The 56857-nt window shown below is 64.5% G+C and carries 55 protein-coding genes and 2 pseudogenes (2 of these 57 running past the window's edge); 34 read left to right on the top strand and 23 right to left on the bottom strand.

What is annotated here, in order from left to right; translation table 11 throughout:
* The 12 genes from B133_RS0119410 to egtE form a co-directional block, all read left to right on the top strand.
* A protein-coding gene (locus B133_RS0119410) for an aspartate kinase (protein WP_018603414.1) crosses the window boundary here: on the top strand, positions 1–917 show its 3' portion. The gene continues 349 nt to the left of window position 1, outside the view; the window shows 917 of its 1266 coding nt (coding positions 350–1266); its start codon lies beyond the left edge, outside the window; its stop codon occupies positions 915–917.
* Between the two features lies 1 nt (position 918).
* Positions 919–1965, top strand: a complete 1047-nt coding sequence (locus B133_RS0119415) for an aspartate-semialdehyde dehydrogenase (RefSeq protein WP_018603415.1) — start codon at positions 919–921, stop codon at positions 1963–1965.
* A 41-nt stretch (positions 1966–2006) separates the two neighbouring features.
* On the top strand, positions 2007–3107 hold the full coding sequence (locus B133_RS0119420; RefSeq protein ID WP_232423378.1) for a DUF4185 domain-containing protein: 1101 nt from the start codon (positions 2007–2009) through the stop codon (positions 3105–3107).
* Positions 3108–3173: 66 nt separating this feature from the next.
* Positions 3174–3587 carry a hypothetical protein gene (locus B133_RS0119425; RefSeq protein WP_018603417.1) on the top strand — a complete coding sequence of 138 codons (414 nt, stop codon included), beginning with the start codon at positions 3174–3176 and terminating at the stop codon, positions 3585–3587.
* A 46-nt stretch (positions 3588–3633) separates the two neighbouring features.
* Positions 3634–4074, top strand: coding sequence for a Fur family transcriptional regulator (locus B133_RS0119430; protein WP_018603418.1), 441 nt, complete (start codon positions 3634–3636; stop codon positions 4072–4074).
* 99 nt (positions 4075–4173) lie between these two features.
* Positions 4174–4689 (top strand): hypothetical protein, encoded by a 516-nt coding sequence (locus B133_RS0119435; protein WP_018603419.1) that lies wholly within the window; start codon positions 4174–4176, stop codon positions 4687–4689.
* A gap of 17 nt (positions 4690–4706) precedes the next feature.
* Positions 4707–5348: a sensor domain-containing protein gene (locus tag B133_RS0119440; protein WP_018603420.1), complete on the top strand. Its 642-nt coding sequence runs from the start codon at positions 4707–4709 to the stop codon at positions 5346–5348.
* 130 nt (positions 5349–5478) lie between these two features.
* Positions 5479–6759: an ergothioneine biosynthesis glutamate--cysteine ligase EgtA gene (egtA, locus tag B133_RS0119445; protein WP_018603421.1), complete on the top strand. Its 1281-nt coding sequence runs from the start codon at positions 5479–5481 to the stop codon at positions 6757–6759.
* Positions 6756–8033 (top strand): ergothioneine biosynthesis protein EgtB, encoded by a 1278-nt coding sequence (egtB, locus tag B133_RS0119450; protein WP_018603422.1) that lies wholly within the window; start codon positions 6756–6758, stop codon positions 8031–8033. Before egtA ends, egtB begins: the two co-directional genes overlap by 4 nt.
* Positions 8033–8737 (top strand): ergothioneine biosynthesis protein EgtC, encoded by a 705-nt coding sequence (gene egtC, locus B133_RS0119455; RefSeq protein WP_018603424.1) that lies wholly within the window; start codon positions 8033–8035, stop codon positions 8735–8737. Before egtB ends, egtC begins: the two co-directional genes overlap by 1 nt.
* Positions 8734–9699, top strand: coding sequence for an L-histidine N(alpha)-methyltransferase (gene egtD / locus B133_RS0119460; protein ID WP_018603426.1), 966 nt, complete (start codon positions 8734–8736; stop codon positions 9697–9699). Before egtC ends, egtD begins: the two co-directional genes overlap by 4 nt.
* Positions 9696–10811, top strand: coding sequence for an ergothioneine biosynthesis PLP-dependent enzyme EgtE (gene egtE / locus B133_RS0119465; RefSeq protein ID WP_018603428.1), 1116 nt, complete (start codon positions 9696–9698; stop codon positions 10809–10811). The genes egtD and egtE overlap by 4 nt, the downstream gene beginning before the upstream one ends.
* 10 nt (positions 10812–10821) lie before the next feature.
* Here egtE and B133_RS0119470 read toward each other — a convergent pair whose 3' ends face one another.
* The 4 genes and pseudogenes from B133_RS0119470 to B133_RS0119485 form a co-directional block, all read right to left on the bottom strand.
* Positions 10822–12438, bottom strand: coding sequence for a GMC oxidoreductase (locus B133_RS0119470; RefSeq protein WP_018603430.1), 1617 nt, complete (start codon positions 12436–12438; stop codon positions 10822–10824).
* Positions 12435–13629: pseudogene (locus tag B133_RS23045) on the bottom strand (alkane 1-monooxygenase). The gene B133_RS0119470 and the pseudogene B133_RS23045 overlap by 4 nt, the downstream one beginning before the upstream one ends.
* A gap of 421 nt (positions 13630–14050) precedes the next feature.
* Positions 14051–14728: a class I SAM-dependent methyltransferase gene (locus B133_RS0119480; protein ID WP_018603432.1), complete on the bottom strand. Its 678-nt coding sequence runs from the start codon at positions 14726–14728 to the stop codon at positions 14051–14053.
* Between the two features lie 19 nt (positions 14729–14747).
* Positions 14748–16217, bottom strand: a complete 1470-nt coding sequence (locus B133_RS0119485; RefSeq protein WP_018603434.1) for a hypothetical protein — start codon at positions 16215–16217, stop codon at positions 14748–14750.
* A 61-nt stretch (positions 16218–16278) separates the two neighbouring features.
* Between B133_RS0119485 and B133_RS0119490 the strand changes: the two genes are divergently transcribed.
* The gene (locus B133_RS0119490; protein ID WP_018603436.1) at positions 16279–17418 is read left to right on the top strand and encodes an acyltransferase; all 1140 of its coding nucleotides are present in this window, start codon (positions 16279–16281) and stop codon (positions 17416–17418) included.
* Here B133_RS0119490 and B133_RS0119495 read toward each other — a convergent pair.
* Complete coding sequence (locus B133_RS0119495; RefSeq protein ID WP_018603438.1) at positions 17415–18149, bottom strand: class I SAM-dependent methyltransferase; 735 nt, start codon at positions 18147–18149, stop codon at positions 17415–17417. The genes B133_RS0119490 and B133_RS0119495 overlap by 4 nt on opposite strands.
* Before the next feature lie 81 nt (positions 18150–18230).
* Here B133_RS0119495 and glpK point away from each other — a divergent pair, with 81 nt between their 5' ends.
* Positions 18231–19751: a glycerol kinase GlpK gene (gene glpK / locus B133_RS0119500; RefSeq protein WP_018603440.1), complete on the top strand. Its 1521-nt coding sequence runs from the start codon at positions 18231–18233 to the stop codon at positions 19749–19751.
* Position 19752: 1 nt separating this feature from the next.
* Here glpK and B133_RS0119505 read toward each other — a convergent pair whose 3' ends face one another.
* The 4 genes from B133_RS0119505 to B133_RS0119520 all read right to left on the bottom strand — a co-directional run bounded on the left by B133_RS0119505 (position 19753) and on the right by B133_RS0119520 (position 22682).
* Positions 19753–20433, bottom strand: coding sequence for a hypothetical protein (locus B133_RS0119505; RefSeq protein WP_018603442.1), 681 nt, complete (start codon positions 20431–20433; stop codon positions 19753–19755).
* Positions 20430–21308, bottom strand: a complete 879-nt coding sequence (locus B133_RS0119510) for an oxidoreductase (RefSeq protein WP_018603444.1) — start codon at positions 21306–21308, stop codon at positions 20430–20432. Before B133_RS0119510 ends, B133_RS0119505 begins: the two co-directional genes overlap by 4 nt.
* Before the next feature lie 32 nt (positions 21309–21340).
* Positions 21341–22069, bottom strand: a complete 729-nt coding sequence (locus B133_RS0119515; RefSeq protein ID WP_018603446.1) for a PadR family transcriptional regulator — start codon at positions 22067–22069, stop codon at positions 21341–21343.
* A 91-nt stretch (positions 22070–22160) separates the two neighbouring features.
* On the bottom strand, positions 22161–22682 hold the full coding sequence (locus B133_RS0119520; RefSeq protein WP_018603448.1) for a PadR family transcriptional regulator: 522 nt from the start codon (positions 22680–22682) through the stop codon (positions 22161–22163).
* A gap of 58 nt (positions 22683–22740) precedes the next feature.
* On the opposite strand from B133_RS0119520, the gene B133_RS0119525 reads away from it, so the two are divergent.
* Genes B133_RS0119525 through B133_RS0119535 form a run of 3 tightly spaced genes read left to right on the top strand, consistent with a single transcriptional unit; the run spans position 22741 to position 25617 of the window.
* Positions 22741–24051: a carotenoid oxygenase family protein gene (locus B133_RS0119525; RefSeq protein WP_018603449.1), complete on the top strand. Its 1311-nt coding sequence runs from the start codon at positions 22741–22743 to the stop codon at positions 24049–24051.
* Between the two features lie 15 nt (positions 24052–24066).
* On the top strand, positions 24067–24444 hold the full coding sequence (locus B133_RS0119530; RefSeq protein WP_018603451.1) for a hypothetical protein: 378 nt from the start codon (positions 24067–24069) through the stop codon (positions 24442–24444).
* Between the two features lie 9 nt (positions 24445–24453).
* Positions 24454–25617, top strand: a complete 1164-nt coding sequence (locus tag B133_RS0119535) for a cation:proton antiporter (RefSeq protein WP_018603454.1) — start codon at positions 24454–24456, stop codon at positions 25615–25617.
* Positions 25618–25619: 2 nt separating this feature from the next.
* Here the strand turns inward: B133_RS0119535 and modA are convergent, their stop codons facing one another.
* Positions 25620–26396 carry a molybdate ABC transporter substrate-binding protein gene (modA, locus tag B133_RS0119540; RefSeq protein ID WP_018603456.1) on the bottom strand — a complete coding sequence of 259 codons (777 nt, stop codon included), beginning with the start codon at positions 26394–26396 and terminating at the stop codon, positions 25620–25622.
* Between the two features lie 475 nt (positions 26397–26871).
* On the opposite strand from modA, the gene glnT reads away from it, so the two are divergent.
* The 7 genes from glnT (at position 26872) to B133_RS24520 (ending at position 35240) form a co-directional block, all read left to right on the top strand.
* Entirely contained in the window at positions 26872–28188 is a 1317-nt protein-coding gene (gene glnT / locus B133_RS0119550; protein ID WP_018603461.1) for a type III glutamate--ammonia ligase, read from the top strand.
* 23 nt (positions 28189–28211) lie between these two features.
* A complete protein-coding gene (locus B133_RS0119555) occupies positions 28212–29108 on the top strand; it encodes a glutamine amidotransferase (RefSeq protein WP_018603463.1) in 897 nt (298 codons plus the stop codon).
* Positions 29096–29779: a protein glxC gene (locus tag B133_RS0119560; RefSeq protein ID WP_018603465.1), complete on the top strand. Its 684-nt coding sequence runs from the start codon at positions 29096–29098 to the stop codon at positions 29777–29779. The genes B133_RS0119555 and B133_RS0119560 overlap by 13 nt, the downstream gene beginning before the upstream one ends.
* Positions 29779–31113 (top strand): FMN-binding glutamate synthase family protein, encoded by a 1335-nt coding sequence (locus B133_RS0119565; RefSeq protein ID WP_018603467.1) that lies wholly within the window; start codon positions 29779–29781, stop codon positions 31111–31113. Before B133_RS0119560 ends, B133_RS0119565 begins: the two co-directional genes overlap by 1 nt.
* A gap of 909 nt (positions 31114–32022) precedes the next feature.
* Positions 32023–32670: an XRE family transcriptional regulator gene (locus tag B133_RS0119570; RefSeq protein WP_018603469.1), complete on the top strand. Its 648-nt coding sequence runs from the start codon at positions 32023–32025 to the stop codon at positions 32668–32670.
* A 930-nt stretch (positions 32671–33600) separates the two neighbouring features.
* A complete protein-coding gene (locus tag B133_RS0119580; protein ID WP_018603470.1) occupies positions 33601–34800 on the top strand; it encodes an FAD-binding oxidoreductase in 1200 nt (399 codons plus the stop codon).
* Positions 34801–34877: 77 nt separating this feature from the next.
* The gene (locus tag B133_RS24520) at positions 34878–35240 is read left to right on the top strand and encodes a hypothetical protein (protein ID WP_026256650.1); all 363 of its coding nucleotides are present in this window, start codon (positions 34878–34880) and stop codon (positions 35238–35240) included.
* Between the two features lie 143 nt (positions 35241–35383).
* Here the strand turns inward: B133_RS24520 and B133_RS25400 are convergent, their stop codons facing one another.
* A complete protein-coding gene (locus tag B133_RS25400; protein WP_369751468.1) occupies positions 35384–35872 on the bottom strand; it encodes an SDR family oxidoreductase in 489 nt (162 codons plus the stop codon).
* Between B133_RS25400 and B133_RS24730 the strand changes: the two genes are divergently transcribed.
* A complete protein-coding gene (locus B133_RS24730; RefSeq protein ID WP_198291016.1) occupies positions 35807–36109 on the top strand; it encodes a hypothetical protein in 303 nt (100 codons plus the stop codon). The genes B133_RS25400 and B133_RS24730 overlap by 66 nt on opposite strands.
* Before the next feature lie 293 nt (positions 36110–36402).
* On the opposite strand, the gene B133_RS0119600 is transcribed toward B133_RS24730, so the two are convergent.
* From B133_RS0119600 to B133_RS0119620, 5 genes are all read right to left on the bottom strand, one after another.
* Complete coding sequence (locus tag B133_RS0119600) at positions 36403–37392, bottom strand: HAD-IIA family hydrolase (protein ID WP_026256652.1); 990 nt, start codon at positions 37390–37392, stop codon at positions 36403–36405.
* A gap of 391 nt (positions 37393–37783) precedes the next feature.
* On the bottom strand, positions 37784–38791 hold the full coding sequence (locus B133_RS0119605) for a DUF3445 domain-containing protein (protein WP_018603481.1): 1008 nt from the start codon (positions 38789–38791) through the stop codon (positions 37784–37786).
* Entirely contained in the window at positions 38788–39783 is a 996-nt protein-coding gene (locus B133_RS0119610) for a PDR/VanB family oxidoreductase (RefSeq protein WP_232423326.1), read from the bottom strand. Before B133_RS0119610 ends, B133_RS0119605 begins: the two co-directional genes overlap by 4 nt.
* Entirely contained in the window at positions 39780–40244 is a 465-nt protein-coding gene (locus B133_RS0119615) for a dimethylamine monooxygenase subunit DmmA family protein (RefSeq protein ID WP_018603485.1), read from the bottom strand. Before B133_RS0119615 ends, B133_RS0119610 begins: the two co-directional genes overlap by 4 nt.
* Before the next feature lie 14 nt (positions 40245–40258).
* On the bottom strand, positions 40259–40642 hold the full coding sequence (locus B133_RS0119620) for a cupin domain-containing protein (protein ID WP_018600443.1): 384 nt from the start codon (positions 40640–40642) through the stop codon (positions 40259–40261).
* 978 nt (positions 40643–41620) lie between these two features.
* Here B133_RS0119620 and B133_RS0119625 point away from each other — a divergent pair.
* The 7 genes from B133_RS0119625 (at position 41621) to B133_RS0119655 (ending at position 47092) form a co-directional block, all read left to right on the top strand.
* On the top strand, positions 41621–43063 hold the full coding sequence (locus tag B133_RS0119625; protein WP_018603487.1) for an APC family permease: 1443 nt from the start codon (positions 41621–41623) through the stop codon (positions 43061–43063).
* 767 nt (positions 43064–43830) lie between these two features.
* Entirely contained in the window at positions 43831–44118 is a 288-nt protein-coding gene (locus B133_RS0119630; protein WP_157625921.1) for a hypothetical protein, read from the top strand.
* Complete coding sequence (locus tag B133_RS0119635; protein WP_018603490.1) at positions 44115–44531, top strand: hypothetical protein; 417 nt, start codon at positions 44115–44117, stop codon at positions 44529–44531. The genes B133_RS0119630 and B133_RS0119635 overlap by 4 nt, the downstream gene beginning before the upstream one ends.
* Positions 44528–44716, top strand: a complete 189-nt coding sequence (locus B133_RS23060; RefSeq protein ID WP_018603492.1) for a hypothetical protein — start codon at positions 44528–44530, stop codon at positions 44714–44716. Before B133_RS0119635 ends, B133_RS23060 begins: the two co-directional genes overlap by 4 nt.
* Positions 44713–46134: an APC family permease gene (locus tag B133_RS0119645; RefSeq protein WP_018603493.1), complete on the top strand. Its 1422-nt coding sequence runs from the start codon at positions 44713–44715 to the stop codon at positions 46132–46134. The genes B133_RS23060 and B133_RS0119645 overlap by 4 nt, the downstream gene beginning before the upstream one ends.
* The gene (locus B133_RS0119650; protein WP_018603494.1) at positions 46134–46832 is read left to right on the top strand and encodes a hypothetical protein; all 699 of its coding nucleotides are present in this window, start codon (positions 46134–46136) and stop codon (positions 46830–46832) included. The genes B133_RS0119645 and B133_RS0119650 overlap by 1 nt, the downstream gene beginning before the upstream one ends.
* A complete protein-coding gene (locus B133_RS0119655) occupies positions 46829–47092 on the top strand; it encodes a hypothetical protein (RefSeq protein WP_018603495.1) in 264 nt (87 codons plus the stop codon). The genes B133_RS0119650 and B133_RS0119655 overlap by 4 nt, the downstream gene beginning before the upstream one ends.
* Positions 47093–47169: 77 nt before the next feature.
* On the opposite strand, the pseudogene fbaA reads toward B133_RS0119655, so the two are convergent.
* The 5 genes and pseudogenes from fbaA to tkt all read right to left on the bottom strand — a co-directional run.
* Positions 47170–48192, bottom strand: a pseudogene (gene fbaA, locus B133_RS0119660) (class II fructose-bisphosphate aldolase); the annotation flags it as partial.
* A gap of 161 nt (positions 48193–48353) precedes the next feature.
* On the bottom strand, positions 48354–48827 hold the full coding sequence (locus B133_RS0119665) for a ribose-5-phosphate isomerase (RefSeq protein ID WP_018603497.1): 474 nt from the start codon (positions 48825–48827) through the stop codon (positions 48354–48356).
* Between the two features lie 35 nt (positions 48828–48862).
* On the bottom strand, positions 48863–49543 hold the full coding sequence (rpe, locus tag B133_RS0119670; RefSeq protein ID WP_018603499.1) for a ribulose-phosphate 3-epimerase: 681 nt from the start codon (positions 49541–49543) through the stop codon (positions 48863–48865).
* Positions 49544–49679: 136 nt separating this feature from the next.
* Positions 49680–50801, bottom strand: coding sequence for a transaldolase (gene tal / locus B133_RS0119675; protein WP_018603501.1), 1122 nt, complete (start codon positions 50799–50801; stop codon positions 49680–49682).
* A gap of 97 nt (positions 50802–50898) precedes the next feature.
* Positions 50899–53037, bottom strand: coding sequence for a transketolase (gene tkt / locus B133_RS0119680; RefSeq protein WP_018603502.1), 2139 nt, complete (start codon positions 53035–53037; stop codon positions 50899–50901).
* A gap of 182 nt (positions 53038–53219) precedes the next feature.
* Between tkt and B133_RS0119685 the strand changes: the two genes are divergently transcribed.
* The gene (locus tag B133_RS0119685; protein ID WP_018603503.1) at positions 53220–54530 is read left to right on the top strand and encodes a response regulator transcription factor family protein; all 1311 of its coding nucleotides are present in this window, start codon (positions 53220–53222) and stop codon (positions 54528–54530) included.
* A gap of 76 nt (positions 54531–54606) precedes the next feature.
* Here B133_RS0119685 and hxlA read toward each other — a convergent pair whose 3' ends face one another.
* Positions 54607–55230, bottom strand: coding sequence for a 3-hexulose-6-phosphate synthase (gene hxlA / locus B133_RS0119690; RefSeq protein WP_018603504.1), 624 nt, complete (start codon positions 55228–55230; stop codon positions 54607–54609).
* A 72-nt stretch (positions 55231–55302) separates the two neighbouring features.
* Positions 55303–55914, bottom strand: coding sequence for a 6-phospho-3-hexuloisomerase (gene hxlB / locus B133_RS0119695; protein ID WP_018603505.1), 612 nt, complete (start codon positions 55912–55914; stop codon positions 55303–55305).
* Between the two features lie 338 nt (positions 55915–56252).
* Between hxlB and B133_RS0119700 the strand changes: the two genes are divergently transcribed.
* Positions 56253–56857, top strand: partial view of a FadR/GntR family transcriptional regulator gene (locus B133_RS0119700; RefSeq protein WP_036419449.1) — the 5' portion only. 238 nt of this gene lie beyond the right edge of the window; the window shows 605 of its 843 coding nt (coding positions 1–605); it begins with the start codon at positions 56253–56255; its stop codon lies beyond the right edge, outside the window.

Consider the following 56857-nt stretch of genomic DNA (forward strand, 5'->3'; position numbering starts at 1 on the left):
CACCCGGCCGGCTGCGCGACGCGCTGGACGAGGGGCAGATCGTGCTGGTCGCCGGTTTCCAGGGGGTCAGCCAGGACAGCAAGGACGTCACCACTCTGGGTCGTGGCGGCTCCGACACCACCGCCGTCGCGCTGGCCGCCGCGCTGCACGCCGACGTGTGTGAGATCTACACCGACGTCGACGGCATCTTCACCGCGGATCCGCGCATCGTGCCCAACGCCCGGCACCTCGACGCCGTCGCCTTCGAGGAGATGCTCGAGATGGCGGCCTGCGGTGCAAAGGTGCTCATGCTGCGTTGTGTCGAATACGCGCGTCGCTACAACGTGCCCATCCATGTCCGCTCGTCGTACTCCGACAAACCGGGCACCATCGTCAAAGGATCGATCGAGGACATCCCCATGGAAGACGCCATCCTGACCGGAGTAGCCCACGACCGCAGCGAGGCCAAGGTCACGGTGGTCGGGTTGCCCGACGTGCCGGGCTATGCCGCCAAGGTGTTCCGCGCGGTCGCCGAGGCCGACGTAAACATCGACATGGTGCTGCAGAACATCTCCAAGATCGAGGACGGCAAGACCGACATCACCTTCACGTGCGCCCGGGACAACGGCCCCGGTGCGGTGGAGAAGCTCACCGCACTCAAGGACGAGATCGGGTTCAGCCAGGTCCTCTACGACGATCACATCGGCAAGGTGTCGCTGATCGGTGCGGGCATGCGCAGCCATCCCGGCGTGACCGCCACGTTCTGCGAGGCGCTGGCCGAGGTCGGCGTCAACATCGACCTGATCTCCACCTCCGAGATCCGGATCTCGGTGCTGGTCAAGGACACCGAGCTGGACAAGGCCGTCGCGGCCCTGCATGAGGCATTCGACCTCGGCAGCGACGACGAAGCCGTGGTCTACGGCGGAACGGGACGCTGAGATGGTTTCGATCGGTGTAGTCGGCGCGACCGGCCAGGTCGGGCAGGTCATGCGCACCCTGCTCGAGGAGCGGAACTTTCCCGCCACCTCTGTGCGGTTCTTCGCTTCTGCGCGATCGGAGGGCAAGAAGCTGACCTTCCGCGGCCAGGAGATCGAGGTCGAGAACAGCGAGACCGCCGACCCGTCCGGGCTGGACATCGCGCTGTTCTCCGCGGGCGCGACGATGTCGCGCGTGCAGGCGCCGCGGTTCGCCGCGGCCGGTGCCGTTGTCGTCGACAATTCGTCGGCCTGGCGCAAGGATCCCGAGGTGCCCTTGGTGGTGTCCGAGGTCAACTTTGAAAGGGATGTCGCCACCCGTGCCCGGTCTCTCTCAAAAGGCATCATCGCCAACCCCAACTGCACCACCATGGCCGCGATGCCGGTGCTCAAGGTCCTGCACGAAGAGGCGGGCCTGACGCGGCTGATCGTCTCCAGCTACCAGGCCGTGTCGGGCAGTGGCCTGGCCGGTGTCCAGGAACTCGCCACGCAGACCCGCGCTGTGGTCGACGGCGCCGAGGCTCTGGTGCACGCCGGCTCGGCTGTGGCGTTCCCAGAGCCTGTGAAATACGTTGCGCCGATTGCATTCAACGTGATTCCGTTGGCCGGCTCTCTGGTCGATGACGGCTCGGGGGAAACCGACGAGGACCAGAAGCTGCGCAACGAGAGCCGCAAGATCCTGGGTATCCCCGACCTGCTGGTATCGGGTACGTGCGTGCGGGTGCCGGTTTTCACCGGGCACTCGCTGTCGATCAATGCCGAGTTCGCCCGACCGCTTTCGGTCGAACGCGCCCGGCAACTCTTGGCCGCTGCCCCCGGTGTCAAGCTGGTCGACGTACCGACGCCACTGGCTGCCGCCGGTATCGATGAATCACTCGTCGGTCGGATCCGCCAAGATCCGGGTGTACCCGACGGGCGTGGTCTCGCACTCTTCGTCTCGGGCGACAATCTTCGAAAAGGTGCGGCGCTCAACACTATTCAGATCGCCGAGCTGCTGGCTGCCGAGCTCTGACCAGCGGGGTGTCCACAGCGCTCCGGTTCGCCGCGGCGGCGGTGATCGCCGCTGCGGTGTGGCAGGCGCCCTCGGCCCATGCCGATCCGCCCTCGCCCTCCTCTGATCCGGTGCTGCCGCCACTGGCTCCCGGTCAGGTGCAGCGGATCGGTCCCGCAGCCGGAACAGGAACGCCCACGGGGGATTACGGCATCGGGGCGACCGATCTGTGTGAGTTCATGGAATTCCCCAGCCGCGTGCTGCAGGTGTGCGGTGACAGCTTCGCCGGCCAGGCCGTGGGTTTCGGTGGTTGGTACTCACCCGTCGCGTTGCATGTGGACCCGGATTCGGTCGACGACCCCACGGGGGTCCGCTACGACGGCGTCACCGGCGGCGGCGTCGGCAAGCCGCTGCTCGCCGACAAGACGCCGCCGGGCAGTTCTCAGTTGCCGGCCGGTGTGGTCTCGATCAACCGGGACAACTACCTGATGGTGAGCACCACGCACAACCTCGTGCCGCAGAACTCCAGACTGGTGAAAGCCGATGCCTCACAGGGGAATTGGCCTACCGTACCCGGTTCAGTGCGGCCCGCGAGCTATCAGGGCGGCGGGCAGTCGCAGATCAGCGGCTACTACGACCCCGTCCCGACACCCGAGTCGCAGACCGGCTGGGTGTACATCGTGGCCAACAACTTCGACCGCAGCGGACCGGTGTTCCTGTACCGGTCCACACCGCAGACGTTCACCGACCGGGCCGGCTGGCAGGGCTGGTCGCCCAAAGGCGGCTGGGGCAAGCCGCCGACCGCGCTGTGGCCCGACCGGATCGGCGAGATGAGCATCAGGCAGATCGACGGCAAGCCCGTGCTGTCGTACTTCAACGCCAGCACCGGCAACATGGAGGTGCGGGTCGCCTACGACCCGACCGGCCTCGGTACGGCACCTGTGACCACGGTGGTGTTCGGAGGCGGTGACTGGCCGGACCCCGCAGACGCGTTACCGCCGCCGGAGGACAACCGGCTGGCCCAGCCGTATGGGGGCTACATTTCGCCGGGATCGACGCTCGACGAGGTGCGGGTGTTCATCAGCCAGTGGAACACCACCCCAGGCGGCGGCGCGCCGTACCGCGTCATCCAGTACGCCGTGAACCCGATAAAGCCCTGGTGAGCATTCACAGCCAATTCATAGCCGATTCATGATCGGCGCTTCGATGACACTCGCAATCTGGGTTGCATGACTGATACATCTTCCGAACCCACTGGCCCTGTCGTCACCTCCGAGCCGCCCGCCGCGCCCGCACCGGCAGCCGCCTACGGGGAGCCCCGCAAGCAGAGCCGTCTCACCCAGGCGGTGGCCTGGGTCGGCATCGTCGCGGGCACAGTTTTCATCGTTGCTGTCGTGTTCGGCACCGGATTCTTGCTCGGTGTCCACTCGGGCGGCGGTCATCATCGCTACGGCGGCGGTGGCTGGGAGCGTCCCGGAATGATGTTCCACCACCGCGGTGGTCCGCCGATGGCCCCGTGGGGCCAGGGCGGTCCCGGTTGGCAGGGTGGTCCGAACGGTCCCGGTTTCGGTCCGGGCGGTCCGGGTTTCGGCCCGGGTGGCCCGGGTGGGCAGGGCGGTGCTCCGACAACAGCTCCCCGCTGAGCACCGGTAGTCTTGACCGATTCCAGGAAAGACGCATACTGGGGCGGTGACTCCGGTTCGTGACGACGACCCCAGGGCCCGCTTGCGGGCCGTGGGGCTTCGGGTCACCGCACCGAGGGTCGCGGTGTTGGAGGCACTCGCTGCCGAGCCGCACGCCACCGCAGACGATGTTGCCGTCCGGGTTCGGAAAACCCTGGGATCGGTCTCCACCCAGGCCGTCTACGACGTGCTCCGGGCCTGTGTCAGCGCCGGTCTGATCCGCAAGATAGAGCCGGCCGGCTCGTCCGCCCGCTACGAGACCAGGGCCGGCGACAACCATCACCACCTGGTATGCCGAGTCTGTGGCTTGGTGGTCGACGTCGAATGTGTCATCGGGCCCGCACCCTGTCTCGAGCTCTCGGACGTCGGCGGCTTCGTCGTCGATGAAGCCGAGGTGGTGTTCTGGGGTGTCTGCCCCGATTGCCAGACGCACCGCAATACCACGTAGACCGCATCTGCAGCCCCGACGTCCCGGCTACCACATCAGGTGGCCGGGACGTCTGATTTTCTGGGTGTGTCGGCACGAAACGTGAGATTGTGCCTAACCATGACGCGCAATCCGGTCTTGGTTGCCGTGCTGATCGCCGTCCTGGCATTTGCGGTCGGCTGTGGCACTGCGCAACCGGAACGCAACGCGGCCATGATCTTCGCCGTCGGCGACTGCGTCAGCTTCCCGGCCGACACCCCGTCGGCACCAGAGGTCGCGCGCGCCACCAAGGTGGCCTGTAGCGCTGACCCGAGCTACACCGTCGGGGCTGTCGCCGACGCCGCGGGCAGCTGCCCGAGCGACGAGTACCAGCATCTACCCGCCAAACTGGCCGATCCGTCGACGGCCCGGCTGTGCTTGGTGCCCAATCTCGTGACCTATCACTGCTACGAACTCGGCATGCCCGCCGGCGTGATGGGACTGGCCGACTGCACCTCACGCGGCAACGGCGTGCTGGTGCAGGTGACACAGCGGCTCGACGTCCGTGATGGCTCGACCTGCCCGAAAGCCAGCGGCGAGTACGCCTGGCGGTATCCGTCTCCGGCTCGGACCTACTGCACCCGCACGCTGTACTGACTGGCATGATCGAGTGAATGCGCGCTCTGACTGTGGGGCTCGGGGTGGCCGGTCTGGCGTTGGTCCTGTCGGCACCGGCCGGTGCACGTCCGTCGGACCCGGGTGTGGTGTCCTATGCGGTTCTGCCGAAGGGTTCGGTCGGTAACGTCGTCGGCGCCCCGATGACCTGGGCTTCCGACTCCACGGTTCCGATCCAGTCGTTCTGGGTCGACGACCCGGTGTGCAACAACTGGGCTGACATCGGACTGCCCGAGGTCTACAACGACCCCGATCTGGCGTCGTTCAACAGTGCCACGACCCAGACTTCGGCCAACGACGACAGCCACTACGTCAAACAGGCTGTCGGGGTGTTCGCCACCACCGACGCCGCGGACCGGGCGTTCCACCGGGTGGTCGACCGCACCCAGGGTTGTTCGGGGCTGACCAGCGCGATGCACCTGGACAACTTCGTCACCCAGGTGTGGACTTTTACCGGCGGCCCAGCCGGTCCGACGGACGCGGACTGGGTGAAACAGGAGGCCGATACCGATCGGCGATGTTTCACCACCACACGTAAACGGGAAAACGTGCTCTTACAAGCCAAAGTGTGTCAGTCCGGCAATGGTGGCCCGGCCGTCAACGTACTAGCCGGCGCCATGCAGAACTCGCTCGGGCAATAACTGCGGCACAGAGTTCGGTTACCGGGCACGAACGCGTAATCCGTCCAGAGGGCGATTTGTCGGTCCCATCTGGAAGATGGAAACAACCAGACGGTCCGACACCGGTAAGGACCGGGAGGGGTTTGTTGCCATGGCAGTACCCATCAGGGCTGATCCCGGCCCCCGAACACCCATCGAATTCAGCAGTTCCGATCAGGCCGCTGCCTATATCGGTGCGCATTGCCTGCACGACGGTGCAGTCGGCCGGGTCGGGTTGGAGATCGAGGCCCACTGTTATGACCTGACCGACCCGATGCGCCGTCCCGGCTGGGACGAGCTGACCGCGGCCATCGCGACCGTGCCCCGACTGCCGGGCCGCAGCCGGATCACCGTCGAACCCGGGGGTGCGGTCGAGCTGTCCGGCCCACCGGTGGACGGGCCGCTCGCCGCAATCACCGGGTTGCTGGCCGATCGGGCGACGTTGCGCGCGGCCTTCGCCCGCCGCGGTCTCGGTCTGGTACTGCTGGGCACCGATCCGGTGCGGCCGACGCAGCGGGTGAATCCCGGTGCGCGGTACCGGGCCATGGAACAGTTCTTCGCCGCGAGCGGCACCGGCGCCGCAGGCGCGGCGATGATGACATCGACCGCCTCGGTACAGGTCAATCTGGATGCCGGCCCCCGGGCCGGCTGGGCAGACCGGGTGCGGCTGGCCCATGCGCTTGGCCCGACGATGATCGCCATCACGGCCAATTCACCGCTGCTCGGCGGCGAATTCACCGGCTGGGTCTCGACCCGGCAGCGGGTGTGGGGTGAGCTCGACTCGGCGCGCTGCGGGCCTGTTCTCGGTGCCGATGGGACCGATCCGACCAGCGATTGGGCGCACTACGCGCTACGGGCTCCGGTGATGTTGGTCAACACCGCCGACGACGTGGGCGCGGTGCCCGTCGTCAACTGGGTGCCATTCGCAGACTGGGCCGACGGCCTGGCCGTGCTGGGCGGCAGACGTCCCACCTCGGCCGACCTGGATTACCACCTGACGACACTGTTTCCGCCGGTGCGGCCGCGCCGGTGGCTGGAGATCAGATATCTCGACAGTCTGCCCGATGGGTTGTGGCCGGCCGCAGTGTTCACGCTCACCACGCTGCTCGATGATCCGGATGCCGCCGCGATCGCTGCGGAGGCGACCGCACCGGTGGCGACAGCGTGGGATCGAGCGGCCCGGGTGGGCCTGGCCGATCGGCGGCTTCACGCGGCCGCGGTCAGCTGTGTCCGGGCCGCGGCAGAGCGTGCTCCCGCGGAACTCGCGGAATCGATGCGGCGTTTGGTGCGTTCGGTCGAACAGGGCCGCTCGCCGTCCGACGACTTCGCCGACCGGGCGGTGCGATTCGGGATCGCCTCGGCGGTGAGCCAACTGGCGAAAGGTGAGTCTTGACCACACGCGAGACGCTGGCGCAGGAGCTGACGCAGGCCCGAGAACGCACGCTGCGGTTGGTCGATTTCGACGATGCCGAGCTGCACCGCCAGTACGACCCCCTGATGAGCCCGCTGGTGTGGGATCTTGCGCACATCGGGCAGCAGGAAGAACTGTGGTTGCTGCGCGGTGGCGACCCGGCCCGGCCCGGCATGTTGGCCCCTGCGGTGGAACGGCTTTATGACGCGTTCGAGCATTCCCGTGCCAGCCGCGCCCAGCTGCCGCTGCTGCCGCCCACCGAGGCCCGGGCCTACTGCGCGACGGTGCGTGCCAAGGCGCTCGACGCGCTCGACGCGCTGCCTGAGGACGCGTCGGAGTTCAACTTCGGTCTGGTGATCAGCCACGAAAACCAGCACGACGAAACCATGCTGCAGGCGCTGGGTCTGCGGGTGGGAGTGCCACTGTTGGATACCGACGGCCCATTGCCACCCGGGCGCACCGGCGTGGCCGGCACCTCGGTGCTGATTCCCGGTGGCCCGTTCACGCTCGGCGTCGACGAGCTCACCGAACCGCACTCGCTGGACAACGAGCGTCCCGCGCACGTGGTGGACATACCGTCGTTCCGCATCGGGCGAGTTCCGGTCACCAATGCCGAATGGCGCGGGTTCATCGACGACGGTGGCTATCAACAGCCACGCTGGTGGTCCGAGCGTGGCTGGACCCACCGGCAAGACGCGGGTCTTGTGGCGCCGCAGTTCTGGAATGCCGACGGCACCCGCACCCGGTTCGGACACGTCGAGGCGATCCCGGGCGACGAGCCCGTCCAGCACGTCACGTACTTCGAGGCCGAGGCCTACGCGGCCTGGGCCGGTGCCCGGTTGCCGACCGAGATCGAGTGGGAGAAGGCCTGTGGGTGGGATCCCGCGACCGGGTCCCGGCGCCGATTCCCCTGGGGCGCTTCAGAACCCACCGCTGTACTGGCCAACCTCGGCGGTGACGCGTTGCGCCCGGCACCTGTCGGGGCCTATCCCGCAGGTGCATCGGCCTACGGCGTGGAGCAGCTGCTCGGCGACGTCTGGGAGTGGACCAGCTCCCCGCTGAACCCGTGGCCCGGCTTCACTCCGATGATCTACGAGCGCTACACGCAGCCGTTCTTCGGCGGTGACTACCGGGTGCTGCGTGGCGGATCGTGGGCCGTGGCCGCGGGTATCCTGCGGCCGAGCTTCCGCAACTGGGACCATCCGTTCCGCCGGCAGATCTTCTCCGGTGTCCGGCTCGCCTGGGACGCCGGCTGATGTGCCGGCATCTGGGCTGGCTCGGCGCGCCCCGGTCGGTGGCCTCGCTCGTGCTCGACCCGCCGCAGGGGCTGCTGGTGCAGTCCTACGCGCCGCGACGGCAGAAGCATGGCTTGATGAATGCCGACGGTTGGGGCGCAGGCTTTTTCTCGCCCGATCTCCCCGAAGGCGGGCCCGCCCGCTGGCGCAGTGACAAACCACTGTGGGGTGACGCGTCGTTCGCGTCGGTGGCACCCGCGCTGCGCAGCGGCTGCGTCGTCGCAGCGGTCCGCTCGGCGACCGTCGGCATGCCGATCGAACCGTCGGCATGTGCGCCCTTCACCGACGGACAGTGGCTGCTGTCGCACAACGGCGTGGTGGATCGCGCGGTGCTGTCGGTGACCGCGCACGCCGAATCCACGGTCGACAGTGCGGTGCTCGCGGCGCTGATTTTCTCCCGCGGTCTGGAGACGCTGGGCGACACGGTTGTCGAGGTCGGCGCGGCCGATCCCAACGCCCGGCTGAACATCCTCGCGGCCAACGGTTCTCGCATGCTCGCCACCACCTGGGGTGACACCCTGTCGGTGCTGCGGCAGCCTGACGGCGTGGTGCTGGCCAGTGAACCGTACGACGACGCTCCCGGATGGCGCGACATCCCCGACCGGCACCTGGTGTACGTACACGACTCACACGTCGAGCTGATACCCCTGAAAGGACCGGCATGACGCTGACACTGTCCAACTACCTGGCCGCCGACTCCGCCGCGCAAGCCCTGCGCCGCGACGTCCGTCAAGGCCTCACCCAAACACCGAAAAGCCTGCCACCCAAGTGGTTCTACGATGCGGTGGGCAGCGACCTGTTCGACCAGATCACCAGGCTGCCCGAGTACTACCCGACCCGCACCGAGGCGCGGATCCTGCGCGCACACTCCGCCGAGATCACCGCGGCCGCCGGTGCCGACACCCTGGTGGAGCTGGGCAGTGGCACTTCGGAAAAGACCCGGATGCTGCTCGACGCGATGCGTGACGGTGGACTGCTGCGCCGGTTCATCCCGTTCGACGTCGACGCCGGCGTCTTGCGAGCCGCGGGTAAGGCCATCGGCCGCGAATATCCCGAGGTCGAAATCCATGGGGTGTGTGGCGATTTCGAGGAGCACCTCGGCAAGATCCCGCAGGTAGGACGGCGGTTGGTGATCTTCCTGGGGTCCACGATCGGCAACCTGACACCCGGTCCGCGGGCCGAGTTCCTGGACACCCTGGCCGACACTCTGCAACCGGGCGACAGTCTGCTGTTGGGCACCGACCTGGTGAAGGACACGGCGCGGCTGGTCCGCGCCTATGACGACAGTGCCGGGGTGACAGCCGAATTCAACCGCAACGTGCTGGCCGTGGTGAACCGCGAGTTGGGTGCTGACTTCGACCCGGCGGCCTTCGAGCATGTCGCCCGGTGGAACGGCGACGAGGAGCGCATCGAGATGTGGCTGCGGAGCCGCGATGCGCAGCGGGTCCGGGTGTCGGCACTCGGCCTCGATGTGACGTTCGCCGCGGGCGAGGAGATGCTGACCGAGGTGTCGTACAAGTTCCGACCCGACGGTGTGACGGCAGAGCTGACGAAAGCCGGCCTGCGACAAACTCATTGGTGGACCGACGGGGCGGGCGACTTCGGCCTGTCGCTGGCCGTCAAATGAGCCTCGCGCAGCAGTGGCGCGCCGCCCGCCCGCAGGTCGCCGGGCTGCACCTGGACAGCGGTGCATGCTCCCGGCAGAGTTTCGCGGCGATCGACGCGGCAGCCGCCCACGCCCGCCACGAGGCCGAGGTCGGTGGTTACGTCGCGCTCGACGCCGCGGCCCCTGTGCTCGATGCGGGCCGGGCCGCGGTCGCGGCACTGACCGGGCTGCCCGCCGCCAACGTGGTCTACACCTTCGGCTCTGGCAACGGCCTGGATCTGCTGCTGAGCAGCTGGCCGGGGGAGCGGACCGCCGCGTGCCTAGTGGGTGAGTACGGGCCCAACCTTGCGGTGATGGCGGCCAACGGTTTTGCGGTCCGGGCCTTACCCGTCGACGCGGCCGGCCGGTTGGACGTCGACGCGGCGGCCGGCCAACTCGCAGCTGACCCGCCCGCGCTCGCGCACCTGACGGCACTGGCCAGTCATCGCGGTGTGGCCCAGCCGCTGGCGGAGTTCGCCGCGGTATGCCGGGCTGCCGGCATACCTCTCGTGGTGGATGCCGCCCAGGCCCTCGGCCATCTCGACTGCAATGTCGGCGCCGCCGCGCTGTACTCGTCGGCGCGCAAATGGCTGGCCGGCCCGCGCGGCGTGGGAGTACTCGCACTCGGCGAGGAGCTGGCCCAGCGGCTGCAGCCTCGGGTGCCGCCACCTTCCTGGGGCATACCGGCGCGGGCGGTGCGGACGCTGGACGGGGTCGAATCGAATGCCGCTGCCCGCATCGGGTTTTCGGTTGCGATCGGCGAGTACCTCGCGGCCGGTCCCGACCGGGTGCGTGCCCGGCTGGCCGAGGTGGGCCGGCTGTCTCGGCAGGTGCTCGCCGATGCGCCCGGTTGGCGCGTGGTGGAATCGGCTGACGAGCCCACGGCCATCACCACGCTGGAGCCGACCGACGGGGCCGACCCAACGGCGGTGCGGGCCCGGCTCATCGCCGAGCACGGCATCGTCACCACGGCATGTGAACTCCTGCGGGCGCCTTTCGAGATGACCAAACCGGTGCTGCGGATCTCCCCGCACGTCGATGCAGGTGTCGAAGACCTTGGACAGTTTGCGCGGGCGTTGCGGGAAGTCGTGTAGCGAACGGTGTCTAGTGGCGGCCCTGCAGCACTGCTTCGATGTTGCGTTCCGCTAATGCCGTGATCGACATGAACGGGTTGCACCCGAGATAGCCCGGCATCAGCGATGCGTCGTTGACATAGAGGTTGTCGTAACCTTTGACGCGTCCGAACGCATCGGTGACGGCACCGCGGACACAACCGCCCAACGGATGAACTGTGTTAGGGGCGAAGATCTCCCCGGAATAGATGTCATCGCGGTAATCAACCCCGTTGACTTGCGTCAGCTTGTCGAAGACCTTTCGAGTCCGCTCGGTCAGGTGGTCGGTGTAGGCGGCAGGCCAGTCGATGGTGATCGAATCCGATGTTCGGTCATAGGTGATGTCGGCGCGATCACCGGTCTTGACCATGACGTAGTAGCCGAGCATGAAGGTCTCGACCGGCAGCGGAAGGGAAAACATGGTGGCGTAGACCGGGTTCTCGGTGTCGGCCCGACCGTCGAGGTTGATCAGCCCGAGTAGTGACTGCTGGGTTCCGGCGGGGTCGCTTTTCTTGAGCCAGTGCGACACCATCATGTCACCGTTGTTGCCGTATCCGGATCCCAGAGCGTCATTCAGGTCTGGTAGCGCCCCGGTCTCCCGGGCACGCAACAGAATCTGATTGGTACCCAATACACCGGCGGTCAAAAACAGTTGATCGCAACCGATTTCGTCGCGGCCGGTTTCCTTGCCCCAGCGGTCGATCGATCTGGTGGACACCACGTATTCGCGGCCCTCCCGGCGTACGGCGGTCACTTCCGTAAGCGGCCGCAACGTGACCTTCCCGGTAGCCAGGGCGGATGCGACATAAGTCTGGTCGACGCTGCCCCTGCGCCCGTAGTTGTTGCCGAACTGCTGCTCGAACGCGAACGCCGATCGTTCGACCTTTCCGGCCTCTTCGTCCTTCATGTAGTCGAACGAGTAGGCACTGCCGTTGTAATCGACCGGATACCCTGCCGCGGCGGCATATTCGCGGCCGACGCGGGCGAACTGGAACCACGGCGTACGTTCGAACCAGTCCATGTCGCGGTAGCTGATCAGCAGCGTGCGTTTGGCGCGCTCGATGTATGTTCCCAGGAACTCGTCCACGCCGATGTCAGGGAAGCATTCGGCGATCTGCCGCTTAGTCGGCACGGCGGCCACGGCGGCGTTGACCAGTGAGCCTCCGCCGACCCCGACTCCGCGAAACACATGGTGGGCGCCGTGCGTCGTCTTGTCGCAGATCCCGGCTTGAACGGGCTGCGGCGACGGCGAATTGCGTGCGATCTCGTCGATCGAGAATCCTTGGAACGACGTGACCAGGCTCGGCGGAACCGAACTGAACCAGCCCGCCCGCGTGTCGGCGGGCAACATCTTGGTGAACCGTTTGCCGTCGGCGTCGGGTGTTTCCCACAGCCGGCCCTTCTCCAACAGGAGGGTCTCAATGCCGGCCTCTCCCAGGCGAAGTGCAGACACCCCACCGCCATAGCCGCTTCCGATCACGATCGCGGGGTAGTGAGCGCGAGGCTCGGATTCCTCGGTACGTCGGTACATCCACCAGCCTGCGCCGCCGGCACTCAGTGCTACAGCCGTACCGGCGCCCAGAAACCGCCGGCGCGATATGGCGGTCATACAGCGCGCGTCTGGTGTCTGCGGATGAGGTGTTCGCGGTGCCGCGGGTCGAGCGCAGCCAACTCGATGCGACCCGAATAGTGCTCGAGCACCTGCGGATCCATGACTCTGCGCCACAGCGGCGGAACCAGTGACAGCACGAACATGACGCCGTATCCGTTGGGCAGCTGAGGCGCCTCGTCGAGACTGCGCAGGGTTTGGTAGCGCCGTTGGGGATTGGTGTGATGGTCGGAGTGGCGCTGGAGGTGGTAGAGGAAGACGTTTGCGACCAGGGTGTTGCTGTTCCAGCTATGCCGAGCGGAGACGGGTTCGTACCGGCCGCTGGGCAGACGTTGGCGCCGCAGTCCGTAGTGCTCGAGGTAGTTGACCGCTTCGAGCAGACAGACGCCGACGATCGCCTGGCCGATGAGCATCGGAAGGACCACCGGCCCGAACCACACGGCGAGCCCGCAGAACAGGACGAGACTCATCAGCCATGCGTTGAGCACATTGTTTTGGAATGTCCACGGTGTCTTGCCACGGCGGGTGAATCGTCGTGCCTCCAACGCCCATGCGGATCGAAGCCCGCCGATCACCGAGCGCGGAATGAAGCGGTACAGGCTTTGACCCATCAGTGAACTGGCGGGATCGGCCGGTGTCGCGACGCGTACGTGGTGACCGCGATTGTGTTCGACGAAGAAGTGGCCGTAGCACGTCTGGGCCAGGGCGATCTTGCTCAACCGCCGCTCAAGGCGGGCGTTTCTGTGTCCCAACTCGTGGGCGGCGTTGATCCCGATACCGCCCACGATCCCCACCGTGACCAGTAGGCCGGCGCGGTCGATCGGCGACAGGACAATCCAGCCGCCACCGCTCCAACAACCAGCACGCGAAGATCAGTGACAGGTACTGGGTGGGCAGGTAGAGGTAGGTCGCCCAGCGATACCAGTGATCGTTGTCGAGATCGATGTAGGCGTCGTCGGCTGGGGTGCTGCGGTCGGTCCCGACGACGCAGTCGAGCAGCGGCATCACTACGAACGTCAGAAGCGCCCCGAGCCACCAGAACCCACCGAACCCCGTTACTTTCACGGCCAGCCAAGACACCATCACCAAGCAAGGGATCGCAGCGGCGAGAAGCCACAGATACCGCTTTGGGTCATTCCAATTGCGCTGTGTGTCAGCGTTGTAACTGCTCGTTACGAAGCCGGCTGTCATGACCGCCCCGATCTTCAAATGACATATGCCTCGGAGCACTCTAGCAATTTTTATAAGAATTCGACAGTCCTTGTGTGCGTCGCCACATGGCCTTTGCTAATACCATGGATAGGCGCACGAACGACGATGACCAGCTTTGCTGAGCAGGGCTAGATGCCTGATTTGACCTCGATGGTTCGAGGATTTACCTGTAGGAGCGCGTCCGCACACCTTTCGCTGTAAAGGTGGCTGTCCATTCAGTCGTCATGATCTGGTTGCGCTCCTTCGGCAAATACGAAAGTGCGGTTGTGTCCGTTTGTTGCGGTTCCGAGGATGTTTGGGTGCAGCAGCTTTGCCGACGGGCGATCGGGACAGTGACGGAAATGCCGACTGCTCAGGGTGTGTCGGACGACAGACGCGCGCGCTCGCGGTGCCTGGGCGCTCAGTCCTTGTGTGCGGTCAGAAGGAAGGCCGGGAACTTGATCCGGCCCTTCTCGTCGTGATCGTGCGGCAGTGGTTCCACCGGTGTGCCCGGGATCGCGGTTACGTTCGCGTGGATGAAGGCCGGGCGGATGTCGTCGACCACCCAGTGCTTGGACACGGCCGCCCGTAACTCGTCCTCGTCAACTTCGTTGGGCTTGGTCTCCAGGTCTTCCGGGAACGCACCCTTGGCGAACACCAGCACGTAGTAGGACGCGCCGGGTGCCGAGGCCCGGTGAATCGAGCTCAGGTAGCCGTCGCGGCTCTCGACGGGTAGCGAATGGAACAAGGTCGAATCCACCACGGTGCTGAATCGGCCGTTGTAGCCGGTGAACGAGGTGATATCACCCTGTACGAAGCTGGCGGTTCTCAGATTGCGCTCCTGCGCGGCACGGTTGGCCGCGGCGATCGCCGTCGGGCTCAAATCCATGCCCACGACGGTGTAGCCGTCGGCCGCCAGGGTCAGCGACAGTTCCGCGTGGCCGCAGCCGGCGTCGAGCACATCACTACGGAACTTTCCAGCCCGGTGCAGCGCCGCCAGTTCGGGCTGTGGCTCACCGATATTCCACGGTGGCGGGCCGGCGAACTCGCCTGTGCCGCGGTAGGCGTTGTCCCAATCCATGACCTGATCAAATGCCATGCAGTCCAACCTACGCGAGTCAATCCCAGCTGTGGACCGGCTCATTACTGTGCATCTGCTGGACGTACAGCCGCAACATTTCGGCCAGTGCCTGCGGCCTGGACACCCCGCGCCGTTCGATCCTCTGCACCGTCGATACCTGCCAGGCCGCACCGGTCTGCCCGGTCTTCGCCCGTGCCTCGATCACCCCGAGGTAGCGGTCACACACCTCGCCTGCCACACCCCAGTGCCGCAGCCCGTCGTGGGCCATCGGTAGCAGCCGGCGCAGTATCAATTCGTCTGGAGTCACCTCGCCCAGCCCGGGCCAGTACAGCCGGGACTCCATGCCGTGTTGCGCAGCGGATTCGAAATTATGTTGTGCAGCAGCGAAACTCAGCCTCGTCCAGATCGGCCGGTCCTCCTCGGACAGGGTGCGCAGCAACCCGTAGTAGAACGCTGAGTTGGCCATCATGTCCACCACGGTCGGCCCGGCAGGCAGTACCCGGTTCTCCACCCGCAGGTGCGGCAACCCGTTCACGACGTCGTAGACAGGCCGGTTCCAGCGGTAGATGGTGCCGTTGTGCAGCCGCAGCTCCGGCAGCCGCGGTGCCCGGCCGGCCGCCAGCTCGGCTGCCGGGTCCTCGTCGGACAGCTCGGGCAGCAGCGACGGGAAATACCGCACGTTCTCCTCGAAGAGGTCGAAGATCGAGGTGATCCAGCGCTCGCCGAACCAGACCCGTGGGCGGACGCCCTGCGTCTTGAGCTCGTCGGGGCGGGTGTCGGTGGCCTGGGCAAACAGTTCGACGCGCGTCTCGGCCCACAGTTGATGGCCGAAGAAGTAGGGCGAGTTGGCGCCGACGGCCAGCTGCGGGCCGGCCAGCACCTGCGCGGCGTTCCAGTTTCTGGCGAAATCGGCGGGCGAGACCTGCAGATGCAGCTGCATGCTGGTACACGCCGATTCCGGGGCGATCGACGCGGCCTGCAGCGAAAGACGCTCCGGACCGGAAATATCGATCGTCATGTCCTCGCCGCGCGCGGTGAAGATCGAGTCGTTGAGCGCCTGGTATCGCGTCGATTCACTCATCCAGCCGGCGGAAAGATGTTCGGGCATAAGCGTCGGCAGGATGCCGACCATGACGATGTGTGCGCCGTTCTGGCTGGCCTTCGTCTCGGCTGCGTTGAGGCTGTCCCGCACTTCGGATTCCAGGTCCAGCGCGGAGCGACCGGGCAAGGGCCGAGGCGGCACATTGAATTCGATGTTGTAGGCGCCCAGTTCGGTCTGGTACGCGGGATCGGCGATGGAGGCCAGGACCTCCTGGTTGGTCATCGCCGGTTGGTAGGCGTCGTCCACCAGATTGCATTCGATCTCCATGCCGGTCAGCGGCCGCTCGAACTCGAATCTGGACTGGGTCAGCATGGTCTCGAACACGTCGAGGCAGAGTTGCACCTTGCGCCGGTACGCTTGCCGGTGCGCTCGGGTGTATTCGGTGTTGCTGACCTCTTCGCCCACACGCCGATGCAACAACGTCGGGGATCCGGTGCGCAGGAAAATTGCGTAATAGGCTCGCTGATTGTGTGCCCGACAAGCTGACGACGACCAGGGCGGGCTCGAGCAGGTCGACGGTGTCGACCGCGTCGCCGCGCTGACCGGGGTGCGGGCGGTCGCCGCGATGACCGTGATGGGAACCCACGCGTCCTACGGCACCGGGCTGCTCACCCACGGCTATGCCGGTCTGCTGGGCGCGCGCCTGGAGATCGGGGTGCCGATCTTCTTCGTGCTCTCAGGGCTGTTGTTGTTCCGCCCGTGGGTGCGGGCCGTGGTCGGCGGGGGTCAGGCGCCGTCGGTGCTGCGGTATGCCCGCAGCCGGTTCCGCCGAATCGTGCCCGCGTATGTGGTGACGGTGCTGCTGGTGTTCGGGATCTACCAGCTGCGCCCGGTACACCCCAACCCGGGCCACACCTGGGTGGGGCTGGTGCGGAATCTGACCTTGACCCAGATCTACAGCGACGACTACTTCACGTCCTACCTGCATCAAGGGCTGAGCCAGATGTGGAGCTTGGCTGTGGAGGTGGCGTTCTACGCAGTGCTGCCGGTGCTGGCCTACCTGCTGCTGGTGGTGCTGTGCCGCCGCCGGTTCCGGCCGCTGCGGCTGTTCACTGGGCTGACGGTGATCGCCGGGGTGAGCCCGGCTTGGCTGGTGATCCTGCACAACACCCACTGGTTGCCGGTGGGTGCGGGGGCGTGGTTGCCGCACTACCTGGCCTGGTTCGCGGGCGGCATGATGCTCGCGGTGCTGGCGACGACGGGGGTGCGGTGCTATGCGCTGGCGGCGCTGCCGCTGGCCGTGGCCTGCTATCTGGTGGTGTCGACGCCGATTGCCGGGCGGACCACCGCGGTCACCCTAAGCCTGTCCGAAGATGTATCCAAGACGATCCTGTATGCGGTGATCGCCACGCTGGTGGTGGCGCCGCTCGCGTTGGGGGATTCCGGCGTGTACGCCCGGCTGATGGGCAGCCGGCCGCTGGTGTGGCTGGGGGAGATCTCGTACGAGATCTTCCTGCTGCACGTGGTGGTCATGGACCTGGTGATGGCGCTGGTGCTGCGGTGGCCCGTCTACACCGGCTCCGCCGCGGTGCTGTTCGCTGTCACACTGGCCGCGACCGTGCCGCCGGCGTGGTTGCTGCATCGGCTCACCCGGCCCCGACGCTAGCCACGGCGTGCGATGACGATCTGGGGCAGTGTGACCCCGCTGCGCAGTTCGACCTCGATGGTCCGGTCGGCGTGCAGGGCGAGGCTGCGCAGTGCCGAGGGGCTGTAGGAGCGCAACGAGCTGATGACGCCGTCGTGGAGGAACGGGACGAACGGCGCGGCCGGCAGCATCACCGCGAGCCTCAGCAGATGCAGCAGGGCGGGCGGGCGCGGCAGGTCGATGATCAGCAGCCTGTCCGCGACGCGGGTGCCCTCGGCGAACACCCGGGAGGCCTGCGATGGAGTCAGGTGATGAAAGGACAAGGCAAACACCGCCAGGTCGAAAGCGCCGTCGGCGGCATCGATCCCGGTGGCGTCGAGCCGCCGGACTTCTGCGCGGGGATGAGTGCCGAGCTCGCCCGCGGCCAGTGCGGCCACCGAGGCCTGGTCGACGTCGGAGACGGTGACATGCGCCGACGGATGATTGACCAGCAGCTGGCGTGACAGCCCGCCGTGCCCGGCGCCGAGCTCCAGAATTCGCGGGTCGGGCACCTCGGCGACCAGGTCCAGCGCGATCGCCGCGAACTTCTCGTGGTTGCCGAAGAACCGGCCGGTCCAGTCCAGGGCGTCGATCACCTGCCGTTTGCGCGTATCGGCGCCGTTGTCTCCGTCGTCGTCGCGGTCGAGGTATTCCAGCCGGTCGGTCTCCAGCAGCCGGTCCAGACAGGATGCGTCGTAGCCGCCGCGGGGCATCCGTTCGATACCGATTTTCGGCGACGTGCCGCTAGTACGAAGAGAATCAGCTCCGGGTGCCACGTAAGCCATGATGTAGGAATGTCGGCCGATTTCGTCGCAGCCATCGACCAAGGCACCACCAGCACCCGCTGCATGATCTTCGACCACGCCGGCGCCGAGGTGGGCCGCCATCAGCTCGAGCACGAGCAGATCCTGCCGCGCGCCGGGTGGGTCGAACACAATCCGGCAGAGATCTGGGAACGCACCGCAGCGGTGATCATGACCGCGCTCAACAAGACCGGACTCACGGCCGCGGACCTGGCGGGGCTCGGCATCACCAACCAGCGGGAGACCACTCTGGTGTGGAACCGCCGCACCGGCAGGCCGTATCACAACGCCATCGTGTGGCAGGACACTCGCACCGACCGAATCGCCGCGGCCCTGGATCGGGACGGGCGCGGCGAGGTGATTCGGCGCAAGGCCGGGCTGCCGCCGGCAACCTACTTCTCCGGCGGCAAGATTGCGTGGATCCTGGACAACGTCGACGGCGTGCGGGCCGATGCCGAGAAAGGCGACGCGCTCTTCGGAAACCCCGACAGCTGGGTGGTGTGGAATCTGACGGGAGGTCATCGCGGCGGCGTGCACGTCACCGACGTCACCAATGCCAGCCGCACCATGCTGATGAACCTGGAGACCCTGGACTGGGACGATGAACTGTTGTCGTTCTTCGGGATTCCGCGCCAGATGCTGCCCGAGATCCGGCCCTCGTCGTCGCCCGTGCCCTATGGCCTCACCCGCGCGGAGGGACCACTGGACGGCGAGGTGCCGTTGACGGGCATTCTCGGCGACCAGCAGGCCGCGATGGTCGGCCAGGTGTGCCTGGATGCCGGCGAGGCCAAGAACACCTATGGCACCGGCAATTTCCTGCTGCTCAACACGGGCGAGAAGATGGTCCGGTCCGCCAACGGGCTACTGACCACGGTGTGCTACCAGTTCGGTGACTCGAAACCCGTGTACGCCCTGGAAGGTTCGATCGCGGTCACCGGATCAGCCGTGCAGTGGCTGCGCGATCAGCTCGGCATCATCAGTGGCGCCGCGCAGAGCGAGTCGCTGGCCCGGCAGGTCGCCGACAACGGCGGCGTGTACTTCGTGCCCGCGTTCTCGGGGCTGTTCGCGCCGTACTGGCGTTCGGACGCCCGGGGCGCGATCGTTGGGCTGTCGCGGTTCAACACCAACGCGCATGTGGCCCGGGCGACGCTGGAGGCGATCTGCTACCAGAGCCGCGACGTGGTCGACGCGATGGAGGCCGATTCCGGTGTGCACCTTGAGGTTCTGAAGGTCGACGGCGGTATCACCGCCAACCAGCTGTGCATGCAGATTCAGGCCGATGTGCTCGGCGTGGATGTGGTCAAGCCGGTCGTCGCCGAGACCACCGCGCTCGGCGCGGCCTACGCGGCGGGGCTGGCGGTCGGGTTCTGGAGCAACGCCGACGATCTGCGGGCCAATTGGCAGGAAGGTCAGCGCTGGAGCCCGAGGTGGAGTGAAGACCAGCGATCGAGCGGCTACGCCGGTTGGCGGAAAGCAGTCCAGCGCACGCTGGATTGGGTTGAGATCGACTGAATCACCGCGGCAGCGGGCAGACCGTCAACAGACCCTTGAGCTCGTCGTAGTACTGCACGCCCAGCATGGCGTGGCGACCCTTGTCGTTGGTTCGCTCGGCATCGGCGATCTGGCCGGCCAACTCACCCAGCCGTCGGGCATGTTCGGCGGCCTTGCCCGAGGTCACCTGCTTCGCCTGTTCGTTGATCACCTTGGCCCAGTCGTTGAAGTCGCCGACCGTCGGGCCCTGGTTGGCAGTGAACGACGGGAGGATCAGACCAGAACTTGCCCGGCTGGACTGCATCAGGGGTTGGGCCTGGCGGCAGCCCTTGCCGGAAATGTAGGTGAGTGTCACCGAAGCGGCGACGACGACCACGGCCAGAGCAGCGGCGGCCACCGCGAGCCTCTGGGTGCGGGGTTCGGCATCGGGAACTCGCCTGCGCCACATCACGTGCGCGAGAATTATGGCTGCCATGGCGAGCACCGACAACAAGGCGGCCTCAAGCAGATTCCCGACGCCGGATGCCGAGTTGGTAGCCCCTAAAGTCGCCATAGCGGCGAGCAACACCAGCAGCCACTGCCAGAATCCGCGCCGACGCTCGTAGGCGTTGACGTCACGGAACTGGACGCCGATGGTGGCGCCGACAGCCGCCAGCACGGCCACGATAGCGGGAACGATGTATGCGGCGATTTCTTCGGTCATCTGCTCACGCCGTCCAGCCGATCCGAGATATCTTCGGGCAGCGCGATATCCGCTACCGCGAGGTTCTCCACCAGGTGCGTCGGTGACGATGTTCCCGGAATCAGCAGGACGTTGGGCGCGACCGACAGCGTCCATGCCAACACAATCTGCGCCGGCGTGTAGCCGAGGTCGACTGCGGCCTGCCGGACGACGTCGTTGCCGAGCACGGGACTGTTCGGATCGAACGCCGAACCGAGCGGAAAGAATGGAACGAACGCGATACCGTGCTCGACGCACAGGTCCAGGACCGGTTGGGCGCTCCGGTCGATGATGTTGTAAGCGTTCTGCACACACGCGATTGCGGTGTGGCCCAAGGCAATCCGCAGATGCTCAGAGGAGATGTTGCTGAGGCCTACGGCATCGATCAATCCTTCGTCGCGGGCCGCGATCATAGCCGTCAGTTGCCGCTCGAACAGCTCATGGTCGACGGTGGCGGGGGCACCGATCCCGTCGCCGTTGTGAACGCGTAGGTTCACTGCGGCTAGCCGGTCGGTGTCGAGAGTCCGCAGGTTGTCCTCGATGCCGCGGCGGAGTTCCCCGGGGTCTTGTGCGGGTAGCCACAGCCCCTGCTCGTCGCGGCGGGCACCGACCTTGCTGACCAGCGCGAGGTCCGACGGGTAGGGGTGTAGCGCGGCACGGATCAACTCGTTGGCGACGGCGGGTCCGTAGAACTGTGCGGTGTCGATGTGGTTGACGCCCAACTCGATTGCGCGTCGGAGCACCGACAGAGCTTGCTCGCGGTCCCGCGGCGGGCCGAACACGCCGGGCCCGGGCAATTGCATGGCACCGAACCCGACGCGCGACACCGCGAACGGACCTAAGGGGAAGGTCTGCATGCCGGTCAGCCTACGCAGACCTCCGCGGCCGGCTACTCCTCGCCGAGGATCTGGTAGATCTCGCGGCGTGCGCCGTTGACGATGTCGAGGATGCGTTGCTGCTGTTCTTCGCTCGCGGTGTGCACCGACTGGGCGACGGCGCCCATCAGCTGGCCGACAGCGGCGCGCATATTGACAGCGTTGGGGTCGGCGTCCTCGGTGATGGCGTCCCAGGGCGCGGTTTCGATCTGTTCGGCGGCCGCGCGGCCTTCGTCGGTCAGCTCGAAAGTCTTCTTGCTGCCTTCGCTTTCGGCCGGGGCGATCAGGCCCTCGTCGACCAGCAGCTGCAGGGTCGGATAGACCGAGCCCGGGCTGGGCCGCCACAAGTTGTCGCTGCGTTCGGCGATCTGCTGGGTCATCTCGTAGCCGTGCATGGGACGCTCGGTCAGCAGTTTGAGGATGGCGGCACGGACGTCACCGCGCCTGCCGCGGCCGCTGTTGCGTCCACTGCGACCGCGACCACGGGGGCCGCCGCCGAAACCGGGACCGAAACCCGGGCCGAAGCCGGGGCCGAATCCGAAACCCGGGCCGAAACCGGGACCACCGAAACCGCGGCCGAACGGGCCGTGATGGCCTGCGGACTCTTCGCGGACGTGATCGCGGAACTCGCGCCGGGCCCGGCGCCGCTCCTCGTGCTGGGTACGACGATCGTCGGGGCCGAAGCCGAAACCGAAGCCGCCTGGGCCGAACGGTGGATTGGGAGGTGTGAATGGGGTGTTCATGGGTGAGGTTCTCTCTTTCGACGGGAAGCGTTAAATGCGCCTCCGATACGATAACGATATATCGGAACATATCGTCGATGCAACGGTGAATTCAGTCGTGTTCGTCAAGTCGGGCGGTGAGCCACGTTGCCCACTCCCGCTGCATGGCGTTGAGGCGCAGCCCGAACTCCAGCGCGGCGTGCGCGTAGAAATCCGCCGCGTCATCGGTCCAGGTGACAGAAGCTTCGAGGGTCTTGAGCCGTTCCACCTCGGCGGCGCCGTGGTCGGCAAGGGCAACGAGGTGCTCGCGGGCCTGGGCGGGCGGCAGTTCACTCAGGAGGAAGACCCGCAGGAGTTCGGCGTGGCGTTCCGGAGGATCGTCGGACGGGTCGAGGATCCAGCGCATCAGTTCGGCCCGACCGGCCGTGGTGATCCGGTATTCCTTGCGGCCGCGCGGCCCGATGTCGGAGACCTCGATCAGTCCTGCTGCGGCCAGTTTGTTGAGCTCGCCGTAGAGCTGGCTCTGGGTGGCCGGCCACACGTTGGCCATCGACTGCTCGAATCGCCCGAGCAGGTCATATCCGCTGCCGGGGTGCTGGGCCAGGAGGCCGAGTGCGGCCATTCGCAAACTCATGGCGTCATCTTAGCTTCCACTATTGACATGTCAGTAATGGAATGTCACCGTGGATGGCATGACCTCAGCCCAGCCCGTCGGCGAAACCGACTTCTTCCGGCGCGGCAACTACGCGCCCGTCGCCGACGAACTCACCGAATACGACCTGCCCGTCGAAGGCGCGATCCCGCCCGAGCTGGACGGCTGGTACCTGCGCAATGGACCCAATCCGCGCCAGGCGACCGCGCACTGGTTCACCGGCGACGGGATGATCCACGGCATCCGCATCGAAAGTGGCGCTGCCAAGTGGTACCGCAACCGCTGGGTCCGTACCGATAGCTTCATCAAGGACTTTCCGCTCTACAACGCCGACGGCAGCCGCAACCTACGGGCCTCGATCGCCAACACTCACGTGGTCAACCACGCCGGCCGGACTCTCGCGCTGGTGGAAAGCTCGCTGCCGTACGAGATCACCAACGAGCTGGAGACGTTGGGCGCCTACGACTTCGGTGGCAAACTCGTGGATTCGATGACAGCGCATCCCAAGATCTGCCCTACGACGGGGGAACTTCATTTCTTCGGCTACGGCAGCATTTTTGAGCCGTACGTCACCTATCATCGGGTCGACGCCGCCGGTGAACTCACCGTCAACCGGCCGGTGGATGTCAAGTCGCACACCATGATGCACGACTTTGCGATGACCTCCGGTCACGTCATCTTCATGGACCTGCCGGTGGTGTTCGATCTCGACGTCGCGCTCAAGGGCGACGGTGACATGCCCTACCGGTGGAGCGATGACTACGGTGCCCGCTTCGGCGTCATGCGCCGTGACGATCCGAATGCCCCGATCCGTTGGTTCGACATCGACCCGTGCTATGTCTTTCATGTGGTGAATGCGCATGAGATCGGCAATTCGATTGTGCTGCACGCGGTCCGCTACCCCGAACTGTGGCGGGAAAACGGCGGATTCGACGCGGAGGGGGCGCTGTGGGAATGGCGAATCGACCTGACGACAGGCACCGTCACCGAGCGTCAGCTCGACGATGCCGGCGTGGAGTTCCCACGGATCGATGACCGCCTCGCGGGCCTGAATGCGCGCTACTCCGTGGCGGTCGGCTCCAACGGCTGGATCCGCTATGACTTGACCACGGGCGCCGCGGTGCGCCACGACCTGGGTTCCGGCGGTCCGGGTGAGGCGGTGTTCGTTCCCGGCACCGGTGCGGCCGACGAGAGCAACGGGTGGTATCTCGGCTACGTCTACGATCCGGAACGTGATGGCAGCGATCTGGTGATCCTCGATGCTTGTGCCTTCGCCGGCGAGCCGGTGGCGAAAATCGCGCTGCCGCAGCGTGTTCCCTACGGATTCCACGGCAACTGGATCAGCGGCTAAGTAACGTATCGGGCCATGATGGTGAAATGGCTCGACAAGCCCGAAGATCATGACTACGACGCGGCCGCGGATTACCTGTCGCTCGTGGCCGAGTCCGACGCCGTCGACAAGGCGGTGTCGGCGCTGAAGAAGGCGCCGCCGGTCACCCGTAAGGCCAAGGACATCTTGCGGGCGGCCGGGCTGACACTGCTGCCGGAGACCAATGCTCATGTCCGCGCTGACCTGGTCAAGATCAGTGACGGTAAGAAGCTGTCGCCGATCCTGCTGGTGCGTGGCGACGCGCGCAAAGGTACACCGCTGCAGGTGGCCGATGGTTACCACCGCGTGTGCGCGAGTTATCTGACCGACGAGAACACCGACATACCGTGCCGGTTGGTGTCGTGGCAGTCGTGATGTGCTGACATGACGGGCATCGGCTTCGGAACGCTCGCACTGATCGTGGTGATCGGGCTCACCGGCCCGGCGCTGGCATCGGTGCCGCGGATGCGGATCCCGGTGGTGATCGGTGAGCTGCTGGCCGGAATCATCTTCGGTAGAACCGGATTCGGTGTCATCGACCACACCGACCCGACCTTCTCGTTGTTGGCTAACATCGGCTTCGCGCTGGTCATGTTCGTCGTCGGCACCCACGTTCCGGTGCGAGATACCACGCTGCACAGCGCGATTCCCAAGGCGCTGCTACGGGCACTGCTGGTGGGTGCGGTGGCCGCGGTGCTCGGCGTGGTGCTGGCCCGGGTGTTCGGCACTGCTCACGCGCTGATGTATGCCGTGCTGATGGCGTCGTCGTCCGCGGCGCTTGCCCTGCCGGTGATCGACGGACTGCGGTTGCAGGGCCCACAGGTGCTTTCGGTCACGGCCCAGATCGCCATCGCGGATGCGGCGTCGATTGTCTTGCTGCCCTTGGTGATCGATATTCAGCGGGCTCCGCGGGCAGCTCTGGGGGCGCTGGCCATCGCCGGCTGCGCCGTGGTGGTGTACGTATTGCTGTGGGCCGAGAGCCGGGTCGGACTGAGGAAACGACTACACCATTACTCCGAGGATCACGAGTTCGCCCTCGAATTGCGCATCAGCTTGATTCTTTTGTTCACGCTCGCGGCTGTCGCTGTCGCGACCCACGTATCGATCATGCTGGCCGGCTTCGCGCTGGGTTTGGTGATATCGGCGATCGGTGAGCCACGCCGGTTGGCCCGGCAGCTCTTCGGCATCACCGACGGGTTCTTCGGGCCGCTGTTCTTCGTGTGGTTGGGGGCTTCATTACAGGTGCGGGAGCTCGGCCACGATCCCAAACTCATCGTGCTCGGCGCTGCGCTGGGTTTCGGTGCCGTGCTCGCTCACACTGCGGGTCGGTTGATGGGCCAGTCGTTGCCGCTGGCGGTGTTCTCGGCAGCGCAGCTGGGGGTGCCAGTGGCCGCCGCGACATTGGGCACTGAACAACATCTGCTCAGGCCGGGGGAGGGATCAGCGATGATGCTCGGGGCGCTCATCACCATCGCGACGACGTCAGTCGCCGGGGCGCTGGCCGCGCGCTCGGCGGCGGCCACGAAGCAACCACCGGAGGCGGCCTGAACTCAGGGCTTGGCAAATCCCGCTTTCGCCAGCGCCTTCTGGCCGGCCTCACCGGTGACGAGGTCGACGAAGCGATGGGCCGCGGCAGCGTTCTTGGACTGCTTGAGCACCGCGATCGGGTAGGTGTTGACAGCCTCAGCGGCCTCGGGGAACGGCACAGCGGTCACCTTGTCACCCGCCCCGGCGGCATCGGTGACGTAGACGACTCCGGCGTCGGCCTGCCCGGTGGTGACCTTATTGAGTACATCGGTCACCGAGGACTCCTCGCTGACCGGATCCAGCGTGATACCGGTGACCTTCTCGACAGTCTGCGTCGCTCCGCCGCACGGCACGGGCGGGGCGCACACCACTACGCTGACGCCGGGCTTGGTCAGATCGCGAAATGACGTGATGCCTTTGGGATTTCCAGGTGCCACCGCGATGGTCAGCGTGTTGGTCGCGAAATTGACCGGGTTACCGTCGAGTAGGCCGGCCTGGGCGGCCTTGTCCATATTGCGAGTGTCGGCCGACGCGAACACGTCAGCGGTGGCGCCCTGGGTCAACTGTGTGACCAGGTCCGAGGACCCCGCGAACGAGAACTCCACGGACGAGCCCGGGTTGTCGGTCTTGTACTGGTTGGCGATCTCGGTGAATGCGGACTTCAGCGACGCCGCGGCGAACACCGTGAGCGAGCCGGCTTCGGATGCCGAGCTGGGTTCCGAGGCGGAATTGGACTGGCAGCCGGTGGTCACGGCCAGCGCCATCACACCGGCGATGGCCAGCGCACGCACACGAGTCATGCGATTCCTTTCGGGGTTTCTACGATCACTGTGCTTTGACCACTGCGACAGCCGCGCCGCCGACCCCGAGCAGCTCGGCGGCCTCGCGGATCCGGATGTGCTGGGGCACGGCGTCAGCGTAACTACCACTGCCAGGACCAAACAACCGCATCTGCGGTCTTGACCATGGAGTTAAGGAAACCGAAGCAGCGGTTCAGACGGTATTTGGACGAGATCGGGCAACGGCTGCCTGTACGACTGTTAATAAAGTCCTGTGGAGTCGTCGGCCGCCGGTCGGCTCCGATCGAACCCCAATCAGTGAAATCCGCCACTCTCTGACGGTTCATCGGTGATACTGGCCCCGAGGCACTTCCGCCGCACTGGAGCGTCGGCAGTCGGTGGAAATTTGCCTTGCTGAATTCTCTTGCCCAAACGTTTCAGCTGGTGTTTACTAGCGGTATACGTTGATTCCTACCACGAGACAAGGTGCATAAATATGTCCCCTGACCTCGAACTTGCTACCCTGGCTGAAAAGTCAGGAACGAAGTTCATCCTCGCAATGTTTGTCGACTTGCGAGGTAAGCCCTGTGCCAAGCTTGTACCGGTCGAACATATCGACGAACTCGCCAAGGAAGGCGTGGGCTTCGCCGGCTACGCCGCCGGGGCCATGGGGCAGGAGCCTAAAGACCCCGACCTGATCGCAATTCCCGATCCGGTGTCGTTCACCCCGATTCCTTTTGTTAAGGAAGGGTTGGCGCTGGTCCATTGTGATATGTACGTCGAAGGCAAGCTGTGGCCGTACGCGCCTCGCAACATCCTCAAGGCGATGATCCAGCGCGCCGCCGACGCAGGCTTCGAGCCGTGGATGGGCGCCGAGGTCGAGTACTACTTGCTCAAGCGCAACGAGGATGGCTCCCTCACCACCGCGGACGCCCAGGACGTGGCGGCCAACCCATGTTATGACGTCCGCGGCCTGACCCGGATGTACGAGCACCTCTCGGGGATCTCCACGGCGATGAACCAGCTCGGCTGGGCCAACTACGCCAACGACCACGAGGACGGCAACGGTCAGTTCGAGCAGAACTTCCAATACGACCAGGCACTGGTCACCGCTGACCGGGTGGTGACGCTCCGCTACCTGTTGGCGATGAGTGCCGAAGAGCGCGGCATGATCGCCACGTTCATGCCGAAGCCGTTCTCCGACCGCACCGGCAGCGGGTTGCACCTGCACATCTCTCTGACCAGCGGTGGGACACCCGTGTTCCCCACTGACTCCGACGATCGAGGCCTTGGCCTGTCGGACACGGCGTACCACTTCATCGGCGGCATCCTCGAGCACGCGAGTGCGCTGCAGGCCATCATCGCGCCGACCGTCAACTCCTACAAGCGGACCCGCGCGGTCGCGGTGAGTTCCGGCGCGTCCTGGGCGCCGAACAGCCCGACGTTCGGCGGCAACGACCGCACGCACTACGTCCGCATTCCCGACAACCAGCGCATCGAGCTGCGTGGCGGCAGCGGGTGCGCGAATCCGTACCTGGCGGCGGCGGCGGCACTCGGTGCCGGCCTCGATGGAATCGCCAACAAGGTCGATCCCGGCGAGATGGGCGCGCAGGCGACCTCGCGGCCCGCGCTGCCGGTGACTCTGCTCCACGCCGTGGAGACGTTAGAGGCCGATCCGGTGATGATGAATGTGCTGGATGCGGCCGGCGAGGGAGTATCCAACTACTTCGCCGACATCAAGCGCGACGAATTCTTCACCTACCACAGCCAGATAGGTCCCTGGGAAATCGGCGAATACCTGACGGCTTTCTAAGAACTAAGAAGGGAGATCAACAAATGTGCGGAATCGTGGGGCTGCATCTGCGCAACCCCGAACTGTATCCGAGGCTGGGCGAACTGCTCACCGGGATGTTGTGTGAAATGTCCGACCGCGGAATGGATTCAGCGGGTGTTGCCGTCTACGGCGACCCCAACTGGACGCCGCCCGGACAGGGTGTCGTGTCGCTGCTTGAGGTTGACGCCCCGGCTGACGAGGTTGCGGCCGCCGTCGGCGAAAAGGCGGGTGTCGCCGTCAACGTACGCGTCCTCGACGCGACCTACCTGTTGACCGCGGCGGTCGACTCCGAAGCGCTGCTTGCCGCAGCTCGCGAGGCTCTCCCCAACGCGCTGGTCGTCGGCTTCGGCTCCGACCTCGCGGTGCTCAAGGGCGTGGGTGCTCCGCGGGTCCTCGCGGACGCATGGGGCCTGCCGAAGGCGCAGGGTTGGCAGGGTGTGGGGCATACCCGCATGGCCACCGAGTCTGCGGTCACCCCGGCCGGATGCCACCCCTACGCGGTGGGCACCGGGCAGTGCCTGGTGCACAACGGCTCGTTCTCGAACCACGCCACCGTGCGCCGGGATCTGCGCCGCGAAGGTGTGACCTTCGACAGCGAGAACGACACCGAGGTGGGCGCCCGCTTTGTGGCGCATCAGCTGGCAAAGGGTCGTGACGTCGAAACCGCATTGAAGGAGCTTTGTGCCACCTTCGATGGGTTCTACACCCTGCTGGTGTCGAACCACGACTCGTTCGCGGTCGTGCGCGATGCAATCTCGTGCAAGCCTGCCGTGATCGCCGAGACCCCCGACTTGGTCGCGGTGGCGAGTGAATACCGTGCCCTGGCACATCTGCCGGGTGTCGAGAACGCAAAGATCTGGGAACCGGAGCCCGAGGTGGTGTACGCATGGAGCCGTTGATATTCGACCTGGAAAAGACGCCACTGCGGGAGGTAAACGCCGCCCTGCATGCGCCGGATCTGTCCGGTGAGTTCATCATCGAGAACCCGTTCGGGGCGCACAGCGTCGCGGTCGGTGTCAACGCACCGGTCAAGATCACGATCAACGGGCACCTGGGCTACTACGGCGCGGGTATGAACCAGCAGGCCGAGATCACCATCAACGGCAACGCCGGCACCGGCGTGGCCGAGAACATGATGAGCGGCACCGTGTGGGTCAAGGGCAACGCCTCTCAGTCCGCGGGTGCGACCGCGCACGGGGGATTGCTCGTGATCGAGGGCAACGCCTCGGCGCGGTGCGGTATCTCGATGAAGGGCGTCGACATCGTGGTGGGCGGCAGCGTCGGCCACATGAGTGCCTTCATGGCGCAGGCCGGACGCTTGGTGATCCGCGGCGACGCCGGTGAAGCACTCGGTGACTCGATCTACGAGACGCGGATTTACCTGCGCGGCAACGCCGCATCACTGGGCGCTGACTGTATCGCCAAGGAGATGCGGGCCGAGCACCACGAGGAGCTGGCCAAGTTGCTCAAGGCCGCAGGGTTCGAGGACGACGACACTGCCTCTTACACGCGGTACGGGTCTGCCCGCAACCTCTACCACTTCCACGTCGACCACGCTGGAGCATACTGATGAGCCAAACAGACGACGACCGGGCCAGGCTTGGCCTGCGCGAGTCCGCCACCTTTGACCGGACTACGATCGCCGCCATTCAACAGGCCGCCAACACGGGTATCTACGACATCCGTGGCTGGGGCGCCAAGCGGAAGCTGCCGCACTTCGACGACCTGCTGTTCCTCGGCGCGTCGGTGTCGCGTTACCCCCTTGAGGGCTACCGCGAGAAGTGTGCCACCAACATCGTGCTTGGTGACCGGTTCGCGAAATACCCGCTGCACCTTGACATTCCGATCACCATCGCAGGCATGAGCTTCGGTGCGCTGTCCGGACGTGCCAAGGAGGCCCTGGGCCGCGGCGCCAGCGCGGTGGGCACCTCCACCACGACTGGTGACGGTGGTATGACGCCGGAGGAGCGGGGCCAGTCGAAGCACCTGGTGTACCAGTACCTCCCGTCGCGCTACGGCATGAACCCCGACGATCTGCGTAAAGCGGACGCCATCGAGGTTGTGCTCGGGCAGGGTGCCAAGCCGGGTGGCGGCGGCATGCTCCTGGGCCAGAAGATCTCCGAGCGCGTCGCCGGAATGCGTACCCTCCCGCAGGGTATCGACCAGCGGTCCGCGTCGCGGCATCCCGACTGGACTGGCCCGGACGACCTGGCCATCAAGATCGCGGAAATCCGTGAGATCACCGACTGGGAAAAGCCGATCTACGTCAAGGTGGGTGCTACCCGCACGTACTACGACGTGAAGCTGGCTGTCGCCGCCGGTGCCGATGTGGTCGTCGTCGACGGCATGCAGGGTGGTACCGCGGCAACCCAGGAAGTGTTCATCGAACACATCGGTATTCCTACGCTGGCCGCGATTCCACTGGCTGTGCGGGCCCTGCAGGAACTGGGTATGCACCGCAAGGTCCAGCTGATCGTCTCCGGCGGCATCCGCAACGGTGCCGACGTTGCCAAGGCGTTGGCGCTGGGCGCCGACGCGGTGGCCATCGGAACCGCTGCGTTGATCGCTCTTGGCGACAACGATCCTCGGTACGCCGCTGAGTACGAGAAGCTGGGCAGTGCCGCCGGTTTCTACGACGACTTCCAGGACGGAAAGGATCCGACGGGCATCAGCACGCAGGATCCGGACCTGGCCGCCCGATTCGACCCGGTCGAGGGTGGGCGTCGGTTGGCGAACTACCTGCGGGTGCTGACGATGGAACTCCAGGTCGTCGCACGCGCTTGCGGTAAGGCGCACGTGAACCACCTGGAGCCGGAGGACATGGTGTCCTTGACGGTCGAGGCGGCCGCGATGTCTCGCATCCCGCTCGCCGGAACCTCGTGGGTCCCCGGAACGCCCTACTGAGCTGAGTGAGAGTTGGTGATTCCACCGTCCGGTCTCCGGACGGTGGAATCACCGCCTTCGGTGCTCGCATAGGGTGGCGCCGCCCATGTGATTTATGAATGTGGTTGTCGGGGACCGTAATTCGTTGACAGCGCTTGCCGATGGATGTCAAAGCGGTCCCCAACAGCTCTTACGACCTACTCAACTCGCCCCTACTCGTGTCGTCGCCGAGGACGGGGCTAGCAGTGTCCGGCGGATATCGACGGCCAATAGCGGGTCGACCGCCGAATTTTGTTGAAGCCAAGCCGCTTTCACTCGACGGCTTGCCCGTAAGGTACGCCGGCAGCCCGCGGCCGCGGCCGAATCAAGCAATCTCGCCACACCACCGCGCCAAGATCAAAGGCTGAGCCGGAACATCGGGGGCACTAGCCTACGCACGTTCAAGACCGCGATGAGGGCGATATTCACGCGTGGCCGGCGTGTCGAAAATGTGATCTTGCACTCGGATCCTGGCAGCCAGTACACAGCCTTTGTCCAGGTTTTGGTAGCGCCTGCGCACGGGCCCTGCCGCTTCCCGGACGCCACCGCATCTGCTGGGACAAAGCTGGTGACGGACCGCTGTGACCAACGTTCAAACACAGATGCAGCTACCGCCATGCCTTCCTCGTCAAGACGGAACCGATTGCAGCAGTTGGTGATTGGATACGCTTCTGAAATCATCGACGTAGCATTCAGCGACCGGAAGACGTTCTGTCACCTACGAGCGCACTCTGAAAAATCACCCTGGAAGCAAGCTAACCGTTGGTCATTTTCTTTGGGGGATCCCGGGTCTCGACAGCCCGCTCAACGCTTGGCCGGTCTTCTACCTCAAGGCCCCCAATATAATTGCAGTGGTCACTTGACATTGATCGAGAAACTACAGTGGTAGAGGTGACCGACGCCCCGCTTCTGCGCAACGTCTCGGGCATCGCGAGGGAGCGCGGTCCGGAGGAGTCTGTCGAGGCGCTGGAACTCGAAACGGCCATCGCTCGCAATGTCCGGCAGCTACGCCTGCAGCAGGGTCTGACTCTTGGTGAGATGGCTACCACGGTCGGCATCTCCAAAGCGATGTTGTCCAAGATCGAGAACGCCCAAACCTCATGCAGCCTGTCGACGTTGTCGCTGCTCGCCAAGGGTCTCAATGTGCCGGTAACGTCGCTGTTCCGCGGCTCTGATGTGGAGCGCCCCGCTGCATTCGTCGAAGCCGGCACCGGTGCGAGAATCGCGCGCGACGGCACGCGGGTGGGCCACGAGTACCAGCTGCTGGGCTCCCTGCGAGGTGAGCACAAGCGGCTGGAATGCCTGCACGTCACGCTGACCGAAAAGAGCCGGACCTACCCGCTGTTTCAACATCCCGGTACTGAGTTCATCTACATGCTCGATGGCGTGATGGACTACAGCCACAGCCGCTCGGTGTACCGGTTGCACCCCGGCGACTCCCTTCTGCTCGACGGCGAAGGCACGCACGGGCCATTGGACCTGGTACAGCTGCCGATCAGGTTCCTGTCGGTGATTACCTTTCCCGACTCTCACCTCTAGCCTCTAGGCGGCGCGTCTTCGGTGGCGCTGTGCTCGGGGTGTCCTCCCGAGATTTGTAGGCCTCTTGTCGGCCTCCCGGCCAGCGGCCCCGCAGGTGGGTCATCCAGTCTTATAGAGAGCCGGTTGCGCCGAAAGCGCCGGCGCGGGCGGCTAGTGTGACCGCGCGCGACAAGGGGTTCGCGTCGCGCAGGATTCCTCGAAGGTCAGTGTCCTCGCACGCGGCGGTGTCGGTGACCATGACCCGGTGTTTGTCGCCGCGTTGCGGCCATGGGTGATGACCGTTCTTGCCACTCACGCTCGGAACATAGTCCTGGAGCCATCAAGACGGGTAATACCACGCTTGCTCCGCGAGTTCGCTGTTAGGCTTTCCCCCACTGCGAGATGCGCGAGGACTTCGAGCTCGCGGTGGACATTGAATGCTGTCCGGCCGGGCCGTGGGCAACGCACGCAGATCCATGGAAAAGCCACGCTAGCAGCGGTGATAGATAAGGAGGAGAATATGTGAGTTGTACATCGCTGGACCTCGGTGTCCGGCGATTGCAAGCCTCAGACCTTGACCGAACTTGCATGGCGCCAGGGGGACGGGTAGTGGGGGACTGGGCCGGTTGGCGCGGAGCCACTCCACAAGTCGGTTTCATCCCATTGAATACTGTTTATTTTGGCGAAACGGTAGTAACGTAGACCACATCCACTGACAGTGGATGTCGTCAACTCACAGTACAAATGCTGCGCGAAGGGAAGCGACTATGGCCTCGAACACCGTGGGTCAGGAGTCGAGGCTGCACACACGAGCACCTACTGGTGCACGAGAACGCGCGGGGGCCAACATCGGGATCGCCGCGACCGTGGTCCATGCCACGGCTTTGACTACGCCAGTCACACACCACCGCTAGAAATCCATCATCATGTCCGAACCAGAAAGCCATCATCATGTCTGAAACTGTTTCCACGGCCGACGTTGTTATCGTTGGCGGCGGACTGGAAGGCTGCTCGGCAGCCTGGTCCCTGGCTCAACGCGGCGTCACCGATGTCACCATCCTCGAACGAGACACCGTCGGCTCGGGCGGCACGGGGAAGTCCTCCGGCGTCGTGCGCTGCCACTACGGCGTCAGCTCGCTGGCAGCCATGGCGACCCGCAGCCTCGACCTCTTCGAAAATGCCGCTGACATCCTCGGTGAGGATGTCGGCTTCCATCAGACCGGTTACGTGGTTGGCGTGGGCCCGCAGAACGTCCAGGCCATCAAGGATTCGATGGCTGCGCAGCGCGCCGTCGGCGTACGCACCGAGGACATCGACAAGTCCGAGGTCGCGAAGCTGTGGCCGGTCGCAGACCTCGAGCCCTTCGCCGCGTTCGCGTGGGAGGAGCGCGGTGGATACGGCGACGCCTACCAGACCGCGCAGGGCTTCGCCGCTGCCGCTCGTCGTCAGGGTGTCCGCCTGCGTCAGAGCACCACGGTCAGCGAGATCATCGTCGAGAACGGCAAAGCCACGGGTGTGCGCCTGACCGACGGCAGCGTCGTCTCGGCCAACACAGTCGTAGTCGCCGCCGGCCCCTGGTCGGTTGCGCTGCTGGCTCAGCACGGCATCGACCTGCCGATCACGGTCCACCGCGAGCAGATCGTGCTCATCGATCCGGGCCAGGACCTCGGCCGGGTGCCGGTGTTCTCCGACCTGGTTTCGCTGCAGTACGTCCGCCCCGAAGGTTCCGACGGCCAGATCCTGTTCGGTAACTCCGCGCTCGATGTGCTTGAGCCGGCCGATCCGGACAACTACCTCAACCGCGCCGACGACGACTTCATCGACCTCACCGTCGACAAGATCGGCACCCGGTTCCCCGGCCTGGAGAACCCCTCGATCGCGTCGACCTACGCTGGTTGCTACGACGTGACGCCAGACTTCAACCCCGCGATCTCGAAGACCGACGTCGACGGACTGATCGTCGCCGCGGGCTTCTCGGGCCACGGCTTCAAGATTGCTCCGGCAGTCGGCAAGCTGATCGCCGACCTCGTCGTCGACGGCGTGAGCTCCGACGCCGACATCCCGGCCGAGGACTTCCGTCTGTCCCGTTTCGCCGAAGGCAAGCTGCTGAAGAGCCCGTTCCCGTACATCGGCGCAGGACAGATGCGCTAATTACGCATCATCGCCCTAGGGCGCTCAGGACGGCTCACACGAACACGTGAGTCAGACAGTGCGCAGCGGCGTCGGCGATGGAGACATCGCCGACGCCGCTTTCGTTTGTGCCAGGACGGATCATCGCCGTCGACACCGACAACAACACAAGCTGCTGGCGCGCCGCCGTCGCTCGGATGCGCGTCGGTGACCACATCCAATCGGAGAACCCGCGCGGCCGCCGCACCGAGCAACTCGGTAAACCGTTGTCGCCGAAGACGAGACGCACCTACATCCGCGATCTTCAGGACTGGGACTGGATCCCGCGCCGATTCGACCCCGCTCGAGCTTTAGAACCCCGCGCAGCATTCGAGCCCGGCAAGGACCCGACAGATTTCGCGAACCGAGCATGTAAACGGTCGAATTCTGTTGTGGTAGAAGATGATAGCGATTGGATCTGACGCAGTCGTTCTTTAGGTGCGTTTGTGCACCAGGGTTCGGATGCCGCACCGTGCGCCATCCGACACCATGTTTGCGCATCGCGATGAGCGGTTCGCGAGATGCAATGAGGCACAACCGCAGCCCTTTTCGCGTTGTCACCCCGTCACGACAGACCACCGTCGGCGCGGATGTTCTGTCCGGTCATCCAGCCGCTGTCGGGACGGGCGATCAGTGCCACCAGGTTGGCGATGTCGACGGGCTGGCCGATGCGACCCAAGGCGGTCATGGCAGCAGCACCGTCGAGGGCCTGGGGTACGGCGTTCTCCCGCAGCAAGTCGGTGTCGGTGGGACCGGCCGAAATCGTGTTGGCGGTGATTCCTCGTGAGCCGAGTTCACGCGAGCAGATCCGGGTCAGTTGCTCGACGGCCGCCTTGCTCGCCGCGTAGACAGCCGGCACGGCACTGCCTCCGCTGCATCTCGACGACGACGCGGCCCTGGCCGTGGCGATCGCGCTGCGGACCGCGGCCACCGGGGGTTGGACGGCATAACCGAGCGCGCGAACCGCGCCGCGACCAAACTCGAGCGGGTGCTCCCCGCGCGGATACGCGACCGGCTGCGCACCGTCGGGGTCGCCGCCGAAGCGGTGCCCCACGTCCGTGACGTGGTAGCACCCGACGTATTCGAAGCCGTATTGGAAGCCGGCGCTCAAGGCCCACAACTACTGGCCGCTTACCTCGCCGCCATGGACCTCGACTTCTACGTCGACCCGAACGACGCTCCCGATTTGGCCGCTGAGATCACCAAACTTGCCGCGCGGTACACCGCCACGACGCACGACCCAACCAGCCGCAGTCGACAAACGAACGTTGACGTGCATAGTCAGGGTTGATATTTAGCTATAGGAATTATGTTGCGGTGGTGATGGTTTCGACCACTGTGGCATGTGGCGGCGACGGATCGTGGACCGCTCAGGTTCGGTGTCGGGTCGATTTCGACTGGGCTGCAGCGTAATACGGGATCTGCATGTAGGTAAGGAACTTCGTGCGATCGGGACTTCCCGGCTGCCATGGCCCCTGCAGGTTGGGTGCCCGACGCTCCGCGGGGGGCATAGGTGTGAGTGTTCAACGGCTGCAATCACATTGGAGTCATCGCCGCAAAGTCACGGGTCGGGAATGCTGGTTTCTACCCAGTCGTCGCGAACAGGATCTCCGGCGCAGCGTCCGGCGTCCTGTCGGGGTGTGCTGCCCACCAGGCGGCACAGCCGGCGCGCCAGCTGTTGAGGTCGTCTTCACGGCCACTGATACTCACTGTCGAGCCCGACACCCGGGCCGTTGCGGCGCCACAGGTGTAGGCCCCGTCATCGGCCGTGATCGCCGGGTATTCCTCGTAGAGTTCGCGCAGGGAACGAATCATGTATTTGGGCCGCTCGTCGAAGCGTGCCGCCAGAGCTGTTTGAGGCGTGTCCACACCGGTGAGGACGAGCACTGTGTCCATCCCTGCGCGATTTCCGCCCAGGATGTCGGTGTCCAATCGGTCGCCGACGACGAGGGGGCGGGTGACACCGGAGTGGCGCGCCGCCGTCTCGAAAAGGGCTGGTTCTGGTTTTCCTGCCGATAAGGGCCACTGGCCAGTGGCGGTGGCAATCGCGCCCACCAGTGTTCCGTTGCCAGGAGCGAATCCCCGCTCCTGTGGAAGAGTCATGTCCAAGTTCGTCGCTACCCACAGGGCACCCGCTTGGATCGCGTAGGAGGCCTCTGCCAGATCTTTCCAGCCGAGGCTGGGGGAGAACCCCTGAATGACAGCGTCTGGCTGACCATCGGATGCGGATACGACGACGAGTCCTTGCGCCCTGACGGAGTCGGCGAGGACCTGACTGCCGACGACGAGCACGGTTGCGCCCGCAGGCACCTGGCGAGCCAGTAGCTCTGCTCCGGCCATAGCGGATCCGAATACTTGCTCGGCGGTCGCAGGCGCGCCCAACTCCCGGAGGTGGGCTGCGACCTCTTCGGACGAGCGCGACGCGTTGTTTGTCACATATGCGAGGCGCGTGCCCTCTCCGACGAGCTTGTCGAGTGCCTCGGTGGCGCCGTCAATTGCGCTCGGTCCCTTGTATACGACGCCGTCGAGGTCTGCGAGCACTCCGTCAAAGCTGTCAATTAGCCGACTGGTCATCGATTCCTAACCTCACTGGTCTTGCTGGCCGGCTGCGCCCGGCGTGCCTGGTTCCAAGCACACATTAAACGCCGTCCTGATGCGTTGTCGCCGAGCCACCTGACAGACCAGGGCCCAAAGCAGACCTCGAGGTGCAGATCAGTGATGCGCCGCTTGGCAAGGGCCCGCAATGATCTGCGGGTCCTTGCCAAGCCATTGGCCGGCTCGTGCAGCTCACCACTGGTGAAACAGAACAACTCTGTCGCGGCCGGGTCATCCTTCGAGAGTGGAACCGCAGAAGGGGTAGCCTCGGCGGTTCGGGCTTCACTGACGAGAGTCACTGGCTAACTTCCTCGGTTGGTTTTGTGCGTGACGAGACTCGGCGAAGGTGACCGCGGGTTGGTTGTGCTGGCTAACCAGCCTGTCCGGACAAGAGCCAGTCGGACGCGGCGTTGCGGTAGCGGATGATGCCCTTGTATTCCGCCATGTCCTCCGGAAGTTCGGCCAGCACCTGTCCCATGCGCTCACGCCACGCCGGGACCTTTGCAATGTCGGTCAGCGGCAGCAGGTAGGTCCGGATCAGGAAGAGGATCGACCCCGAGCGGGGCAGACGGATGAGCTGCTGAACCTCCACCCGCAGGTGGACGCGCTCCGGGAGTGCGGGGTCCGTGGCGATCGTGGCGCGGTCTCCGGCCCAGTTGGGATAGGTCTCGGTGGAGGTATCCAGACGCCGATCGATACTCATGGTCCAGTTGGTCCGGCGGTAGGATTCGCCGGGCTGGAGGCTCATGAGGAAGTGCTGGGCCCGGGCGATGATCTTCTCCTCGTTCACCCGTGGCACGGGGCTGTGGATTTCGGTGAAGTTCATACCGACGTCGAATCCGATGGACCAGTCGGCAGCGAACGTGACCACACCTGCGTCGAGCCACAGCGCCTTGTCGCGCTGTTCGAGGAAGACGATGTCGTCTTGGATCTGGCTACCCAGGAAATCCAGCGGACCCGTGGGCAGCGAAGCGTCGTCGCCGATGGTGAACTCGATGTCGAGATTCAGCAGATCATTCCGCCAGCGGACCTTGTCGCCGTCGCGCTGCCACGACATCTTGTCGGGGTTGTCCTCCGCCATTTCGGGCAGCAGGGTGACGATGGCGTCCCACACTGCGGGGCGCATGTGCGGCAGGCACGCGATGCGTGAGGGATCGCGTTTCAGGACCTCGGCGCGCAGCTTCAGATCATCGACGTAGAACTCGTCGACGTCCACTACGGTCGTGCCCCATCCGCCGGCTTCCGTCTCCGTGAGCTTGCGGGAAGGCTCGACGTTGGCGCTGTAGCGGTATTGGTCAGCGACGTAGGGGAAGGGAAAGCGCTTGATCCGGTCGGGCAGGCTCGCCGTGTCCAGGTGGTTGTCGATGGTGATACTCACAGGTCCAACTCCAATTCTTCACCCAGGCTGCGGGAAACGCAGCACATGATGAGTTCGTTCTCTTCCTTTTCCTCGTCAGTCAGGTAGAGATCCCGATGCTGAGGAGTTCCCCGAAGTACGGGAAGGGTGCACTCGCCACAGATGCCCTTGCGACACATGTTGGGGATCTGTTTGCCCTCTTTTTCGAGGGCCTCCAGCAACGAAACACCAGGCGGAACTTCCAATCTGACGCCGCTGCGGGCCAGGATCGCCGTGAACGGTTCACCCGCGTCCAGCTCACCCGCGCCAAAGTGCTCCAGGTGCAGCAGTGCCTCCGGCCAGCCCAGCTCCCGTGCCTGGTCGAGGACTGAATCCATGAAGTCAGCCGGCCCGCAGACGTAGATGTGGGTACCGAGTCGTTGGCTGGTGAGCGCCTCTGACAGAGCCTTCTGGAAATTGTCGCGGCCGTGGCATTCGGTCAGGGTCGATCCCAGCAGTCCCCGGACTTCCTCGACGTGCGCGCCTTCGCCGGGCCGGTACACGTAGATCATGGAGGCCGAGATGCCCCATTTGGCTGCGTTCAGGGCATGCGAAACCAAGGGCGTGATTCCGATGCCTGCGGCGACGTACAGGCTGTGCTTGGCGTTTGTCGTCGGCGCGAAGTTGCTGCGGGGGCGCGAAACCCACACGCGGTCGCCGACGACGAGTCGGTGCATGGCCAACGAGCCGCCCCCACCGTCTTCGACGAGGAGAACCGAGATGGTGTACTCGGAGGGATCGCTGCCCGAACCGGTGAGGGAGTAGGCATTCGCGCGGAGGTTCGCGGAATCCCCGTACTGGATCACCAGGTGGCTGCCCGGGACGTACGAAGGCAACGTCGGCTGTGACGGATCGCTGAACGTGACGCTGACGATCGACTCCGTCTGCATCACGCGCTTCGTCACTTCCAGCTCGAAGCCGTCTTCGATCGCCGGATGGATGATGGGCTCGAGGGCCTCTGTGGCGGTCATCATGCCTCCTCGGCGTGGGCGTCGTAGCCCAGGTACCCGCCGAGACGGCGAGAGAAGTGGGTAGTGGTGGCCAGGACAATGCCGCATCCCTGGCAGGGCACCTCTACGGATCCGCGCACACCAGTGGTGACGGTGGCAACCTTGCAATGGCCGCAGACAACGACCCACGGGCTGTCGGGATCGCACAGCATGGTGATCTCCTCGTCCACCATGCCGCAGACCTGGGCAGCGGCTGAAGCGGCATGGACGTCGACCGCGGGGCCGGCGAGTACGAGGCGGACCCCAACGCGTGACTTTTCGAGCGCAGACCTCAGCTCGGCGAGGGTTTCGGGGTTTGCAGAGGTGAAGTGGAGGTCGTACCTGGGTCGGTCACCGGTGTCCCGACCCGCGATGCCATCTGACGTGCCGAATGACACGCAGATGGCACCGCGGAACCCCGGCTCCAACGTAGACGTGGAACTCATGGAGTTACGGTCCTTTACGGGGCGAAGGTGCGGTCGCCGGCGAAGAATCCGAGCCCGTACTCGGGGGTCTCGAACTTCACGGTGGTTCCCTTGGGGAAGAACAGGACGTCGCGCTCCTTGGCGTGCGTGACCTCGCCGGTGTCCTGGTCGGTGAGGATGAACTCGCCCTTGACGACGATCTTCATTTCGTCGTAGGTGTAGGTGTAGACCAGGGGCTCGGACTTCTTCAGCTCGAAGAACCCGGCGCACATGACCGATCCTTCGGGGTTGTGGAGGGCATCACCGATAGCGGCGACGACACCGGCCTCGTCCATGCTCGGCAAGCCTTCGTAAGCCTTCTCCACCTTGTGGATGGCCCCGGCCTTGCTCAGGGTTCCGATAGTTGTGATTTCTGTCATGCTTACTCCTCTATGTGTCAGAGCTCATCACGGTAGTCCGGGCCTGGCCGTTGTTTGACGGGACTGATCAAATTCAGCGCACCTGAAGCGCGCTGAAAACTAGGCCAGGAACTCCGGGCTGAGGTCCCGGGAGGGTCCTCTGTCACCGGCACCCTCTAGTCCTCAGAGTCAGCCGAGTTCGGGGTCGAACTCCACTGATGTGATGCCAGTCACGTCCCGCTTACAAAGTACGCCAGATAATTCCTCTAGTCCAGACTGTTTTAGGAATATTCACGTCGGTCGGGTTGTGTTAGGAGAGCTCCGCCTACCGGAGGAAAGCCGGTTCTGGGTGTCTACCAGCGGTAATCGCTTCGTCACTCCCTGGTGGAGCGGGTCTGTAAATGCCGGAAGCTTCCTCGCCAGTCCTCGCGTACGCGGCACCCGATGCGCTTGCCAGCGCATTCCTGAGCTTCTTCGGGCGCTGGAGGGGACTGAAGGGAACTTCTGAGCCGGTCGGATGTGAGGAGTTTGCGCACCTCTGCCGTGGCGTCCCAGCTGCTGGCGGACGGCGCGACGCGCGTTCTGAACGCGGGATTAGTGGGTCTGGGCGAGCGCAGCTGTCCCGACAGGCGGCCGAGGTGGCAAAAATTTTATGAATAAAAACTATTGCACTGCGGCTTTAAGTTGTTACCCTCTGAGGTGACCTGCCTCACAGGAGACGCCGTGGGAAACGGTCCGGAGTCCTTTACGGACCCGGCGAAGCACCTCCCCCAGCACGACACCGCCGGTCGGTCGGCGTCTTCTGCAGCGACCTCAACGGCGGACCTGCTCGGCATCCGATTACTCAGATTCGGCGAAGGAATCTCCCTGCATGACTCAGCTCAAGCACCAGGACGAAAGCAGTCGCGACTTGGGTCAGATGTAATCGCTGTTATCCCGCGCCTTTGCAGGTGCACACCTAAAATCAGACATCTTTAAGCGCTTCTACAGGAGATTTGTATGAGTGAAAGTCATCATTTAACCGACCCCGGCGACGACCTCAAAAGGTCGATCGACTGGAAGCAAGGCCTGGCCATTGCGCTGGGTGTGCCCTTGCTGATTCTGCCCTCTTTGGGCTATATCCCGATGTACCTGGCCGCCGCGGCGATCCTTATCTGGGGATTGTCGGTGCTTCAGGGTTTCGCGCAGAGCACCGCGTATGCCGAAATGGCCACGACCTTTCCCGAGGCATCTGGCCTACCGGGCTTTGCGCAGGAGGTTTTTGGCGACAGAAACCACCAGGGCAAGTACGACATGAGCAAGCTGCTCGGCGGGTTCAGCGCCTGGAGCTATTGGTTCGCCTGGACCCCGGTGTTGGCGATCTTCTCCATCCTGGTTGGCGGCTACCTGCATGGGCTGTTTCCCGCACTGGACATGTTTTCCGACTACCAGCTTTCGTTGATCTCAGGCCTGGTGATTTTCACCCTGCTGTTCGTGGTGAACTGGTTCGGCCTCAAAGACGGCGCCAAACTGGGTTACGTTCTCGCGGCCCTTTCTCTTATTCCGCTGGTTATCCTGACCGTGGCGCCTTTTGCCACCGGACATTTCGACATGTCCAAAATCACCGGCGACTGGATGCCGACCGACTGGTCCTGGGACTGGCAGCACATCCTGATCCTCTTTGGCGTCTTTGCGATCGCTCAATGGAGCGCGTGCGCCTGGGAAACGGCAGCTATCTACGGTCCTGAATACAAGAATCCGGCCAAAGATGTCGCCAAAGCGCTGTTCTCCTGCGGCGTCATCTGCTTCTTCTCATTTGTGCTTGTCGAAGCCGCGGTGATCGGTGTGCTCGGTGTCGACGGTGTACAGGCTGAAGCCGTGTCGCCACTGCTTCCGGTCGCCAATGCTGTCTTCGGCTCAGCGGGGTCCACGATCACGATCATCATGTTGATCGCTGCCATGGTCCTGATCATCCAAACGGCTTATCTGGGGTCGTCTCGTGCCATGCACTCCATGGCCGTCGAAGGCAACCTTCCCAAGGTTCTCGGCAAAACGAATCGCCAGGGAACTCCGTGGGTTGCCATGGTGGTTATCGGCCTCTTCAACCTGGTGTTGATTTCGATGGGGAACCCCGCGGCGATCGTCGCTGCTTCCGCAATCGGTTACACCTGCGCCAACGGCATCAGCCTGTTCGCCTATGTCAAGGCGAAGAGGGACCCGGCCTTTGCCGGTTTGGAACGGCCTTTCAAGGCGCCTAAGGGTTGGCAGGGCGTCGCCATGGCTTTCGGCCTTTTCAACCTACCGTTGTGCGTCGTGGGTGTGGTTTACCTGAATAGCCTCGAAATCGGTTGGACTCCGACCTGGGTCGGCTTCCTCGTATTGGCGGCATACATACCCATCTGGCTGTATTCCCAGCATGAATGGCACCGCTCGAAAGGCGAGCCGGCCGCTGTACGTCCTTAGGCCCGGAAACGTCGCCAGCTAGCTGGCTCAACACCTCTCTCAAAAACGGGAAGGCGGACCGATCAATGATCGGTCCGCCTTCCCGTTTTTGCGTCCGGGTTGCCTGCGGTCCCCTATGGTGAGCATGGACTCGGCGGCCATGATCGTGGTGAGCTTCAGGCGATGCGTCGCTTGGCAGTCGTGTTCGCCGGGACGGAGTTCACACTGCGGGCTCATCCGGGTTCAATGAAGAACTCGGTGGCGCAGTCGGCGGTGCTGCAGTGCCCGGCATCGGCGGGCAGCTCACCACTGGGCGCCTCAACAGCAGAAATGGATCGTTCTTGGGGCTTCCGGTGATGTGACCCTTGACACATCGATAGGACGCGTTGTTCTATTCTCACTGGGAAACACAGTTTCTTACCGGGAAACCGGTTTGCCGTCGTCGTCGGATTGTCTCCGAGAAACAAGAGGTTGTATGGAGGGCCACGTTGTTCATCGAGGTTGGCTCGGTGTCTGGCGACCAGGTCGCTCGAGTCCTCCCTCGGTACTCGGAACAGCCCCACCGTGATGGCGCGACGCCCCCGACGTCGCGTGGGATGTCGAACGCCACCTGTTGGCAACTCGCCACGACATCGCTGTACGTCCGCTGAAAAATCTGTCATTCATTGAAAACCAATTTGGTACCCGCCACCTTCTGGCATTCTTCGATGCTGGGGAAGAATGCGGCACAATGCCGCAGGAAGAGGTATACAGTCATGGACCCTGGGCTCGAAGCACGGATTCAAGCCATGCTTAAGCGAGATATCGGCGTCGTGAGCCTGCTCGCGGTAGTGATGTGGGCGACTTTGATATTCACGTACGTCTCCGCCTTTGGCGTCATCGAGAGTGGGACGATCCGAGCGATACTCGCGGTAGCGTTCATCATCTTGGGCGGTTTCAACACGGTGGCACTGCTGTCAATGAGCCGTCGTTACAAGATCGAGCGTGAGCACGTCTACGGCGAGGACATTCACCACCTCGACGCGAACCGGAGAGCCAAGCAAGCGGCGCGGGGTTCGGAGGTGAGCGCAGCATGACGAGTACGACATCAAACGAGCCGCGGCAGAGCAGGGCCGGGCAGTTCGTGGATGCAGCGACCCTGATCGCCCTGCTGTTCATCACGTTGTTCGTCACGACGTTCGTCTTTGCTCAGGAGTCGGCAGAGGCGCCGAGCACAGAGGCGCCCACCGCGATCTCTCAGCTGAACATCAGCCCAGCTGAGAAACAACAATTCGAACTCATGAAGTCAAAAGACATGGTCGACGATGCGACTGTTGAACAACTGACCAAGGACAACGCGCCGAGCAACGACATGTACAAGATCGAATGGCTGCCGCTGATCGGGATAACCGCGTTGGCTGCCGCTTACCTGGCGTTTGTCTATCTCATGTCCTTCCGCGAATACCGCGAAGTGATCGCAGCCAGGTTCGGACCGGGACAGGAATCATGAATTTTTGGACTCTTTTTGAATACGGCGCCTGGGTTTTGGCTGGGCTCGTCGCCGCCTGGATGCTGTTCGACGCATACAAGATCAGCCGCGACTACGACGAGGAATTCCTCGTGCACACCATCGAGGATCTCGGCGAGGACGCTGAATGGCAGCACGCGGATGACATAGAAGGGCGTCAATCATGAGCGAAGTCACCGCCAGTGGGGGCACCGAAGCGCTCACTCTGAAGAAGGTGCTGGGCCCGATCCATATCTGGGGGTTGGGCGTCGGCATCGTGTTGGTCGGCGAGTTCATGGGCTGGAACTTCACGGTGGGGAAGGGAGGCCTCTACGGCTCGCTGATCGCATGCTGGTTCGTCGGCCTGCTCTACACCTGTGTCGTCATGATCAACTCCGAGGTTGCTTCCGCGATCCCGGCAGCCGGCGGTCAGTACGCCCAGGCCAAGCACTCGATCGGCCCGCTGATGGCGTTCAATGTGGGGCTCTATCTCACCATGGCTTACACCATGCTGGAGGCCGCCAACGCGAACGTTCTCGGCGATCTGCTCAGTACGATGTCGGGGTTGTTAGGTAATAAACAGCACCTCTCCGCCTACCCGTTCGCCGTGCTGGCAATCATGCTCCTCGCACTACTGAACTACCGCGGCGTGCTGGCGACATTGTCGGTCAACTTCATCATCACCGGCTTCGCCTTCTTGACGATCATCGCGCTGTTCATCGGAGTTACCGGCTGGGATATGGGCAGCCAGTTCAGTGCACTCGTCTCATCGTCTGATGCCGGGCTTCCCTACGGCTGGATAGGCGTGATCGCAGCGTTCCAGTTCGGCATGTGGTTCTACCTCGGCATCGAGGGCACCGCCCAGGCGGCGGAGGAATGCCGCTCTCCGAGCCGATCGATTCCGCTCGGCAGCCTGGCCGGCATCATGACGCTGATCATCGCGGCCAGCTTGACCTGGTACCTCTGCGCGGCTCTGCTGCCTTGGCAGTATTTGGGCCAGTCGATCACGCCGTTGTTCGACGCCGCTCAGCTCACCCATTCGGGTGTGCTCGTGTGGCTGCTGTTCCTCGGCACGCTGGCGGCGACCCTCGCATCGGCGAACGGCTGCATCACCGACTCCTCGCGGTCATGGTTCGCGATGAGTCGTGACCATTACCTCCCGGAGTGGTTCGGAGCCGTGCACCCGCGGTACCGGACGCCGTACCGCTCGATCCTGTTCCTGGTACCGGTGGCTATCGCCTTCGCGATCCTTCCGCTGCTGCTGAACCAACCTACGCTGCTGTCAACCGTGATCACGTTCTCGATTCTGTCGGGTCTGCTGACCTACGCGTTCATGGTCGTCAACATGCTGAGGTTCCGGAAGCTGTGGCCGATCGGCTCCATCAAGCGGGCGTACACCCTGCCGATGCATCCGATTCCCTCGATTGCGCTGGCAGTGATCGCGGCGATTGTGTTCTTCGCGACCTACCTGGGCTTCGGCAGCACACTGATGTCAATCCTGGTGTTCTACTTGCTCGCCTCGGTGTGGTTCGTTCTCCGGCGGTTCAAGTACGTCGACCGGGACGCCGAGTTCACCGCGCCGTTGCCGCGTCCTCGAGGTTACTGATGTCCGGAACGCTCTGGATCGCGCTGGCGATGGCCGCAGTGGGGGCGGTGGTGCTCACGTATCAGCACCGCCGTCACCTGGCCAGCGTCCAGCGTGACCGGGCGGCATTGTTCGAGCACGCCACCAGCGTGCTCGAACAATGCCGCGTCGTTCCTCGCGGGCTCGACTTCCCGATGCTCTACGGGCGGTTCGACGGCCGGGACGTACGGGTCGAACCCGTGGTCGACAATCTCGCCCTACGAACCGTCCCGGTGCTGCGTCTGGTGGTCACCATGCGTGAGGAGTTCCCCGGGCAGGCGAGGTTGTCCGTGCTCAGCAATGAGACCGGAAACGAGTTTTACTCCGGTCACCGTGACCTGCTGCGGTGGCGCGACGAGGCGTGGCCCAAGTGGGTTTCGGTGGCCTGTGCCCCCGAGGGCGTGGATCGCGAACTGGCCGAGGCCGCCGTAAGCTTGGTGACCGAGGATTCCATGGTGAAGCAGGTACTGGTCACCGAGCGGGGTGTCCGGTGCGTCGTTCGTGGCGCACAGGCCAGCTCGGCGGCCTACCGCGTCACTCGGCGGGTCGATCTGTCCGAGGCACGGGTGACGGCGGAGGATCTGCGTCGGACGGTCACGATGGCCCGCGACTTGTGCGATCAGATCGCCGGCCTGGCCGCACATCGCCCGGTAGGAGTATCGGAGGCAGAGTCGCTGTGAACCGACCAATTCACCCGTTGTTGGTCCTTGGCATCGCCATGGTCCTGCCAGGGGTGGGGCAGGTAGTAAACGGACAGCCCCGGCGCGGTTTGGTGTTCGCCTTCTACACCGTGCTGCTGGCAGTGGTTACCTACCTGGCGGCTCCGGAATCGGCGACCCCCATCGGACGGGTCGCCGGAGGGGTGTTCGTATACGCCCTCAGCCTGCTCGACGCCTATCGAGTCGCCGCCATTCGGTGGCACGCCGCCAAAAGCGCCTGACAACAAAACTAATTATGGCCGGTCAGCCCTGGGGCTGACCGGCCATAATTATTGAACTGGTTCGTTATTGATTTCGCTCAGAAGGTCTTTCCGGCCGAGCCGAGCTGCTGGGTGGCTTCGACGAGGCGGGCCGCGAGCCCGGCTTCGGCCTTAGCGCCCCACACGCGCGGGTCGTAGGTCTTCTTGTTGCCGATCTCGCCGTCGACCTTCACCACGCCGTCGTAGTTCTTGAGCATGTGGTCGGCCACGGGACGCGTGTACGCGTATTGCAGGTCCGTGTCGATGTTCATCTTGATGGTGCCGTAGGAGACAGCGTCCGCAATCTCCTGATCGCTCGAGCCCGAGCCACCGTGGAAGACGAGGTCGAACGGCTTGTCCTTGCCGATCTTGGCGCCGACCTGATCCTGGATGTCCTTCAGGATCTCCGGACGCAGCTTGACGCCACCGGGCTTGTACACACCGTGCACGTTGCCAAAAGTCAGCGCCGTGATGTAGCGGCCATTCTCGCCCGCGCCGAGCGCATCGATCGTGGCCAGCGCGTCCTCGACCGTGGTGTACAGCTTTTCGTTGATGGCGTTCTCGACGCCGTCTTCCTCACCACCGACGGTGCCGATCTCGACCTCGAGGATGATCTTGGCGGCTGACGTACGTGCGAGCAGTTCGCGGGCGATCTTCAGGTTGTCCTGCAGAGGCTCAGCGGAGCCGTCCCACATATGCGAGTTGAACAGCGGGTTACGACCGGCCTTGACCTCTTCTTCGGAAGCGGCCAGCAGCGGCAGGACGAAGCCGTCCAGCTTGTCCTTGGGGCAGTGATCGGTGTGTAGCGCGATGTTGACGTTGTACTGCTTCGCGACCTCGCGAGCGAAGGCCACGAATCCGAGGGAACCGACAACCATGTTCTTGGCCGCAGCGCCCGACCAGTAGGCAGAACCGCCCGTGGTGATCTGGAGAATGCCGTCGGACTCAGCGTCGGCAAAGCCACGCAGGGCCGCGTTCAACGTCTGGGAGGATGTGACGTTCACAGCTGGGTATGCGAAGCCGCCCGCCTTCGCACGGTCGAGCATCTCGGAATAGATCTCTGGGGTTGCAATGGGCATGCTGACTCCTGTGTTGAGTTTCGTCGTTCGTTAGGGAAACGAGCCTTGGCCGGTGTGCCGCGGACTAGGACGATGTCGTCCAAGCAGGGCAGCCGCCGACCGTCCCAGCCCTCTGGCGTGTGACGGTTCGACGGCTGCCATACCGAGAGGCGTCGAGTGCTGTATTACTCGACAACCTCGCCGGTGGTTTCGTAGGTGGCGATCTTGCCGATACGCCGGACGTGGCGCTCGGCATTGCTGAATGGTTCAGTCAGGAAGGCCTCGATCAGTTCCGTAGCCTCTTCAACGGTGTGCTGGCGGCCACCGACTGCAACCACGTTGGCGTCGTTGTGCTCGCGGGCCAGTTTGGCCGTGTCGAGGTTCCATACCAGGGCCGCGCGCACGCCTTTGACCTTGTTCGCGGCGATTTGCTCACCGTTGCCCGAGCCGCCCAGCACAATCCCGAGGGCGTCCACGCCGGCGGCCTGGTCGGCCACAACGGCGAGCGCAGCGTTGATGCAGAATGCCGGGTAGTCGTCCTCGGCGTCGTAAACAGCAGGCCCGTGGTTCACCATCTCGTAGCCCTTGGCTGACAGTGCTTCGATCAGGTGGGAGCTGAGCTCCATGCCGGCGTGGTCGGTTGCGATATGAACGCGCATGAATAGGGGTCCTTCAGACTGGTTGGGATGCGGCGTTATTTGCCAAATGCGAGCTGGGCGTTCGCGCGAAGCGATTCGATGGCCTCGGCGGGCGACGGCTTTCCGTACACGGACGATCCGGCCACAAAGATGTTGGCACCGGCCTCCGCGGCGCGGGTGATGTTCTCCTCCGTGACACCGCCGTCGACCTGGATGGCCACGTTCACGCCGGAACCCTCGACCGCAGCACGGGCGCGGCGGATCTTGGGCAGCGTGACGTCCAGGAAGGCCTGGCCACCGAAGCCCGGCTCCACCGTCATGACTAGCAGCATGTCCAGTTCGGGCAGCATGTCCAGGTACGGCTCCACCGGGGTCGCCGGACGCAGCGCCATGCCCGCCTTGGCTCCGCGTGCACGAAGTTCCCGGGCGAGTTTGATGGGGGCGACAGCCGCCTCGACGTGGAATGTCACCGAGTCCACGCCGGCGTCGGCGAACGGCGGCGCCCAGCGGTCCGGGTCGGCGATCATCAGGTGGGCGTCCAGCGGGATGGGGCTGACCTTCTTCAACCGCTGTACGACCGGCAGACCGATCGTCAGGTTCGGCACGAAGTGGTTGTCCATGACATCCACGTGCGCGGCATCGGCGTTGCTGATGCGAGCCAGCTCGGCTTCGAGGTTGGCGAAGTCAGCCGAGAGGATGCTGGGGTTGATACAGCATTTCGGCGATGAAGCGGACATGGTTTCTGCCTTTCGGTAGCGGTCAGTTCAGGGCATGCGATATCGGGGCCGTCGGCCACGGATCGCGCCGCGGCCCGGTTGCCGGCCGCGTGGAGACCCGTTGGCCTCCACGCGGCCGAGACAACCCGGAGGCGGGTTAGGAACCCTTCTGAGCAGAAGCGAGGGCACCCTCGACGTCGGCCAGGAGGTCCTTCCAGCTGGCAACGAACTTGTCCAGACCTTCGGACTCGAGCAATGCGACGACCTCATCGTAGGAGATACCGAGGCCTTCGATGGCGTTAAGCACATCTTTTGCCTCCTCGTACGTGCCGGTGATGGTGTCACCGGTGACCACGCCGTGGTCGAACGTGGCGTCCAGGGTCTTCTCCGGCATGGTGTTCACCACGTCGGCAGCCACGAGTTCGGTCACATACAGGGTGTCGGGGTAGGCCGGATCCTTCACGCCGGTCGAGGCCCACAGGGGACGCTGCGGGCGCGCACCGGCCTTGGCCAGCAATGCCCAGCGCTCGGTGGAGAAAAGTTCCTCGTAGACCTGGTAGGCCAAGCGGGCGTTGGCAACACCCGCCTTGCCCTTGAGCGCCTTGGCCGCGTCGGTGCCGATGGCGTCGAGGCGCTTGTCGATTTCGGTATCGACGCGGGAGACGAAGAAGGACGCGACCGAGTGGATCTTGGACAGGTCGTGGCCGTTGCTCTGGGCCTGCTCCAGGCCGGACTGGAAGGCGTTGATCACGGCGCGGTAGCGCTCCAGCGAGAAGATCAGGGTCACGTTGACGCTGATGCCCTCGGCCAGGGTGGCGGTGATTGCTTCCAGGCCCTCGCGGGTGGCGGGGATCTTGATCAGGACGTTGTCCTTGGCGACCTTCTTGTAGAGGTTCTTCGCCTCGGCAATGGTCCCGGCGGCGTCCCACGCCAGGCGGGGGTCGACCTCGATGGAGACCCGACCGTCGACGTGGTCTGTGGCCGCGGCGACGGGGGCGAACAGGTCGCAGGCGTCGGCGACGTCGGCGGTGGTGATCTCGAAGATCGTCTCTTCGACGTTGGCGCCCCGTGCGGCGAGTTCGGCGATCTTTGCGTCGTAGTCGCTACCGGTGGTGATCGCGGCCTGGAAGATCGACGGGTTGGTGGTGACACCCACGACGTTCTTCTCGTCGATCAACTTCTGCAGCGAACCGGTCTCGAGGCGATTGCGGGAGAGGTCGTCAAGCCAGATCGACACGCCGGCTTTCGAAAGCTCTGCGGTGGGGGTTGCGTTGGTCATCGTTTTCTGATTCTTCCTTCGAATATCGAATAGGTTGGCTAGCTTGCGATCGCGCCGCGGGACTGCCCGGTGGACGGTCCCGCGGCGCGCTGGCAGCTTAGTTGCCTGCGGCGGCGATGGAGTCCTTAGCGGCAGCGACAACCGCTTCTGCGGTGATGCCGAACTCCTGGAACAGGCGCTTGTAGTCCGCCGAGGCGCCGAAGTGCTCAAGGCTGACGGAACGACCGGCGTCGCCGACCAATTCCTTCCAACCCAGGGCCAACCCGGCCTCGACCGAGACGCGGGCGGTCACGGCGGCGGGCAGCACGGACTCCCGGTAGGCGGCGTCCTGCTTGTTGAACCACTCGACGCACGGCATGGAGACCACGCGAGTGGGGATGCCTTCGGCCTGGAGTGCTTCGCGAGCCTGGACCGCGAGGTGAACCTCGGAACCGGTGGCAATCAGGATCACCTGGGCCGGGGCGGTGGCGCCGTTCTTGGAGGCCTCAGCCAACACGTAGCCACCCTTGGCCACGCCGGCCGCGGATCCGAAGGTGTCGCCCTCGGCCGCACCTTCGCCGCGGGCGAAGGTCGGGATGTTCTGACGGGTCAGCACGATGCCCGCCGGGTTCTCGTGGTTCTCCAGGATGGTCTTCCACGCCACGCCGACCTCGTTGGCGTCGCCGGGACGAACGACATCCAGGCCGGGGATCGCGCGCAGGGTCGACAGCTGCTCCACCGGCTGGTGGGTCGGGCCGTCCTCGCCGAGGCCGATGGAGTCGTGTGACCACACGTAGACAGACGGCACACCCATCAGTGCGGACAGGCGGATAGCCGGGCGCTGGTAGTCACTGAAGATCAGGAACGTACCGGAGAACGCGCGGGTGGGTCCGTGCAGCGAGATGCCGTTGACGATCGACGCGGCAGCGTGCTCGCGGATACCGAAGTGCAGGACCCGTCCGTAGGGGTTGCCCTTCCACGAACTCGTCGAGCGGGAGACCGGAATGAACGACGGCGATCCCTCGATGGTGGTGTTGTTCGACTCGGCCAGGTCGGCCGAACCACCCCAGAGTTCGGGCAGGACGGGGCCGAGGGCGTTGAGGACCTTGCCCGATGCTGCCCGGGTCGAGACATCCTTGCCGGCTTCGAAGGTCGGCAGAACTGCGTCGACGCTGTCGGGAAGCTGCTTGGCCTCGATGCGCTGCAGGAGTGCGGCGCCTTCCGGATTGGCGGCCTGCCACGACTGGAAGGCCTCGTCCCATTCGCGACGTGCGGCCGCTCCACGGTCCACTGCCGCACGGGCGTGGGCCAGGATGGCTGGCTCGACGTCGAAGGACTTGGCGGGGTCGAAGCCCAGAACTTCCTTCACCGCTGCGACTTCCTCGGCGCCCAGCGCAGAGCCGTGGATCTTGCCCGTGTTCTGCTTCTTCGGGGCGGGGTAGCCGATGATGGTGCGCAGCGAAATGATGGACGGCTTCGAGGTCTCGGCCTTTGCGGCCAGCAACGCCGCGTGGAGTTCCTCGACGTCTTCCTTGTACTCACCCGTGCGGGTCCAGTCCACCCGCTGGACGTGCCAGCCGTAGGACTCGTAGCGCTTGAGAACGTCCTCGGTGAAGGAGATGTCGGTGTCGTCCTCGATGGAGATGTGGTTCTCGTCGTAGACCACGACGAGGTTGCCCAGTTCCTGATGCCCGGCGAGGGAAGAAGCTTCGGACGTCACACCTTCCTGCAGGTCGCCGTCGGAAGCGATCACCCAGATGGTGTGGTCGAACGGGGAGGTTCCGGGGGCGGCTTCGGGGTCGAGCAGGCCGCGCAGGCGACGCTGCGAGTAAGCGAAACCGACCGACGACGCGAGGCCCTGGCCCAGCGGGCCGGTGGTGATCTCCACGCCCTTGGTGTGCTTGTACTCCGGGTGACCCGGCGTCAGCGAACCCCAGGTGCGGAACGACTGCAGATCTTCCAGCTCCAGCCCGTAGCCGGCGAGGAACAGCTGGATGTACAGCGTCAGCGACGAGTGGCCCGGCGACAGGATGAACCGGTCGCGACCCAGCCATTCAGCGTCGCTGGGGTCGTGGCGCATCAGCTTCTGGAACAGCAAGTACGCCGCCGGGGCCAGGCTCATCGCCGTACCCGGGTGACCATTGCCGACCTTCTCGACCGCGTCCGCGGCCAAAACCCGGACGGTGTCCACAGCGCGCTGGTCCTCGGCTGTCCAGTTCAATGACGTGGTGCCGATCGCGTCTGCTGTCTGAGTCACGTTTTATCCCCTTCGATTCGGTCATCGGCCCGTGGCGGCCGCACGGATAATTCTGGTAGATCGCGTGATATCGATGATCGCGAACCAAACGGGCAGGCGAAACGCTCTTTCCTGACGGTTAGGACTACACTTTCGGACTGGTTGGACGATTCCGCTCGCGATAGCCCGGATAGACTGACCGGATGAGCACAGCCGTTGACCAGCCACTGAAGGTCCCCCTACCTCCCACAGACGTCCCGTGGCCGCTCCTGCAGACGGTGGCGTCGTTGGCTGAAGCCCCGCTCATTCAGATAGCGGAGCGACTACACGCTGCCACCCTTCCCTACCTGAAAAGCAGCGCGCTTGTTATCTTCACGGAAGACTGCACAGGGCGGCCGCAGAAGAAAGCGGGCGCGGATGAAATCATTTCGCGGGTCTCCATCGCCGAGCTCGACGCGCTTCGCGCAACCCTTTCGGATGATACGTCCTGGAGCGGTGAAGCTGAGGTTGCCGGCCGGTCCCGCCGCGTTCTCTCCCTGAAACACGCCTCCAGCGGTGCCCTCCTCGTCCTCACGGATCCGCAGCCGGCCGATACAGAACACGACGACGGGCTGGACCTGGTGATGTATCTGTGGCGCATTGCCGCCCAGCGGATTCAGGAAAAAGTGGCCGATGCGCCGCCGTCGTACCTGCTGGAATCGCGGGCGGCGTCAGCTGAACGTGTCCGTGTGACAGCGGAACTGACCGATCTGCACTCCACAACTTTGGAGACGCTCCTGGCAGCGCTGCGCTCATCCTCCTTGGACGACGCAGCAGCGCGCTCAACTGCCACTGACCTCGCCGCCAAGGCCCTGGTCGAGCTCCGGACCCTTAGCGACCGCACGACGGACCTGGTAGAAGTGCCGGCCGCCGTGGCCTTCGAACGCCTGCGGGAGGATCTGCGACCGCTCACGCGCTTCGGCGACCTCGAGATCGAATTCATCGAACCACCGCAGAACGGAAGGGCCTTGCCCGGCGAAGTTGCTCACGCCGGACGGGCCATCGTCCGCGGACTTGTGCTGGCCATGATGGAACAGCCCGACATCAGCAGGGTACGGACGCAGTGGGACTGCGACGGCGAAAACCTGCTGATCAACGTACGCGACGACGGCCGCGGTATGCTCGCCGCCGACTCGCCGAGCATCGGCCGTCTGGACCGCCAGGTCCAGGCGCTCGCCGGGCAGCTGCGGATCGAGATCATGCCACGCTGGGGTGCAGATGCATTCGTCACGCTCCCCTTGGACCTGCCGGCACGCCCGGCGGCCGCCGGGGATATCGCCGGATGGGACCTTGCCCCCCGGGAGCTCGAAGTGCTCCAGCATCTGGTCGCCGGACAGCGCAACCGGACGATCGCGATGACGCTTGGGATCAGCGAGAACACCGTCAAATTCCATGTGCGGAACTTGTTCAGGAAGCTCGGCGTCGGCTCACGCACCGAGGCTATCGCGCTGGCACACAGCCACGGACTCCGCTGACGGGGTGTATCAAAAAAGTGTTGCCCCGCAGCCGTAAGGCTGCGGGGCAACACTTTTGATCAGAGCGTTAGAACGATCAGACGATCGCGTCGCGCAGTTCCTTCGCGGCGGCGGCCGGGTCGGCTGCGCCGTAGATGGCACCACCGGCGACGGCAACCTCGGCGCCGGCCTTCTGCACTGCCGGAAGGGTGGCAACCTTGACGCCACCGGCGACGGAGAACGGAACGCGAGCCTTCTCACCGGCGGCCAGCAGGCCGTTCAGGTCGAAGCCAGGCTTGGCCTGCTCGTCCAGACCGGCGTGCATCTCGACGAACTTGGCACCCAGGGCGCGAACTTCCTGCGCACGAGCGGCCTTGTCCTCGATACCGATCAGGTCGACGACGACGCCCTTGTTGTGAGCCTGGGCAGCCTTGACGGCACCGGCGATGGTGCTGTCGTCGGCCGAACCGAGCACCGTGACCAGGTCAGCGCCAGCCTTGAACGCGATGTCGGCCTCGAGCTCGCCGGCGTCCATGGTCTTCATGTCAGCGAAGACGATCTTGTCCGGGTGAGCCTTCTTGACGGCGGTGATGACCGACAGGCCCTCGGCCTTGATCAGGGGGGTGCCGAGCTCGATGATGTCGACGTAGGGGGCAACCTTGCCGGCCAGCTCAAGAGCGGCTTCGGTGGTCAGCAGGTCGATGGCAACTTGGAGCTTCATATTGCTGTCTTCTTTCTGTTGGGAACTGCGATGGGTATGGAACGTGAGTAGGTCTGGGCTGTCAGGGTTGGGTCATTCGAGGTTGGCGTGGCGCGTCCAGAGTTCCTCGGCCTCGATATCGGTGTGATCCCACAGCGACTGGAACACGGCCTCGGTAACGATGAACAACGCCTGCTCAAACAACGACCCCGCGTACTGACGCGAAATATGCGAGCCGTGATCGGTCTTCTGCGCGGCCGGAATGATCACCAACGCATCGGCGAGCTTACCCAGCGGCGAATCCGCATTGGTGGTCAGCGCAGCGACACGCGCCCCGGCCTTCTTGGCGGTCTCGGCCGACTTGACCACACCCGAGGTCGTTCCCGACCCCGAAGCCACGATAAGCAGATCACCGGAACCGATCGCCGGGGTGGTGGTATCTCCTGCAACATGCACCTGCAGACCAAGGTGCATCAGCCGCATTGCGGCCATCCGCAGGACCAGCCCGCTACGACCCGCTCCAGCGAAGAACACCTGACCCGGCTGGGCGATGTTGCGAGCCAGGATAGCCACCTGCTCCGCGTTGACTTTGGCCGTAGTACTCGTGATCTCGTCCACGACCAGGGACAGGTTGCCAGCGATACTTTCCCGGTTAATTTCCGAGGCAGGTCCGCTCAGGACGGCCGTGCTTGCCGTCTGATTCATAGAGCCCCTTTCGATTCTGCGATCAGGCCTGTCGCGGCCGAACAGATGCTTTCTGGTCGACATCCATGATCCCGAAGCAAGCGGGTGGGGGTAACACTATTTTCTGACGGTTCTCACTACACTTTAGGATTGGTCGGAAGTTCCCGCCCCGGTGGACTGGCCGGACGAGTGCAGCTACAGGCTGTGGCTGAGTACGTTAAACCGGCATCGGCCACGTCATCGCCATCAAGGGTGCTACCAGCGCCAATACCGGAAACCGCGGACTATCCAGCCTATGTCCAGTGCCCGAGTTGGCTAGGATCGAGTCACCCCGTAGTCCATTTTCGGAGCGCAGACTTTTGGCCACGCCGACCCCCTTCCAATCGCAGATTTATCGGTCCCTGCCGGAAATCGAGAGGGCCGACGCGATTGTCGACAGAATTTCCAAGGCGATTGCCCTCGGGTTGCTCAAAGTAGGTGAACGCTTGCCCCCAGAGGCCGCACTCTCGGAGATGTTCGGGGTTGGCGGCGCGACCCTTCGTGAAGCCTTGTCGGAACTGCGGGAGCGAGGAGTCGTCGAGACTCGCAGAGGCCGGAGCGGAGGAACCTTTGTCGTCAATCAGCCCGAACCTCAGACCGACATCATGCAGGATTGGTTTCTCTCGACCTCTATCTCGGAAATCCGCGACATCGGAGACGAGCATTCCGCCATAGCCGCCGCGACCATCCGGCTGGCATGTGAGCGCGCAGAAGCACACGACTTCGACCGTCTTCAGGAACTTGCGCGAGCCTTGGTTCTGGCGGAGACCCCTGAAACCCGTGCATCTGCTGACAGCCGCTTCCATATCGAGTTGGCGGTGTCCGCGCAATCACCAAGGCTTGCCAATGCCGAAATCCGCCTTCAGGAAGAAACGGTTCGGCAGCTGTGGGCCCCCTTCACCGTGACAGAGGGATATGACCCTGA

The organism is Mycobacterium sp. 155 (assembly GCF_000373905.1).
Lineage (GTDB): Bacteria > Actinomycetota > Actinomycetes > Mycobacteriales > Mycobacteriaceae > Mycobacterium.

Bases quoted from the DNA above. Each gene is read 5' to 3' on its own strand.
- B133_RS0119560 (WP_018603465.1), top strand. From the start codon at position 29,096: ATGGAGCCGTTGATATTCGACCTGGAAAAGACGCCACTGCGGGAGGTA.
- egtE (WP_018603428.1), top strand. From the start codon at position 9,696: ATGAGCCTCGCGCAGCAGTGGCGCGCCGCCCGCCCGCAGGTCGCCGGG.
- B133_RS0119510 (WP_018603444.1), bottom strand. From the start codon at position 21,308: ATGCAGACCTTCCCCTTAGGTCCGTTCGCGGTGTCGCGCGTCGGGTTC.
- B133_RS24520 (WP_026256650.1), top strand. From the start codon at position 34,878: ATGGAGACATCGCCGACGCCGCTTTCGTTTGTGCCAGGACGGATCATC.
- B133_RS0119685 (WP_018603503.1), top strand. From the start codon at position 53,220: ATGAGCACAGCCGTTGACCAGCCACTGAAGGTCCCCCTACCTCCCACA.
- B133_RS0119495 (WP_018603438.1), bottom strand. From the start codon at position 18,149: ATGCCCCGCGGCGGCTACGACGCATCCTGTCTGGACCGGCTGCTGGAG.
- B133_RS0119635 (WP_018603490.1), top strand. From the start codon at position 44,115: ATGACGAGTACGACATCAAACGAGCCGCGGCAGAGCAGGGCCGGGCAG.
- B133_RS0119615 (WP_018603485.1), bottom strand. From the start codon at position 40,244: ATGAGTTCCACGTCTACGTTGGAGCCGGGGTTCCGCGGTGCCATCTGC.
- B133_RS0119530 (WP_018603451.1), top strand. From the start codon at position 24,067: ATGATGGTGAAATGGCTCGACAAGCCCGAAGATCATGACTACGACGCG.
- B133_RS0119555 (WP_018603463.1), top strand. From the start codon at position 28,212: ATGTGCGGAATCGTGGGGCTGCATCTGCGCAACCCCGAACTGTATCCG.
- B133_RS0119505 (WP_018603442.1), bottom strand. From the start codon at position 20,433: ATGACCGAAGAAATCGCCGCATACATCGTTCCCGCTATCGTGGCCGTG.
- B133_RS0119645 (WP_018603493.1), top strand. From the start codon at position 44,713: ATGAGCGAAGTCACCGCCAGTGGGGGCACCGAAGCGCTCACTCTGAAG.
- B133_RS0119630 (WP_157625921.1), top strand. From the start codon at position 43,831: ATGCTTAAGCGAGATATCGGCGTCGTGAGCCTGCTCGCGGTAGTGATG.
- B133_RS0119435 (WP_018603419.1), top strand. From the start codon at position 4,174: ATGACGCGCAATCCGGTCTTGGTTGCCGTGCTGATCGCCGTCCTGGCA.
- B133_RS0119580 (WP_018603470.1), top strand. From the start codon at position 33,601: ATGTCTGAAACTGTTTCCACGGCCGACGTTGTTATCGTTGGCGGCGGA.
- B133_RS0119515 (WP_018603446.1), bottom strand. From the start codon at position 22,069: ATGAACACCCCATTCACACCTCCCAATCCACCGTTCGGCCCAGGCGGC.
- hxlA (WP_018603504.1), bottom strand. From the start codon at position 55,230: ATGAAGCTCCAAGTTGCCATCGACCTGCTGACCACCGAAGCCGCTCTT.
- B133_RS0119665 (WP_018603497.1), bottom strand. From the start codon at position 48,827: ATGCGCGTTCATATCGCAACCGACCACGCCGGCATGGAGCTCAGCTCC.
- rpe (WP_018603499.1), bottom strand. From the start codon at position 49,543: ATGTCCGCTTCATCGCCGAAATGCTGTATCAACCCCAGCATCCTCTCG.
- egtA (WP_018603421.1), top strand. From the start codon at position 5,479: ATGGCAGTACCCATCAGGGCTGATCCCGGCCCCCGAACACCCATCGAA.
- B133_RS0119600 (WP_026256652.1), bottom strand. From the start codon at position 37,392: ATGACCAGTCGGCTAATTGACAGCTTTGACGGAGTGCTCGCAGACCTC.
- B133_RS0119625 (WP_018603487.1), top strand. From the start codon at position 41,621: ATGAGTGAAAGTCATCATTTAACCGACCCCGGCGACGACCTCAAAAGG.
- tal (WP_018603501.1), bottom strand. From the start codon at position 50,801: ATGACCAACGCAACCCCCACCGCAGAGCTTTCGAAAGCCGGCGTGTCG.
- B133_RS0119520 (WP_018603448.1), bottom strand. From the start codon at position 22,682: ATGAGTTTGCGAATGGCCGCACTCGGCCTCCTGGCCCAGCACCCCGGC.
- B133_RS0119425 (WP_018603417.1), top strand. From the start codon at position 3,174: ATGACTGATACATCTTCCGAACCCACTGGCCCTGTCGTCACCTCCGAG.
- B133_RS0119415 (WP_018603415.1), top strand. From the start codon at position 919: ATGGTTTCGATCGGTGTAGTCGGCGCGACCGGCCAGGTCGGGCAGGTC.
- modA (WP_018603456.1), bottom strand. From the start codon at position 26,396: ATGACTCGTGTGCGTGCGCTGGCCATCGCCGGTGTGATGGCGCTGGCC.
- hxlB (WP_018603505.1), bottom strand. From the start codon at position 55,914: ATGAATCAGACGGCAAGCACGGCCGTCCTGAGCGGACCTGCCTCGGAA.
- B133_RS0119650 (WP_018603494.1), top strand. From the start codon at position 46,134: ATGTCCGGAACGCTCTGGATCGCGCTGGCGATGGCCGCAGTGGGGGCG.
- B133_RS0119565 (WP_018603467.1), top strand. From the start codon at position 29,779: ATGAGCCAAACAGACGACGACCGGGCCAGGCTTGGCCTGCGCGAGTCC.
- glnT (WP_018603461.1), top strand. From the start codon at position 26,872: ATGTCCCCTGACCTCGAACTTGCTACCCTGGCTGAAAAGTCAGGAACG.
- B133_RS0119440 (WP_018603420.1), top strand. From the start codon at position 4,707: ATGCGCGCTCTGACTGTGGGGCTCGGGGTGGCCGGTCTGGCGTTGGTC.
- B133_RS23060 (WP_018603492.1), top strand. From the start codon at position 44,528: ATGAATTTTTGGACTCTTTTTGAATACGGCGCCTGGGTTTTGGCTGGG.
- B133_RS0119535 (WP_018603454.1), top strand. From the start codon at position 24,454: ATGACGGGCATCGGCTTCGGAACGCTCGCACTGATCGTGGTGATCGGG.
- B133_RS0119620 (WP_018600443.1), bottom strand. From the start codon at position 40,642: ATGACAGAAATCACAACTATCGGAACCCTGAGCAAGGCCGGGGCCATC.
- glpK (WP_018603440.1), top strand. From the start codon at position 18,231: ATGTCGGCCGATTTCGTCGCAGCCATCGACCAAGGCACCACCAGCACC.
- B133_RS0119470 (WP_018603430.1), bottom strand. From the start codon at position 12,438: ATGACCGCCATATCGCGCCGGCGGTTTCTGGGCGCCGGTACGGCTGTA.
- B133_RS0119480 (WP_018603432.1), bottom strand. From the start codon at position 14,728: ATGGCATTTGATCAGGTCATGGATTGGGACAACGCCTACCGCGGCACA.
- B133_RS0119610 (WP_232423326.1), bottom strand. From the start codon at position 39,783: ATGATGACCGCCACAGAGGCCCTCGAGCCCATCATCCATCCGGCGATC.
- egtC (WP_018603424.1), top strand. From the start codon at position 8,033: ATGTGCCGGCATCTGGGCTGGCTCGGCGCGCCCCGGTCGGTGGCCTCG.
- egtD (WP_018603426.1), top strand. From the start codon at position 8,734: ATGACGCTGACACTGTCCAACTACCTGGCCGCCGACTCCGCCGCGCAA.
- B133_RS0119525 (WP_018603449.1), top strand. From the start codon at position 22,741: ATGACCTCAGCCCAGCCCGTCGGCGAAACCGACTTCTTCCGGCGCGGC.